This is a genomic window from Fodinibius sp. AD559, from assembly GCF_052712805.1.
The window spans coordinates 461,374-519,044 of sequence record NZ_JBQPVW010000002.1; the positions used below are offsets into that span (position 1 = coordinate 461,374).

General features: G+C 42.5%; 45 protein-coding genes and 1 tRNA gene (2 of these 46 only partly in view). 28 read left to right on the plus strand and 18 right to left on the minus strand.

Annotation, left to right across the window (positions count from 1 at the left end; translation table 11 throughout):
• The 5 genes from ACQ4LT_RS04970 to ACQ4LT_RS04990 all read right to left on the minus strand — a co-directional run.
• A protein-coding gene (locus ACQ4LT_RS04970) for an alpha-amylase family glycosyl hydrolase (protein WP_445664914.1) crosses the window boundary here: on the minus strand, positions 1-267 show its 5' end (the start). Its footprint begins 1,131 nt before the window's first position; only the first 267 of its 1,398 coding nucleotides appear in the window; it begins with the start codon at positions 265-267; the stop codon falls past the left edge of the window.
• Between the two features lie 27 nt (positions 268-294).
• Entirely contained in the window at positions 295-1,683 is a 1,389-nt protein-coding gene (locus ACQ4LT_RS04975) for an alpha-amylase family glycosyl hydrolase (RefSeq protein WP_445664915.1), read from the minus strand.
• Between the two features lie 109 nt (positions 1,684-1,792).
• Positions 1,793-2,863: a SusE domain-containing protein gene (locus tag ACQ4LT_RS04980; RefSeq protein WP_445664916.1), complete on the minus strand. Its 1,071-nt coding sequence runs from the start codon at positions 2,861-2,863 to the stop codon at positions 1,793-1,795.
• A gap of 37 nt (positions 2,864-2,900) precedes the next feature.
• Positions 2,901-4,466, minus strand: a complete 1,566-nt coding sequence (locus tag ACQ4LT_RS04985; RefSeq protein ID WP_445664917.1) for a RagB/SusD family nutrient uptake outer membrane protein — start codon at positions 4,464-4,466, stop codon at positions 2,901-2,903.
• Between the two features lie 26 nt (positions 4,467-4,492).
• Positions 4,493-7,459, minus strand: coding sequence for a SusC/RagA family TonB-linked outer membrane protein (locus ACQ4LT_RS04990; RefSeq protein WP_445664918.1), 2,967 nt, complete (start codon positions 7,457-7,459; stop codon positions 4,493-4,495).
• A 351-nt stretch (positions 7,460-7,810) separates the two neighbouring features.
• Between ACQ4LT_RS04990 and ACQ4LT_RS04995 the strand changes: the two genes are divergently transcribed.
• The 3 genes from ACQ4LT_RS04995 (at position 7,811) to ACQ4LT_RS05005 (ending at position 10,334) form a co-directional block, all read left to right on the plus strand.
• On the plus strand, positions 7,811-9,310 hold the full coding sequence (locus tag ACQ4LT_RS04995) for a sigma 54-interacting transcriptional regulator (protein WP_445664919.1): 1,500 nt from the start codon (positions 7,811-7,813) through the stop codon (positions 9,308-9,310).
• Between the two features lie 74 nt (positions 9,311-9,384).
• A complete protein-coding gene (gene rpmE / locus ACQ4LT_RS05000) occupies positions 9,385-9,603 on the plus strand; it encodes a 50S ribosomal protein L31 (protein WP_445664920.1) in 219 nt (72 codons plus the stop codon).
• Between the two features lie 95 nt (positions 9,604-9,698).
• A complete protein-coding gene (locus tag ACQ4LT_RS05005; RefSeq protein WP_445664921.1) occupies positions 9,699-10,334 on the plus strand; it encodes an MBL fold metallo-hydrolase in 636 nt (211 codons plus the stop codon).
• A gap of 16 nt (positions 10,335-10,350) precedes the next feature.
• On the opposite strand, the gene ACQ4LT_RS05010 is transcribed toward ACQ4LT_RS05005, so the two are convergent.
• The 7 genes from ACQ4LT_RS05010 to ACQ4LT_RS05040 all read right to left on the minus strand — a co-directional run bounded on the left by ACQ4LT_RS05010 (position 10,351) and on the right by ACQ4LT_RS05040 (position 16,427).
• Positions 10,351-10,986 carry a hypothetical protein gene (locus tag ACQ4LT_RS05010; RefSeq protein WP_445664922.1) on the minus strand — a complete coding sequence of 212 codons (636 nt, stop codon included), beginning with the start codon at positions 10,984-10,986 and terminating at the stop codon, positions 10,351-10,353.
• Positions 10,987-11,071: 85 nt separating this feature from the next.
• Positions 11,072-11,590, minus strand: a complete 519-nt coding sequence (lptE, locus tag ACQ4LT_RS05015) for an LPS assembly lipoprotein LptE (protein WP_445664923.1) — start codon at positions 11,588-11,590, stop codon at positions 11,072-11,074.
• Positions 11,577-12,881, minus strand: coding sequence for a sigma-54 interaction domain-containing protein (locus tag ACQ4LT_RS05020; RefSeq protein ID WP_445664924.1), 1,305 nt, complete (start codon positions 12,879-12,881; stop codon positions 11,577-11,579). Before ACQ4LT_RS05020 ends, lptE begins: the two co-directional genes overlap by 14 nt.
• A gap of 202 nt (positions 12,882-13,083) precedes the next feature.
• On the minus strand, positions 13,084-14,451 hold the full coding sequence (gene miaB, locus ACQ4LT_RS05025; protein ID WP_445664925.1) for a tRNA (N6-isopentenyl adenosine(37)-C2)-methylthiotransferase MiaB: 1,368 nt from the start codon (positions 14,449-14,451) through the stop codon (positions 13,084-13,086).
• A gap of 200 nt (positions 14,452-14,651) precedes the next feature.
• Positions 14,652-15,293, minus strand: a complete 642-nt coding sequence (pyrE, locus tag ACQ4LT_RS05030; RefSeq protein ID WP_445664926.1) for an orotate phosphoribosyltransferase — start codon at positions 15,291-15,293, stop codon at positions 14,652-14,654.
• 77 nt (positions 15,294-15,370) lie between these two features.
• Entirely contained in the window at positions 15,371-15,844 is a 474-nt protein-coding gene (locus ACQ4LT_RS05035; protein ID WP_445664927.1) for a phosphatidylglycerophosphatase A family protein, read from the minus strand.
• Entirely contained in the window at positions 15,816-16,427 is a 612-nt protein-coding gene (locus ACQ4LT_RS05040) for a CDP-alcohol phosphatidyltransferase family protein (RefSeq protein ID WP_445664928.1), read from the minus strand. Before ACQ4LT_RS05040 ends, ACQ4LT_RS05035 begins: the two co-directional genes overlap by 29 nt.
• 127 nt (positions 16,428-16,554) lie before the next feature.
• On the opposite strand from ACQ4LT_RS05040, the gene ACQ4LT_RS05045 reads away from it, so the two are divergent.
• The 3 genes from ACQ4LT_RS05045 to ACQ4LT_RS05055 are packed head-to-tail and all read left to right on the plus strand — an operon-like array spanning position 16,555 to position 20,821.
• Positions 16,555-17,841 (plus strand): competence/damage-inducible protein A, encoded by a 1,287-nt coding sequence (locus tag ACQ4LT_RS05045; protein WP_445664929.1) that lies wholly within the window; start codon positions 16,555-16,557, stop codon positions 17,839-17,841.
• Positions 17,838-19,922, plus strand: a complete 2,085-nt coding sequence (locus tag ACQ4LT_RS05050; protein WP_445664930.1) for a putative porin — start codon at positions 17,838-17,840, stop codon at positions 19,920-19,922. Before ACQ4LT_RS05045 ends, ACQ4LT_RS05050 begins: the two co-directional genes overlap by 4 nt.
• 14 nt (positions 19,923-19,936) lie before the next feature.
• On the plus strand, positions 19,937-20,821 hold the full coding sequence (locus ACQ4LT_RS05055; RefSeq protein WP_445664931.1) for a cell division protein FtsX: 885 nt from the start codon (positions 19,937-19,939) through the stop codon (positions 20,819-20,821).
• A 299-nt stretch (positions 20,822-21,120) separates the two neighbouring features.
• Here ACQ4LT_RS05055 and ACQ4LT_RS05060 read toward each other — a convergent pair whose 3' ends face one another.
• Positions 21,121-21,864: an NYN domain-containing protein gene (locus ACQ4LT_RS05060; protein ID WP_445664932.1), complete on the minus strand. Its 744-nt coding sequence runs from the start codon at positions 21,862-21,864 to the stop codon at positions 21,121-21,123.
• A gap of 315 nt (positions 21,865-22,179) precedes the next feature.
• Here ACQ4LT_RS05060 and ACQ4LT_RS05065 point away from each other — a divergent pair, with 315 nt between their 5' ends.
• From ACQ4LT_RS05065 to ACQ4LT_RS05135, 15 genes are all read left to right on the plus strand, one after another.
• Entirely contained in the window at positions 22,180-23,109 is a 930-nt protein-coding gene (locus tag ACQ4LT_RS05065; protein ID WP_445664933.1) for a PstS family phosphate ABC transporter substrate-binding protein, read from the plus strand.
• A 69-nt stretch (positions 23,110-23,178) separates the two neighbouring features.
• Entirely contained in the window at positions 23,179-24,054 is an 876-nt protein-coding gene (gene pstC / locus ACQ4LT_RS05070) for a phosphate ABC transporter permease subunit PstC (protein ID WP_445664934.1), read from the plus strand.
• Positions 24,047-24,904 carry a phosphate ABC transporter permease PstA gene (gene pstA, locus ACQ4LT_RS05075; RefSeq protein WP_445664935.1) on the plus strand — a complete coding sequence of 286 codons (858 nt, stop codon included), beginning with the start codon at positions 24,047-24,049 and terminating at the stop codon, positions 24,902-24,904. The genes pstC and pstA overlap by 8 nt, the downstream gene beginning before the upstream one ends.
• 34 nt (positions 24,905-24,938) lie before the next feature.
• On the plus strand, positions 24,939-25,769 hold the full coding sequence (gene pstB / locus ACQ4LT_RS05080) for a phosphate ABC transporter ATP-binding protein PstB (protein ID WP_445664936.1): 831 nt from the start codon (positions 24,939-24,941) through the stop codon (positions 25,767-25,769).
• Between the two features lie 39 nt (positions 25,770-25,808).
• Entirely contained in the window at positions 25,809-26,516 is a 708-nt protein-coding gene (gene phoU, locus ACQ4LT_RS05085; RefSeq protein WP_445664937.1) for a phosphate signaling complex protein PhoU, read from the plus strand.
• Positions 26,517-26,627: 111 nt separating this feature from the next.
• Positions 26,628-27,662 carry a porin gene (locus ACQ4LT_RS05090; RefSeq protein ID WP_445664938.1) on the plus strand — a complete coding sequence of 345 codons (1,035 nt, stop codon included), beginning with the start codon at positions 26,628-26,630 and terminating at the stop codon, positions 27,660-27,662.
• A gap of 243 nt (positions 27,663-27,905) precedes the next feature.
• Entirely contained in the window at positions 27,906-28,925 is a 1,020-nt protein-coding gene (locus tag ACQ4LT_RS05095) for a LacI family DNA-binding transcriptional regulator (RefSeq protein ID WP_445664939.1), read from the plus strand.
• A 158-nt stretch (positions 28,926-29,083) separates the two neighbouring features.
• Complete coding sequence (locus tag ACQ4LT_RS05100) at positions 29,084-30,301, plus strand: glycoside hydrolase family 53 protein (RefSeq protein WP_445664940.1); 1,218 nt, start codon at positions 29,084-29,086, stop codon at positions 30,299-30,301.
• Positions 30,302-30,337: 36 nt separating this feature from the next.
• Entirely contained in the window at positions 30,338-32,947 is a 2,610-nt protein-coding gene (locus tag ACQ4LT_RS05105; RefSeq protein ID WP_445664941.1) for a membrane or secreted protein, read from the plus strand.
• Positions 32,948-32,960: 13 nt separating this feature from the next.
• A complete protein-coding gene (locus ACQ4LT_RS05110) occupies positions 32,961-35,363 on the plus strand; it encodes a glycoside hydrolase family 2 protein (protein WP_445664942.1) in 2,403 nt (800 codons plus the stop codon).
• A 65-nt stretch (positions 35,364-35,428) separates the two neighbouring features.
• Positions 35,429-37,909: a sugar-binding domain-containing protein gene (locus ACQ4LT_RS05115; protein WP_445664943.1), complete on the plus strand. Its 2,481-nt coding sequence runs from the start codon at positions 35,429-35,431 to the stop codon at positions 37,907-37,909.
• Positions 37,910-37,962: 53 nt separating this feature from the next.
• Positions 37,963-38,946 (plus strand): DUF5107 domain-containing protein, encoded by a 984-nt coding sequence (locus ACQ4LT_RS05120; RefSeq protein ID WP_445664944.1) that lies wholly within the window; start codon positions 37,963-37,965, stop codon positions 38,944-38,946.
• Between the two features lie 27 nt (positions 38,947-38,973).
• Positions 38,974-40,611, plus strand: a complete 1,638-nt coding sequence (locus ACQ4LT_RS05125; RefSeq protein ID WP_445664945.1) for a sodium/sugar symporter — start codon at positions 38,974-38,976, stop codon at positions 40,609-40,611.
• Positions 40,612-40,642: 31 nt separating this feature from the next.
• Complete coding sequence (gene galK / locus ACQ4LT_RS05130; protein ID WP_445664946.1) at positions 40,643-41,824, plus strand: galactokinase; 1,182 nt, start codon at positions 40,643-40,645, stop codon at positions 41,822-41,824.
• A gap of 32 nt (positions 41,825-41,856) precedes the next feature.
• A complete protein-coding gene (locus ACQ4LT_RS05135) occupies positions 41,857-42,900 on the plus strand; it encodes a UDP-glucose--hexose-1-phosphate uridylyltransferase (protein WP_445664947.1) in 1,044 nt (347 codons plus the stop codon).
• Positions 42,901-42,920: 20 nt separating this feature from the next.
• Here ACQ4LT_RS05135 and ACQ4LT_RS05140 read toward each other — a convergent pair whose 3' ends face one another.
• The gene (locus tag ACQ4LT_RS05140) at positions 42,921-43,823 is read right to left on the minus strand and encodes a c-type cytochrome (RefSeq protein ID WP_445664948.1); all 903 of its coding nucleotides are present in this window, start codon (positions 43,821-43,823) and stop codon (positions 42,921-42,923) included.
• Positions 43,824-44,041: 218 nt separating this feature from the next.
• Here ACQ4LT_RS05140 and ACQ4LT_RS05145 point away from each other — a divergent pair.
• The 5 genes from ACQ4LT_RS05145 (at position 44,042) to ACQ4LT_RS05165 (ending at position 49,498) form a co-directional block, all read left to right on the plus strand.
• Positions 44,042-44,116 (plus strand) — tRNA-Val (locus tag ACQ4LT_RS05145).
• 76 nt (positions 44,117-44,192) lie between these two features.
• A complete protein-coding gene (gene nusB / locus ACQ4LT_RS05150; protein ID WP_445664949.1) occupies positions 44,193-44,657 on the plus strand; it encodes a transcription antitermination factor NusB in 465 nt (154 codons plus the stop codon).
• Positions 44,658-44,669: 12 nt separating this feature from the next.
• Entirely contained in the window at positions 44,670-45,335 is a 666-nt protein-coding gene (locus ACQ4LT_RS05155) for a metallophosphoesterase family protein (RefSeq protein WP_445664950.1), read from the plus strand.
• Positions 45,336-45,380: 45 nt separating this feature from the next.
• Positions 45,381-46,475 (plus strand): redox-regulated ATPase YchF, encoded by a 1,095-nt coding sequence (gene ychF / locus ACQ4LT_RS05160; protein WP_445664951.1) that lies wholly within the window; start codon positions 45,381-45,383, stop codon positions 46,473-46,475.
• 104 nt (positions 46,476-46,579) lie between these two features.
• Positions 46,580-49,498 (plus strand): tetratricopeptide repeat protein, encoded by a 2,919-nt coding sequence (locus tag ACQ4LT_RS05165; protein WP_445664952.1) that lies wholly within the window; start codon positions 46,580-46,582, stop codon positions 49,496-49,498.
• On the opposite strand, the gene ACQ4LT_RS05170 is transcribed toward ACQ4LT_RS05165, so the two are convergent.
• From ACQ4LT_RS05170 to deoC, 4 genes are all read right to left on the minus strand, one after another.
• The gene (locus tag ACQ4LT_RS05170) at positions 49,495-50,097 is read right to left on the minus strand and encodes an SPOR domain-containing protein (RefSeq protein ID WP_445664953.1); all 603 of its coding nucleotides are present in this window, start codon (positions 50,095-50,097) and stop codon (positions 49,495-49,497) included. The two genes, ACQ4LT_RS05165 and ACQ4LT_RS05170, sit on opposite strands and share 4 nt — an antisense overlap.
• 4 nt (positions 50,098-50,101) lie before the next feature.
• On the minus strand, positions 50,102-50,971 hold the full coding sequence (locus ACQ4LT_RS05175; protein ID WP_445664954.1) for an aldehyde dehydrogenase family protein: 870 nt from the start codon (positions 50,969-50,971) through the stop codon (positions 50,102-50,104).
• Positions 50,972-51,027: 56 nt separating this feature from the next.
• On the minus strand, positions 51,028-52,548 hold the full coding sequence (locus ACQ4LT_RS05180) for an aldehyde dehydrogenase family protein (RefSeq protein ID WP_445664955.1): 1,521 nt from the start codon (positions 52,546-52,548) through the stop codon (positions 51,028-51,030).
• Positions 52,549-52,626: 78 nt separating this feature from the next.
• Positions 52,627-53,526, minus strand: a complete 900-nt coding sequence (deoC, locus tag ACQ4LT_RS05185; RefSeq protein ID WP_445664956.1) for a deoxyribose-phosphate aldolase — start codon at positions 53,524-53,526, stop codon at positions 52,627-52,629.
• A gap of 346 nt (positions 53,527-53,872) precedes the next feature.
• On the opposite strand from deoC, the gene ACQ4LT_RS05190 reads away from it, so the two are divergent.
• Positions 53,873-55,633: a response regulator gene (locus tag ACQ4LT_RS05190; RefSeq protein WP_445664957.1), complete on the plus strand. Its 1,761-nt coding sequence runs from the start codon at positions 53,873-53,875 to the stop codon at positions 55,631-55,633.
• Positions 55,634-55,820: 187 nt separating this feature from the next.
• Positions 55,821-57,671, plus strand: the 5' portion of a protein-coding gene (locus tag ACQ4LT_RS05195; protein WP_445664958.1) for a two-component regulator propeller domain-containing protein. It continues 1,590 nt past the right edge of the window; the window shows 1,851 of its 3,441 coding nt (coding positions 1-1,851); it begins with the start codon at positions 55,821-55,823; its stop codon lies off the right edge, out of view.

A 57,671-nucleotide genomic window follows, 5' to 3' on the forward strand; every position in this document is an offset into this window, starting at 1 on the left:
AATCCCCATATCTTTTATACGGGGAATATCTTCAGTAAAAGCGTTGAAAGTTCCTTCCTGCGAGTATTGACGAATATTTACTTCATAAATAGTAGCGTTATTTGTCCATTCAGGGTGTTCTACCGGGGAATATGAGATCGGTTCTTCGATGTCGTCATCATCAGACCGTGTTGGTTCTGTTGCCGTATTACATCCACCCAGAATAACTAAAAATGATACTAGAAGAAGTATTGATTTATTTAATTTCATGGTATCACCTCGTAGCAAGATATAGGGAAACTTTAATTTTAGTGCTTACTTTTTTAAAACTCGATAGCCCCACGGATTCATATCAATGGGGTCATCTCCAATTTTTAGACTATTCTCGGAAAATATATCGGTGAAAGTGGTGCTAGGGAAATCCTTAAGTGTTACAGTTTGTTTTTGATCACTTAAATTAAGTAATACGAAAACTTCATTCTTATTTTTAATACGTTTATAGGCATAAATTTCGTTTTTATTGTTGGTCTTTACTCTTACAAAATCTCCACCGGCCTTTCCATTCCATAGGGCAGGGTTATTTTGATTTAATTGAAGAAGTTTTGTGTAAAACTCATATAACTCCGATCCTTTCCAACGAATAGTATCTCTTTGAAAGAATTCCAGTCTTTTATTGATACGGGTTTCTTGACCATTGTAAACAAGAGGCATACCATCAATAGTACTGGTTAATACTGCCATAGCTTCTAGTGCTGGCCCATAACGTTCTACTGCTGTACCATTCCACGAGTTTTCATCGTGGTTGGAAGTAAAGTACATTCTATATGCGTGGTTTGGAAAAGTAGAATCTTCCCAAGCCATATATTGGTCGATATCTTTTGGTCCTGCACTGTCATGTGCAATCTCATTGGTCAGTTCATGGAATTTCCAGGCATAGCTCATATCAAAAGCCTTATTATGATGATCAGGTTGTTCTGCTTCGGCCAACATAAAAACGGGTTTGATCTGATCTAACTCTTCACGTGCACGGTTCCAAAATTCCGTAGGTACATCCATCGCATAATCAGCACGATAACCATCAATATTGGCTTCTTTCACCCAGAATTCCATGGCATTTATCATGGCATCACGCATTTCGTGATTGTTAAAATCCAATTCAATAACGTCGGACCAATCTTCGATAGGAGGCTGAAAATTCCCATTTTCATCTTTAGTATACCATTCAGGATGTTTTTTAGTCCAAATATGATCCCATGCAGTATGATTAGCTACCCAGTCTAAGATAACTTTCATATCATTTTCGTGAGCCGTTTTGACCAACTCTTTTAAGTCTCGAAGAGTACCGAATTCGGAGTTAACCGCCTTGTAATCCTTTATAGAATAATAACTCCCTAGCTTACCCTTCCGGTTTTTTTCTCCAATAGGGTGGATGGGCATTAACCATAAAATTTCTACGCCCATCTTTTTAAGTCTGGGAATATGTTTTTTAAAAGAATCAAAGGTGCCTTCAGATGTATATTGGCGGACATTCACCTCGTAAATTGTTGCATTTTTTGCCCATTCCGGATGTTGAAATTTACTCGCCTCAGCATTGGATTGATTAGTCTGTTGTTTAGACTGTTGAGAGCAGGCGGAGCTTAATGCAAATAAGGCTAATAAGACGAAGAAGTTAACCGAATATTTGGTATTCATGAAGTTATTCATAGAAGAGATTATTAAATTGATTAACCTGAAATCATAAACTTCAAGAAATCAAAAGTTAAAAAAAGGGCTCATCTAACTTTCTAAAAGTTAGATGAGCCCAAATCGTATACTAGTTTTGAGTTACTGTATAAGTGTAATTAGTGCCATTTAGATCTATCTCGATGGTATAGTTACCAGCTTCTGGTATATTTATAGCACCGTCAGTTTGGATTAGATCTCCCTGAAGAGCGTCAGCATTGGCAGGGCCATAATTGATATCCCAAGTATCATTTGCTCTAAATTTAAGAGCACCTGAAGTTAGATCTGTTGTTATAGACCATGTTTTTGAACTTGAATCAAAAGTCATATCCTGATCTGAATTCCAGTCATCAGCAGTAGCTGTACCAATAATTCCCCATTCTGTTCTAACAAGTGAATACGAGAGATTAGGAATATCTGCATAGATTTTGTAATAGCCTGATTGAGCAACGCCTAGGTTGTTACCAACTCCACCTGATTCGAGTGTACCACTATTATCTGGTGTTCCCCAGTTGCTGTCCCAACCTGTATTTGTACCTGTTAGCTTGAAGCCGGCTCCGGAACTGAAATAGACATAGCCTTCGTAGATATCACCTCCACTCACACTACCCAAAGCAGGTGCATCTCCGGGTGTCCAATCGCTACCATAACCACTAGCTGCCTGATAACCACCTGGTACATAGATTGCAGGACAGAACTGGCATAATGAGTATGGGGTAAAGCCAAGAGATATAGGTTCAGAGACTTGCTCTTCAACGGAATCCGCAATGGATGCAACTACTCTAAAGTCTAGCGTGGTTTCTTGTCCAGTTGGTAAGCCTACTCCGGTTAAGGTGTTATTCATGTTTTGAACAGTTATAGACCAGCTTGTCTGATTAGTGGTGGCAAGCTGTATGGGGTCACTAAAGTCACCATCTTGGGTGGCCTGAATTGAATAGTTGGTAACTACAGGCACCCCAAAATCTGGTGCTGTCCACTCCATTGTAAGGAGAGTATCATTCGCATTTTCTTCAAGCAACGTATAGCTCTGTTCAGATTCAGGAGCAGTGATAGAAGGGGATCCTGGACTTGTAGTGTTAGCTACAGGTCCCATTTCACCTTTATCACAAGATACAAAGGCGAACAAACCGAGTATCGATAGTATTATAGTTAAATTCTTCATTGTCTTAGTCCTTTAAAAATTCGAATTATGTATTGGTTTAGTAACCCGGATTCTGTGTTAAATTGGGATTAGCATTTATATCAGAAGATGGGATAGGGTAGAGGTTATAAATCGCGTCTGTACCAGTACCATCTTGTTCTTCCCCTTTCCAAGACCAGACATAGTTAGACCCGGTAAACATTCCGAATCGAATAAGATCTGTTCGCCGGTGATTTTCCCAGTAAAGTTCACGGGCACGCTCGTTGATTAAAAACTCGAGATCGAGCTCTGAGGATGTAATGTTGCCTGAGGCGTCACCATAAGCTCGTTCGCGGATATCATTAACCAAACTTAATGCTTCGCTTTCATCACCACCTTGTCCACCTCGTTCAACTGCTTCTGCGTACATCAGGTAGACATCGGCTAACCTGAACATTGGAAAGTCAGTGTCTACGTATGCTGCTCGACTACCCGGTTGGCCATCAGAAGTGATATTTTGCCACTTCGTAACAGCATAACCATGCTGAAAGTTAATAGGATCTTCGATCTCTAATGTTTGTCCGTCTGTGAAGAACAAAGCTCTTGAATCATTATCTTGATCGAACTTATCTACAAATTCAGGGGTAACGCGATTACCAGCCCATGGGCCATCAATACCAAAATTGCTGGCACTCATATTACCACCAACTGCAGCATGTATGATATAGTTGGTACTGCCATAAGATTGCATACGTTCTCCATCATGAGGTATCGCAAAGATGATTCCGTTTGCTGTATGGTTATCGGCAAGGAACAGATCTTGATAATTACTCTCTAACTGGTATCCACCTTGGTCAATTACTTTTTTGGCGTAAGTAATAGCCTCAGTATAGTGGGGTTCGTCAATATACACTTCAGCATTCAAGTAAAGTTTAGTGAGAAGAGTCCATGCCGCTGCACGATTTGCACGTCCATACTCCCCTTCGCCAGGAGCTGAAAGCTGACCTTCTATAGCAAGTAATTCACTTTCGATATAATTGAATAAAGAATCACTGCTAATTGAAGGAGGGTTATAAGCTCCAACACCATCATCTTCAGTTACGAAAGGTACACCACCACCATACAAGTCAAGTGCATGCCAGTAGCTTAGGGCACGTAAAAATCGAGCCTCAGCATTGTAGGTTTGTATGGTCGGATCGTCGTTACCTTTCGCATTACGAATAAATTCATTGGCAAGTGTAATTTCATAATATACACGGCTGTACATCATGAAAACAAAGCTGTTTGAGGCACTCCAGCTATGAAAATTGTATGGCTGGAAATTGGGATTATTCCAAGCTACGATTGCCTCATCTGTTGAGATTACTTGGGCCGCAAACATTTGCCGGATGTAGTTTGAAAACCCCTCATCATCACTTGCAATATCAGGTTGTCCAAATGGGCCCTGTTGACCCGTGAGGGCAAAACCAGCATAAAGTTTTGCAAGTACTTGCTTATAGTCTTCTTGGGTTTCGTAAACGGATGCCGAAGTTTGTACATCTGTATCCAGCGGTGTAGTACTCAAATCGCCCGTACATGATGACATAAAAGCCATCAAGAGAGCAATCATTAAGATAGATAGTATTTGATATTTGGTATTAAACATAATCTTCACCATTTGAGAAATTCCGATTAAAAATTGAGACTTGCACTCAGAACAAATGTTCTTGGGCGTGGATAGATATTACCATCAATTCCACCAAATATTTCTGGATCAAGCCCATCGTAGTTTGAAATTACAAAAGCATTCTGGACAGTAGCTGCCAGTCGCATTGATTTTACAACATCAGGGAGTTGGCTAAATGTATAACCTACTGTAATATTATCCATACGGAGAAAGGATGCATTCTCAACAAAATGATCAGATAAGAATCGAGAACTCCAGAACTCTGTATCTTCAAGCTGAGTGGTTGTATTACTTAAATACCCAGTCGAGTTATATAATCCTATATATGAAGCCCCTGCTGCAACGTTATTGAAAACATAATTGCCAATTTCTGCACGAGCAGAGAAGGAAGCGTCCCAATTTTTGTATTCATACCGAGATGAGAAACCAAAGCTTACATCTGAATCTGGACTTTGATATCGATATAAGTCGCTACTATTAATTACTCCGTCATTATTTCGGTCTACATAAACACCTTCAATGGGGTCACCATTCTCATCATATACCTGTTCATATACGTAAAAGGAACTTCTAGGATAACCTACACTATGAACTTGAATAGTATTTCCTATTGAAATACCACCGTGCCTTACACCCTCATAGCCAGGGTTATCTCCCGCAGTTAGCTTTGTTATCTCATTTACGCTATGTGTAGCATTGAAACTAACTTCCCAATATGAATCTTCAGTTGACAGGGGGATACTTGTTACACTGAATTCAAGACCTTTTACTTCAAGTGATCCAATATTAGATAATATACTATTGGTAAGATTGGTACCTGCAGGTGGAGTTACCACGTTCAAGAGATCTGTGGTTTTGCGATAGTATCCTTCTAGTGAACCATTCAATCTACCATCGAAAAAACCATAATCCATCCCGATATTATAAGTAGTAGTTTCTTCCCACTTGAGATTCTGGTTATAACCTTCAGGTCTTAAAGTTTGCACGAACTCATTTCCAAACAGATAAGAAGCTGTAGGCTGGCTTTGGGTATAGGTACCTAAGTATGGGTAGTCTCCCTGATTAATACGTTGTTGTCCGGTGACACCATAACCAAGTCGTAACTTGAGTTGACTTAGTTTCTCAAACTCTGAAAGAAACGGTTCTTCATGGACTTTCCACGCCAAAGCAAGAGAAGGGAAAAGCCCCCACCGATTGTCTTCTGAAAAGCGTGAGGTTCCGTCATAGCGGATTGTACCGGTAAGAAGATACTTGTCTTTGTAGCTGTAATTTAACCTCCCAAAGGTAGAAAGAAGATAATTTTCAGTAGCGAAGTCAGTATCAGAATAAACGACGGTCGTATCTTGTCTTAAGCGATTCGTGGAAAAGTTTGAACTTTCCTCTAAGTGATGTTCCCATGAGTACCCAGCAGTGAAATCAACTGAACTCTCAATTGAAGGGAAATCATTTTGATACTTGATATAGAAATCTAAGAGTTCATTTTCTTTTCGCTGATTATAATCAGTCCAAAGTCCACCTATTCCACTACCATCATATTGGAAAGCTGCATTTTCCTGTACTCTTACTTGACCTTCTCCTGTATCAGAATAGTCATAACCAAGATTCAGTGTAGCAGTTATATTGGAGAAAAAGTCTGGAGTATAGTCCAGTTTCAACTTACCGATAGACCTGTAAATCGTAGAAATATCATTTTGTTGTTCAAGCATTGCTACAGGATTTGCTGGGGCAATAGGGATTGGATTTCCCTGTGAATTTGTCCAAGTATAGTAACCACCCCACGGATCATCTTCATTTCCTACCATAACCGGTTGTGTAGGATCGAAGTAAACAGCTGAACCGATAGCCCCCCTGTTGGCAAAAAAGTTGTCAACACGCATACCCTTAAGATTTAGGTTGACTTCTAGATTGTCATCAAAAAAGGAAGGGTTAAGTGTTACGGATCCAGTGAGTCGTTCCATATCAGAAGTCTTGAGAATGCCTGAATTGTCACTGAAACCTAATGAAACTCTGTAGGGGAGGAAACCAGTGGATCCCGCCAGGCTTAAATTGTGATCTTGACTGAAGGCCGGATTATAGATTTGGTCTTGCCACTTAGTATTTGTGTCTCCAAGCAAGTCAACAGCATTCTGTCCGTGTTGTTGCTCTATAATGTTTCTGAATTCATCAGCCGAGTAAACATCTAACATTTTAGGGATTGTTTGATAAGAAGCCTTGCCAGTATAGCTAACTTGTAAATCCTGTCCCTGTTCGGCAGTCTTTGTTTCGATAAGTACTACTCCGTTGGATGCTCGAGAACCATATATTGCGGTTGCAGAGGCATCTTTTAAGATAGTAATTGACTCAATGTCATTCGGGTTAATAGTATTGAGCGGGTTTCTCATTCCTGCGACGCCTCCACCATCGAGCGGTACACCATCTATTACGTATAATGGATCATTACTTGCTGTTAATGAAGATCCACCACGGATTCGTATCGTAGCTCCGCTACCGGGTGCACCGTCTCCAGAGGTGACGGAAACTCCCGAAGCCTTGCCCTGAAACAACTCTTGGGCAGAGGTGATGGCTCCTTCATTAAAATCTTCTGAGCTTACAGAAGTTATTGATCCAGTTTGATCTTCTCGCTGCTGCGTTCCGTAACCGATTACAACAACATCTTCAAGCTGTTGAACATCGGGAGAGAGTGAAACATCGATTGTAGTCCGTCCATTAATTGGAACTTCTTGCTTAACGAATCCTACAAAAGAATAAACCAGCGTATCTTGCAACGATGGTACATTTAAATTATAGGTTCCGTTTGCATTGGTAGCAGTTCCGCGCTCGGGCATGTTTTTAACAGTAATATTAACGCCCGGCAGGGTTTCCCCGCTTTGAGCGTCTGTTACCGTTCCCGATACGGAACTCTGTGCTAATCCCGGGAGTGTGAGTCCCAGTACCAGACACGACGTAATGAGTAGCTTTTTAATTGGTATCATAGAGGTTGGTTTAGATTATTGTGGATAAGTCTTGAACATATTCTTTAATAGAGGATAAAATGTGTTGATCGTTTGTAATTTCACTATGAATGAAAGCGCTTACATTGAGTATTAAAAAATTTAGCCCATAAGTAAATATGTAAGCGCTTTCATTTCATCTGATATCTAACAATTTATGAGGAGAGATTCAAGTGAATAATGACTGCACACGAAAATTATTTTTATACCAGAAACAAGCCATTTATTTTTGCAATTCTGGTATTCAAAATGATATTCATTGTAGCGATGAAATGATTCTGCTTGTGAATGGGTTATAAATTATTCTGAATTGTAAAACTATTTATAAGGTCAATGGAAAAGCTGAAAAATACTGTTAAAACATTAGGGGAATTAAAAAAATCAGGCTGGGAATCCATACCGGTTAAGGAAGAAATAAGACAAAACTTAATTGAGAAGATACAGTCGGGTGAAACGCTATTCCCCGACATTATGGGGTATGACAAATCAGTGATTCCCCAGCTGCAGCACGCCCTGTTGGCAAAGCATGATATTATTTTACTGGGGCTTCGGGGACAGGCAAAGACCAAGATATTGCGTCAGCTGACTTCTTTTTTGGATGAGTATATGCCCGTTATTGTGGGATCAGAAATTCATGACGATCCATTTAATCCGGTATCAAAGCATGCGAGAGAATTAGTGGAAGAAAAGGGGGATGAAACTCCCATCCGCTGGGTGCACCGCACCGAGCGGTATGGCGAAAAACTGGCGACCCCCGATACAGCGGTGGCCGATCTTATTGGGGATATTGATCCTATTAAGGCTGCAGCCGAGAAGCTGACTCTGGCCGACGAGAATGTGATAAACTTCGGGTTGGTCCCACGTACGAATCGTGGAATTTTTGCGATTAACGAACTGCCCGATCTACAGCCGCGCATTCAGGTAGCGCTCCTTAATATAATGCAGGAACGTGATATTCAGATTCGGGGCTTCAACATTCGTATTCCGCTGGATGTGCTGATGGTATTTTCTGCCAATCCCGAGGACTATACCAATCGGGGAAGTATTATTACACCGCTGAAAGACCGTATCGATTCGCAGATTTTAACACATTACCCCCAAAAGTTGGAAACGGGGATGAAAATCACCCAGCAAGAGGCCTGGATTTCGCGCGATGGGGTAGTGGATGTAACGATTCCACCGGTGATCAAAGAATTGCTGGAGCAGACTGCTTTTGAAGCCAGGGATTCAGAGTACATCGATCAGAAGAGTGGTGTTTCTACCCGGATGACCATTACAGCAATGGAGCAGCTTATTTCTGCAGCTGAACGTCGGGCGCTTGTGAATAATGAGTCTAAAACGGTAGCACGCATCACGGATCTGTTTCATATTGTTCCTGCATTGACCGGTAAGTTGGAGCTGGTATACGAAGGCGAACAGGAGGGGGCTTCAAATGTTGCGAAGCATATTATCGGGAAGGGAATCAAAGAGACGTTTGCTCGCTATTTTCCTGATCCCGGCGAACAGAAGAAAAGTGATGAAAATATCTATCAGCCGGTGCTGGATTGGTTTGCCGATGGTAATACCTTGGATATCAGTGATAACATGAGTCGAAAAGAGTATGAGAAATTCCTTGATGGCGTTGATGGACTCTCATCACTGGTGGAGGAAAACTCATTGCTCGATAAAGATAACGATCAGTATGTGCTGATGGATTTTGTTATCGAGGCCCTTCATCAGCATTCGATGGTAGGCAAAGAGGAGTTAGATGATGCTCGCAGCTATTCTGATATGCTGGGAAGCATGCTCGGTTCCATTGATGATCTGGATGATTTCGATGATTTGGAACAATGATTGAGATTGCAAGTAGGCTCTTAAGCCCTTATATTTACCGACCGAATTAAGCAATAAAGAAATTTAATGATCCCATGAAAGACGGAATTCACCCAGAGTACGAAGAGATTACGGTTGTAATGAGCGATGGTACTGAATTTAAGACTCGCAGTACGATAGATACCGAAGACGGTGTATATCGCAGCGAGGTTGATTCTAAAAACCATCCTTTTTATACCGGCAACATGAACTTTCAGAAGAAAGCTGGTCGTATCGATCGCTTTAAGAAGCGTTACGGCAAACAAGACGACTAAGAGTTTTTGGAAGACTAAAGAATTTAGGGATGCATTTCGCAAGGAGATGCATCCCTTTTTTATTTGATTTTTTTTCTAATGGATGAGTATCACATATGAATGTTATTAAATATACTGTAGGACCATTTGCCGAAAATACTTACCTGCTGACTCAAGGAGGACAGGCCTTGATTATCGATCCCGGATTTATAGAAGATGCGGAATATCAAAAAGTAAAAGAGGAGATTGATAATCAGAATGTAGATCTGATTGCTATTGTTTTAACGCATGCTCATGTAGATCATGTGTTGGGATTACAAACAGTGTTGGATAATTTTGATGTGCCCGTTTATTTAAGTGACAAGGATCGATACCTGTGGAATAATTTTGGATCACAGGCTGCCATGTTTGGATTCACCTCTGATGGGTTTTCTTTTGATCCCGATGTTCTGCCGGTAACTGAAAACTGGTCACTCGGCAATTTTTCTTTTGACGTCCGATATACACCCGGTCATGCCCCTGATCATGTTTCGCTTTATAGCCAAACTGATGGTTTGGTTATCGCGGGAGATGCGCTTTTTAGAGAAGGCATAGGCCGTACCGATCTCTATAAAGGAGATTTCAAGGTATTGGAACAATCTATTCGAGAACAGTTATACACACTACCGGATGATACGGTGGTGTATCCCGGTCACGGAGAAAAGACAACGATCAACCACGAAAAAAAAGCAAATCCTTTTGTAAAAGGATAAGTAGAGAGAAGAGTTACTATTCTTTGCTGCTGTCTTCTTCCTTTAAGGCTTTAAGCCGGATAATCTCGTCCTGATATTCTTCTTTTTTGTTGTGCCTCAATTCTTTGAGCCGTTCATAGGTATGAATGGCAGCATCCAGCTTTCCCTGGCGTTCATGGATTTGAGCCAGCGTTTCTGAGACAATATCATCTACATTATCAGCTGAAACTTTCTCTTTGTTTTTATCCTTGGATTCTTCTTTTTCGTCCGGACGTATCCGTTTTGATTTAACAGATGAAAGCTTTTGTATAAGTGAATCCAAATTTAAAACGGGCCCCGGCTCCTCAATTAACTGGGTACCTTTTTGAGAGATAACTGTTTCAGAATCGAGAGTCCATGCTTCAAACGTATTGGGGTGGCTCAGATAATAATGCAGCTTCTCGAAAAAGGGGCTTCCCGGGGCAAAAATGCGGGCTTTAAGAGCCTCATCAATGGCCTGCTCATCCATTCCTTCCAAGTGATAAAACCATGCCAGTAAAAAATGTCCTACGGCATCGGGCCCCCTTTTTTTGAGTTGTTTTTTGAGTCGTTTTGTAGCTTTAATGGGCTCCTTGTCAAAATGTTCGGCATATGAAGCCAGTGACTTTGGAATTTTAAATGGTAACTGAGGCATCTGTTATTTTTTACTGATTCCCAACCAATGTTATACGCTTATTATATAAATAGATTTGTGTTGCTCATCAAAATATTCTTCAATACTACCAGCCGCTTACGGCATCATTAAACATGTTGTCAGCTATTTGATTGAGTGCTTCACCAGCTGCAGTTGTTTCTCCTTCAATAGGATTTTCATTGGTATCATAGGTGTCTGATCCACGAAATGTACTGCTCCATTCGGCTTGCTCTTTATCTGTGTATTGAAATGTGGCCCGTACGGAAATGGAAACTTCATTTAAACTGCTTTGCCCTTCGCCGGTTACACTAAAGGGTTCGTTGGCATAACTGACAATAGCTCCCTCTAAAACGGCATCGGCCGCAGCCCGTGAATTCGAAAGCTGCAGTCTTGTTTGATTTATAAATCGATCAACGAGGGCAGTATTTAGTTGATCGCTTAAATTTCCTATACCGCCGGAAGACTGATCGGCAAAGAAGGGTATGTAAACTGAATTTACATCATCCGGGATAGAAGTACCCGTAAAGCTATATCTGAAGCAACCGCTCAGGGCAAAAGCGATGAGTAGTACAGCAAGAATTCCCCGTTTGTTATTGCAGATCATATTGGTCCAGCTTGCGATAAAGGGTTCGTTCGCTAACGCCCAGCGCTTCGGATGCTTTTCGTCGATTACCGTCGAATTTTCTGAGTGCCTGTTCAATTAGAAACTGTTCTGCTTTTTCTATTGAGGGAACTTCATCATCGTTAAAAAACTGATAGAACATATTGTCTTCATCAGATTCTTCTTCAGAAATATCCGCTTCAGCAAAAGATTCAACGCCGCCGATCTCCTCATCAGCAGCATCGCCGACATCGACATCCATATTGACGTCAGACATATTGCTCTGGCTAAACTCATCTTGGATATTTTGGGGAAGGGCTTTCATATTTTTTTGTGAAAATGTTGAATATAGAAAGGTTCCCAGCATCTTTTTTAAATCCCCAATATCGCTTTGTAGCTCAACAAGCGCCCGGTAAATAAGTCGCTGATCATCGTTTCCGAATGGGGCGTTCGATCCGCTTTGTGAATCCTTATCAGCAAGAACAGGCAGGTTGTCGGCCGATCCTTCGTGCTGTCGTCCCTTGAGATACTTTTGGAGTTTCTCGGTATCGATAAATTGAGATTTTTCGAGTACCACCAGCTGTTCGGCCACATTGCGGAGCTCGCGGACGTTGCCCGGCCAACGGTAAGAGATTAAAAGCTCTTTGGCATCATCCGAAAAACCCTTGAATACAGAATCGTATTTAGCAGAAAATTCAGTAACAAACTTTCTGAAAATGGGGATAATGTCATCAGGACGTTCGCGGAGGGGAGGTAGCTTAACTTTTACGGTATCGAGCCGGTAATATAGGTCCTCGCGGAAATCATCGTCCTGAACCAGTTGCCATAGATCCTTATTGGTAGCAGCTAATACTCGAACATCCGTTTGGCGGACGCTACTTGATCCAACCCGAAAGTATTCCCCTGTTTCGAGTACCCGAAGTAGTTTTACCTGGATGTTAGGAGGAGTATCACCAATTTCATCAAGAAAAATTGTACCGCCGTCGGCTTTCTCAAAATATCCTTCTCGTGCTTCATGAGCACCGGTAAAAGCACCTTTTTCGTGTCCGAATAGTTCACTTTCAATAATGCCTTCGGGGATGGCACCACAGTTGACGATGACCATGTTATTATTACTGCGGTGACTTATTTCGTGGATGGCTTTGGCCGTTACATCTTTACCCACGCCGCTTTCGCCTTCCAAAAGTATGGTGATATCGGTGTCAGCTACCTGTATAACTTTGTCAATAACCTGCTTGAGCGCGGCAGATTCTCCAATAAGTCCAAATCGTTCTTGAAATACTTCACGATCCATAGGGGAGAAGCTCGTTTAGAAAATATTTGTGTTAAAACTTTTTTGTACAAGTACAAGTATAAGTAAAGGTAATAATTACTGCTTTAGATACATAAAGATTCAGCAGTAATTATTATAACGGAAGCTGCTTTATAAGCATTTCTCAGGAATTATATGACGATTTGTTTGTCCTGAGCGATTGGAAATAATCGCGTCCCAAATTTTATGCAGCTACTGTTTCCTGGCTAAATTCCTGTATGCTACTCTTTTTGATGAGATCTCCCATCAAGGTGGCAGAGGTACAATCGGTAATTGTTACCTCAACGTAATCACCTTTTCCGATATGCTCTTCGCGATCGAAAACGACCATTTTATTGGTATCCGTACGTCCGCACAGCTGCTCGTCAGACCGCTTGCTGGTTCCTTCAACGAGTACCAGGTGTCGGCGCCCGATTTCTTTCTTGTTAAGTTCTTCTTGGATATTCATTTGTTGCTCGATGATCTCCGAAAGGCGACGTTTCTTAACGTCTTCGGGGACATCGTCTTCGTATTTTCGCTGCGCCAGCGTGCGTCCGCGTTCGGAGTAGGCAAACATATATGCCAGGTCGTACTCGACTTCAGCCATTAACGACATCGTATCCTGATGCTCTTCTTCCGTTTCACCACAGAAACCGGTAATAATATCAGTAGAAAGTGTAACACCCGGAATGATATCACGCATTTTTTCAACAAGATCTAAATACTGCTCCCGGGTATAAGGACGTCGCATGCGTTCCAGTACGTCATTATTACCCGACTGCGCCGGAATATGAATATAATTACAAAGATTTGGTTGCTCGGCAATAATTTCCAGCAGTTCTTCGGGGAAATCTTTGGGATGTGGGGAAGAGAAGCGAATGCGCATCTCCGGATCAACCTGACTGGCTTTGTACATCAGATCAGCAAAAGAATTATCTCCGTCATCATAGGAATTAACATTTTGTCCCAGCAGGGTAACTTCTTTATAGCCCTGATTACTAAGTTGTTGCAGTTCTTCAATAATGCTTTCTGCCGTTCTGCTGCGCTCACGCCCACGGGTGAACGGCACCACGCAGAAAGCGCACATATTGTCGCAGCCGCGCATAATCGTGACAAAAGCATTTACGCCGTTATCGTTACGGCGGACCGGTTTAATATCGGCGTAGGTTTCTTCCAGCGAAAGAATGGTATTAACAGCCTTTTGTCCGTTATCAACATCAGAAAGCAATTTAGGCAGGTCGCGGTAAGCATCGGGACCAACAACGAGATCGACAAGCTCTTCCTTTTCCATAATCTGCTCGCGGATACGTTCGGCCATACAACCCAGCACGCCCACAGTCATATTTTGGTCATCCCGTTCTCTTTTTAGCGCTTTAAATTCTTTAAGGCGATTCCAGACACGCTCTTCGGCATTTTCGCGAACCGAACAGGTGTTGATAAAAATGATTTCGGCCTCTTCCGGTTCGTTAACGGGCTGCATACCTTCCTCCATCAAAATGGAGTTGACGATTTCGGTATCAGAGACGTTCATTTGGCAGCCGTACGTCTCGATGTAAAAGTTGCGTTGATCCACTGTGGCAATGTTTTATTCCTGATTATTTAGACTGGTGAATATAAGGAGAGTTTAGCTCTTTATGAAAGTTTTGAAGTTGCAGGTTTTGAATGTTAAAAGTTGGATATAAATCTAAAAGACAATTATTCGATTTTATGATGTACCGCTAACCATGCTAAAAACCACAACCTGTAACTTTCAACTCACAACTTGTAACTAAACTAATTAGGCCAGGTTTCGGGTGATTTACGCCATTCGGCCAGCGTTTCGAGATCTGATTCATTGACATAATCGTTTTTGCTGGCTACATCGATAAGGGTAGCGTAATCAGTGAGTGTAAACATGGGGACCCCCGTTTTGCCGAAGCGTTTCGTTGCTTTATCAAAGTCGTAGGTAAAAATGCTGAGTACAGCTTCTATTTCTGCGCCAATAAATTGCAGGGCTTCAACCACCGAAATAGCTGAACCTCCGGTCGAAATAAGATCTTCTACAACGACCGTTGTTTCTCCTTTCTGGATGCCGCCTTCGATCTGGTTTCCAAGCCCATACGCTTTTGCTTTGGCGCGGACGTATGACATCGGCTTATCCATATTTTCGGCAATCCAGGCAGCGTGCGGAATGCCGGCCGTGGCTGTACCCGTGATGACCTCCACATTGGGATATTCTTCGGATATGAATTCAACAAATTTCTGGGCGATCTTCTTGCGTATTTTGGGATACCGCATAGTCAGACGGTTATCACAGTAGATAGGTGAATTCCATCCCGATGACCACGTAAATGGATCGTTGGGACGCAGGATAACCGCATTGATGTCCAGTAAGTCAAGTGCAATTTCTTTTGAGAATGTTTGATCAATAATCATATACAATTGTTAATAGTTCGCGTGCTGATCAACGTTAATGATAATAAAAATGTCATTACTGATTGATTAGCATATTGTTAAATAATTTCTAAAATATATAAAAGTCCCTGCATACATATCAGGGCGTATACCCCGGCCAGCAGATCATCAACGAGAATTCCCCAACCTCCGGGAATTTCTTGTAACTTGTTGACGCCAAGTGGTTTTTGAATGTCAAAAAACCGAAAGAAGATAAATCCAACAAACAGCAAGAGCAGATCTTGTGACAGAATTCCGCTAAAGGGAATGGCAATGAACGTCACAGCCTGTCCTGCAAATTCATCCATCACGAGGGGAGAGGGATCGCCGCCCCATTCTTTTTCGCATTCCTCAGATACCCATACGGTGATATAGGAAAATAGTATTGCTAATAAAACCATGCCGTACCATGGACTATATAATCCTACGAAATAGATAGGGAAAAGTGCAAAAAAGCTACCCCATGTTCCCGGGGCGTTTGGTAAAAAACCGGCGTTAAAGAAACTACCGAGTATCGGTTTCAGTTTTGGCATCTTTCTGTATTGAAAATATTTTTCTGTTGATAAAAACGTATTCTATTCCTGAATAAACGGTTATGGCTACGATAATCATCATGAGCCAGCCTAAAATCCCTGATTGGAGAAGTTGTACGCAGTAGCTGCTGAGCCAAACATCCGTTTCTATAAAAACCCCCACTAAAAGTACCAGATAAAGAAAGAACATCTGGCTTAAAGTTTTTGCCTTAGCTGTCAGGCGGGTATCCATCGTGATATTGCGGTAATCGGCCAAGACGCGCATCCCTGTAACTAAAATATCCCGAAAAACAATAACACCAATGGCCCACCAGGGAAATTGCGCGGCATCAATAAAGGGCAAACAGATGAATCCTGCAAAGGTTAAAAATTTGTCGGCCAGGGGATCTAAAAAAACTCCGTATTCCGTTTCAGCGCTGTACATACGGGCGATATACCCGTCAAAAAAATCAGTAACGACAGCCACGGCAAAAATGCCTACACTTAGGGCACGCCATACTACTTCATCCTGAACATACAGGATTAAGAAGATGGGAGCCAATATTATACGGATGGTACTTAATATGTTGGGTATTTGACGCACGGCCCAAAGATAGTAATTGTTATAGAGAATTAAATCTTTTTTGTAGCAGAATAATTAGCTTCGAAAAGCTGCCAGAGTTTGATATTTTGATCAACAATTTTTGCTCAATGTTAAATATTGATGTTACATGGAGTGCCGCATTATATCTATTGGAAATGAATTACTTATTGGTGATACGGTGAACACCAATGCCAGCTGGCTGAGTGATGTGCTTACCGAGATAGGAATTGATGTGACCCACATTTATACGATTGGTGATGATTTAAATACGATGAAAAATATTTTATCGGAGGCGTTGTCATCAACAGATCTTATAGTAACGACAGGTGGGCTTGGCCCTACCCACGACGATATTACCAAACGAGCAGTGGCCGAACTTTTTGATTGCGATCTGGTGCTCGAGGATTCGGTGCTGGAGTTCATTAAAAAGGTCTTTAAGAAGCGAAATATCCCTTTTAGCAAGTCGAATTACCATCAGGCCGAGATACCCGACTGCTGCGAAGTGCTCTTTAATACACAGGGTACAGCTCCGGGCATGTGGTTCGATCGCGGGTCGGTGAAGCTGGCGGTGTTGCCGGGCGTCCCGCATGAGATGAAGCACCTCGTGAATGAAAAGCTGATACCCAAAGTGAGAGCTATCAATGGGGATACGGAATTTCGACGTTCGCACTATATTACCACGGCCGGCATTGGGGAAAGCACGCTCAGCGATGAGATCGTTGGTCCGCTTGGTGATGTGTTGCCCAATCATGTTAGCGTAGCCTACCTGCCGAGTACGCAGGGGACAAAGATTAGGATTAGTGCTTACGGTAATTCGGATAAGGAAATTGATGAGCGGATAGATCCTGTTCGAAATCATATCAGGGAGAAAGCCGAAAAATATATTATCGGAGAAGGAAAAGACCTTAATTTGGAGAAAGCAGTCGGCGACTTATTGGTAGAGCGTGATTTGTCATTAAGTGTTGCTGAGAGTTGTACCGGCGGTTACCTGGCAAATGCCATCACGGATGTCCCGGGCAGCAGTCGCTATTTGATGGGCGGCCTTATTGCGTATGCAAACCAGGTAAAAGTGAATCAGCTTGGGGTTTTGTCGGATGATCTAAATTCTCACGGAGCAGTAAGCAAACCGGTGGCACTTCAGATGGCAAAAGGCGTTGCTTATCAGTTGAATGCTGATATAGGCGTATCAACAACGGGAATCGCCGGTCCGGGCGGTGGAACCGAAGAAAAACCGGTGGGTACGGTTTGGATTGGATTCTGGAGCCAGGAGGAGCATTTTGCGTTGAAAGCTCGCTTTACGAATGACCGCCTGATCAATAAAGAGCGTTCGTCAGCTATTGCTTTAGAAATCATTCGACGATCGATATTGGGAATTGAAGAAATGCCATACGGATTTAAAAAACATCAGGCTTGAAATTATTACGCACAACATACTTACTTTTAATATTGCTGGCAGTTTGCCAGTCGGTGACCGTGGCCCAGGTCGACTCAACCACGGTAGATTCGGTAGCGTTGGATTCTGCGGAAACGGACACGCTCTTTTTGTATCCTCCCGAATTGCCAGATGTAGTTGATGATACTACTTCTTTGAATACTACAGCAGCAGATACACTTTTTCGTTTTCCGTTGAGTTTATCTACACTCCGAGATACGACTACTCAATCTCACTCAGAAGAAGAGAAGGAGCTGTTTAAAGTGAATCCCTGGGAATTTCACGCACCGCTGGGAGCAGAGCGCACGGAAACCGACAGCACATTGCGATGGCAGTATTGGTCGGACTGGACCTATAAACTCAATCGAGCCCCGGGCGTTATCAGCTACCGACTGGGGACAAATATTCGTTCAAATGCCATACAGCGAAATGCTCATGAGCCGCGTCACCAACAATTGTACTGGGAGGATATTTCGTTAAATGATCCCGTATCCGGTATTGTCAACTGGGAGCTGATCCCGCAAAATAAGATTGCTGAATTTTATATTGATGACTTGGGGACTGTGCATGAGTCACGATTTTACCATCACCAGTATTATATAAATAAGCCGCTTTCCAGGCTTATTTACAGCGAAAGCAAGTTCAACTATCGCAACCTGGAGTTTGAAGTGAGCCATAATTTATCGCAGCGAACAAACATAGAGTTGAGCTACTGGGATCGGCGCTCCGGCGGAGAATACAACAACTCTGAAATTACCGGTCGCCAGATTTATTTGAAGGCCAGTCATCATTTAGAAAAAAATAAATACTTGAAGCTTAACTATATCACTAATAATTACGATATCGGTCAGCCTTTTGGGTATAATTTGGCGGATATGCGGACATTTAATTTTGATCGTTATTCTGCCTCAGCCGTTCACCCTTCGGCTACAACCGGGCAAAAGAACAATATACTAACCTTAAATTATTATCACCGTAATCCCGACAGCACGGAAACAGAAGACAATTTCAGGACGGGACTTTTTCATAGAAGTGATGAGCGATTATTGACATTTCCGGGAGATAGTACCGGATATAGCTTAAAATCGGTGGGAGCCAATGTCCGCAAGTGGTGGAATTGGGGAGGTTTGGAGCTGGAGACCGGGGCCAAAGCTGAGTATTTCTTCAATCAAACGCCGGAGAACAGAAGCTTCCCCGCTGATAACTGGGCCACCGCAAAAGCAGACGGGAGTGTACGATTAAATTATATCCCGATTATCGATTTAATGGGCGATGCTGAATTGCAGATGCGATCCGATGGTTTTCAGTCGTATCAGATAAATGCCGAGGGGGAAATTCCCATTGGTGGATTCATCTTGACGGCGGGAGCATCTTCAGGAACCGTTATGCCTACGCCACAGCAGTTGTATTGGAATTCGGGGCAGTTTCAGGGAAATCCCGATCTCAAAAACGAAAAAATACAGGACGTTCGGGGAACATTGAGCTATCATTTTAATCCTGATACGAAGATTGGTATTCGCGGTCAGCACAAAGAGATTACAGACGGCATTATGATGGCAGAAAGCCTTTTCACAAATGTTGATAATTATGCCTCGCAATCAGCTACGGGCTTTTTTGAATGGGATTTAACGAATTTTGAATTTGAGGGATCGGCCGTGTTTCATCGTTTTGCGGATAGTTATTTATCTGCATCCGGTACCATTCCGATGTCGCCCCAGGAACGGGTCTGGTTGAAGGGAAGCGCGTATTGGAAGGGGTATCTGTTTGATCGTGCGACCTACGTAAAGGCTGGTGTTTCGGGGATGGCTGCCCCGTTTCGATATCAGGCTGATCACTACAATCCCGAGTTAAATTATTGGCAGTCGATGAGCGCTGATCAGCAGTTACCGAGATTCAACAGGCTGGATGTGGATATTTCGGCGCGAGTGCGATCTATTATGTTTATTTTACGGTGGGAAAATGTGCTTGACGATGTTAGTCAACTCGGCTACTTTGAGACTGCTCGGTATCCCATGTCGCAGCGCCGGTTTATTTTCAGCGTTCGGGCACTTTTCAGAAATTAAAAAATAATAAAAGGATGAGTTTAGGTTACGTCGTTAAGGAAGGTATGGCCGGAATCGGTCGGGCAAAACTTGCAGCATTTACTTCAATATTCTCGCTGTTTATTGCGGTATTGCTATTGGGGTTATTGGCTCGTTTGGGTTACAACGGTTACGAGGTGGCTCAGTCGCTTAAAAAGTCAATTGATGTAGAAGTATTTTTGATGGATCTGGATGAACGGACAACGAATGAATTGTCCGAGCAACTAAAGGAAGAGGAGCTTGTTCAAGAGGTTTCTTATATATCCAAAGACAGTGCGGCGGCTGTTTTTGAAGAGGAGTTTGGCTCGGCAGGAAGGTCACTGGCGGATCTCAAGTTCCTACCCGCTTCTTTTAAGCTAAATATTAATCCCAATGCCCAGATTTCACAGGTTGATTCGCTGGTCAATCAAATCCAATCTTATCGGGGGGTAGATGAAGTACGGTTTAATCAGCAGTTACTGAAGCGTATAGAATCAAATTTCCAGACTGCTGCGATGGTGGGCGGGGGACTGGGAATTCTCATTTTACTGGCTTCTATGATTTTGGTGTTTAACACTATCCGTTTAACGATTTACGCAAAGCGTGATCTTATTAAAGCTATGAAACTTGTAGGGGCCACCAATGGATTTATTCGCCGTCCATTTGTTGTTGAAGGAATTGTACAGGGATTAATTGCCGGCTTGCTCTCGGTAGGAGTGATGTACGCCACGTTTCACTATTTGCTTCCTGAATACATTCCGCAATTGGGGGTTTTGGAATGGCCTTTTGGTCGCTGGTATTATCTCTGTGGAGCGATGATATTGTTGGCTATGTTCATGGGATTCTGGGGTAGCCAGTGGGCTGCACGCAAGTTTATTAAGAGGACATCCATTTCTGAATAATTTCCTCATCAGATAGTTGGAGTTGTTATCCATGGATGAAGTTTAATCACCTAACTTGTAGAGGGATATCTGGACAAAACCTATCATGATTGGGAAACCTGATAGGTCTCTAAAGTAGTTTTAAAGTGACGACGCAGAGCATCGCCACAAGATATTACTTTAGAACTTAGGGTGTCATTTCGAACAAGCGCAGCGCTGAGAGAAATCTTCGTTTCTCGTGTTGAAAAACCAAGGGCCTCTCACTTTGTTCGAGATGATATCATTACATTAAATGAGTGGTGATCAATAAAATCAGTATTCTACTTCCGCTTATCCTTCACATAAATGGCTTTCGATTGCCCTTCACCGGTAGAGCGTTCTTCAATCTCAAACAGTTTAATAGCTTTCACCAGGTTGCCCAGCTTTCGGTACCCGTAATTACGGGGATCAAATTCGGGAGATTGCTTGGCAATATAGCTACCTACCTGACCGAGATGTGCCCAGCCGCTTTCATCGGATGAGGCTTCGATGGCATTACGTGTTAGGTTGACAAGTTTGGTATCCTGCTTGAGTTCGTTTGTTGACATGCGTTGTATGGAAGAATCCTCGTCCGTTTCTTCTTCGCTACGAAGCACCTCCGTATAGATAAACTTGTCACATGCTGCTACAAAAGGGTCTGGAGTTTTTTGTTCTCCGAATCCATATACAATGAGACCAGCTTCGCGGATGCGGGCTGCCAACTTGGTGAAATCACTGTCGCTTGAAACGATACAAAAACCATCAAACTGGTTGGTATAGAGCAGGTCCATGGCGTCGATAATCATGGCGCTGTCGGTCGCATTTTTTCCGGTAGTATAGCCAAACTGTTGTATTGGCTGGATGGAGTGATCCAGCAGATGATCTTTCCAACCGCGCAGTTTTGTGGATGTCCAGTCACCGTAAATACGTTTTACATTAGCGGTGCCATATTTTGCGATCTCTGCTAAGAGTCCTTCCACAATAGCCGGTTGGGCGTTATCAGCATCGATCAAAACTGCTAATTTATCAGATCTTTCTTGGTCCATAACTTGAAATAATGCAAATTAAACTTCTTGTAACTTCTCTCGCTTAAAGAGATTAATAAGTTACGATTTTACTGCTTAACTCCAAGAAAGAGATGGAGATACAAATCAGTAGATCTCTGAGGATTGTTAACTTTAATTAGCACAGGAATTTATGGAGAGACGATAGCGAAAGGCTTTTTTACGGTAATGGGAAAGGATTGGTACTCAAGAATTAACATTGAGTTAACAAAAGACTCAGAATTTTGAAATACCTTTATACATCGAATTTCAGCATACTTATCACATAGAAACAACCAATACTAAATTACTGAGATAATGGTTAAAAAAATATTTGCACTCTTCCTTTTTAGTGGTGTTTTCTTGTATTCTTGCGGATCAGGCGGATCTCAAAATGAAATAAAAATTGACGGTTCCGGTACGGTGTATCCCATAACCGAAGCCGTAGCTGAGGAATTCCGTAAGGTAGAACCGAATATCAGAGTTTCGATAGGATCATCCGGATCAGGTGCCGGTTTCAAAAAATTTGTACGGGGAGAAACTGAAATATCAAACTCATCCCGGGAAATATCCGAAGAGGAAAAAGCGTTGGCAGAAGAGAATGGCATTGAGTATCAGCAATTCTCTATTGCATTAGATGGGATTTCGATCGTTGCTCACCCCGACAACGATTGGATTAAAACACTTACCCCTGAGGAACTTAATGAAATTTGGAAGGCCGACAGTGAAGTACAACAGTGGAGTGATATACGCGAAGGATGGCCGGATGAAGATATTCGTCTTTATGGTCCAAATACTGCTCATGGTACCTATGACTTTTTTACCGAAACAATAAATGGAGAATCGGGAGCTAGTCGGACTGATTATAATGCGGTGGCTGATTATAACGTAGCTGTACAAGGGATTTCGTCAGATAAATATTCGCTCGGATATTTTGGTCTGGCGTATTATGAAGAAAATGCTGATCAGTTGAAGCTTATCGGAATTGATTCCGGCGATGGGCCCGTTGAACCATCACTGGAAACCGTTAAAGACGGTACATATAAGCCGTTATCACGGTCGCTGTATATTTATGTGGCTAAGAGTGCTGCGAAACGTCCGGCCGTACAAAAATTTGTTGAATTCTATTTTGATAATGCCGGAGAACTGGCAAAGGATGTGGGATATGTGCCTATGCCCGAAGAGGATATTGAAGAACAGAAATCAGCATTTCGCAGCTTTGCCTCAGATACGGTAGCAGCAAATTAATTTAATCGGAGTCCTCTGCTCATTGCTAAGATTTTAGATGAGCAGAGAACTCACCTATTATCCTGGCTCATGAATATTAAAGAGAAAATCATTGAGAAGGTACTGGCTTTATGTGCCTTGATAACCATTCTCACAACGGCCGGTATTGTTGGGGTATTATTGTTTGAGGCTATTGGTTTTTTTAGAGAGGTTTCAATCATTGATTTCCTGACTGGTACCGAATGGACCCCTCTGTTCGCGGAAAAGAATTACGGAATTCTCCCGCTCGTGTCGGGTACGTTGCTGACAACATTTATTGCCATTGCAGTGGCCTTGCCCGTTGGGTTAACCATTGCCATCTATTTGAATGAATATGCCCCCAAGCGGTTTAAAAAAGTGCTAAAACCACTCTTGGAAGTCTTGGCAGTGGTACCTACCGTTGTGTATGGTTTCTTTGCGCTGATGATCGTAACCCCCTTTCTAAAGCTTTTTATTCCTGACTTATCTGGATTCAACGCGCTTTCCCCTGGTATTGTAATGGGGATTATGATTATTCCTTTTGTGTCTTCACTAAGTGAGGATGCGTTGGCTGCGGTTCCTGATTCGCTACGTCAGGCCTCTTATGGGATGGGATCAACACGATTTCAAACGGCTTTTCGAGTAATGGTTCCGGCAGCTTCGTCGGGTATTATGGTTTCCATTATTCTGGCACTGTCTCGTGCTATTGGTGAAACGATGATTGTTGCTATTGCTGCGGGACAGACACCGGTATTTACCTTCGATCCCACGGTACCTATTGAAACAATTACTGCTTATATCGTGAAGGTCAGCTCGGGTGACGTGCCACAGGGAACCGTGGCTTACCAAACGATATTTGCCGCGGGTATCACATTGTTTGTGGTCACATTTATCTTGAATAATATCAGTTTCTGGATTAAAAACAGGTATCAGGAAAAGTATGAATAACGCTAAGATCAACAGACTAAAAGACAAGGTGTTTAAATACGTAGGCATCTTTTCTAGCATAATTGGCATTGTGATTCTGGCCATTTTTATAGGGTTCGTTATTTATATGGGGATCCAACGCCTAAGCTGGGATTTTATGGTCCAGTTACCCTCGCGATTTGCCGAAGAGTCGGGTATTTATACTGCTTGGATGGGCACCATTTGGATCATGGTATTTACAACGCTAATCTCATTCCCACTGGGGGTTGGCGCAGGCATTTATCTGGAAGAGTATGGGAAGAACAACATGTGGAGTTCTTTCCTTGAAATTAATATTTCCAATCTGGCCAGCGTACCATCTATTATTTACGGCCTGCTTGGATTGGGGGTTTTTGTACGCATGATGGATATGGGGAATAGTATTTTAGCCGGGGCACTTACCTTATCGTTATTAATATTACCGATCATTATTGTATCAACCCGAGAAGCCATCAAAGCGGTTCCAAGCTCTATCAGGGATGCCTCAAATGCGTTGGGTGCTTCTAAATGGCAAACGATATGGCATCAGGTTTTACCGGCCTCTTTTGGAGGGATCTTAACGGGAGTGATCCTGGCATTATCACGTGCTATCGGAGAGACAGCTCCCCTTATTGTAGTTGGTGCTTTGGTATATGTGCCATTTGCACCTGAAAATCCGCTGGATGAATTTACAGTATTGCCGGTACAAATTTATAATTGGGTGTCGCGTCCACAAGAAGAGTTTATCATCAATGCGGCAGCCGCTATTATTGTACTTCTCGGAATCACCTTTATCATGAATGGCATAGCGGTATATTTACGAAACAAGTGGCAAAGCAAAATGGAGTGGTAATCTCTATCTTTTTTTAATTTCTTAAGTGATTAGTATGGATTCGGAAACAACAAGTCAACAACCTGAAACGTCAAAAGTGAAAACTAAGCCAAAGCTGAACCCCAATAACCGTTCTTTCAAGCTGCAGGCTAAAAATATAGATGTTTTTTACGATGACTTTCAGGCTATTGAAAATATCAGCCTAGATATCGTAGAACAATCCATAACGGCTTTTATTGGTCCTTCGGGATGTGGGAAATCAACATTTTTACGGCTGTTTAACCGCATGAATGACAATATTGATGGCTTCCACATGAATGGTAAGATCCTGATAGACAATAAGAATATTTATGACGAGTCGATTAAAGTAGAAGAGCTTCGCAAAAGGGTAGGAATGGTTTTTCAAAAACCGAATCCTTTTCCAAAGTCTGTTTATGAAAATGTCGCCTATGGGTTGCGCATACAAGGTGTTAAAGATGAGGAATTTATTGAAAATCGCGTTATTGAATCGCTGAAACAAGCTACGCTTTACAACGAGATTGAAGGGAAACTGGAAAAACAGGCGCTGGCTCTTTCGGGTGGACAGCAGCAGCGACTTTGTATTGCCCGGGCACTGGCGGTAAAGCCATCGGTGCTGTTGATGGACGAGCCTACCTCGGCGCTTGATCCAATATCATCCGGAAAAATTGAAGATTTGATTCACGAGCTTAAAAAGGAATTTACGATCGTTATTGTAACCCATAACATGCAGCAAGCGGCCCGCGTAAGTGATAACACCGCTTTCTTGTATATGGGTAGGTTAATAGAATACGGCGATACGCAAAAAATATTTACCAATCCGGAGAAAGATCGCACACAAAACTATATTACCGGACGATTTGGATAATAATTTATCAGTCAGTCAACTATTTAAAACTCTTTAATAATGGCACCACAACACTTGGACAGCGAACTTAAGTTATTAAAAGATAACGTTCTGGAGCTGATGTTTTTGGTTAAAAATCAGCTTGAAAAGGGACAAAAAGCGCTTGATAATTTTGATGAGGAGTTAGCTCACGAGATAATGGCCAACGAAAAAAGGGTAGATAGCCTGGAACTTACCATAGATCGGGATTGCGAAAATTTGTTGGCTCTGCATAATCCGGTAGCCGTAGACTTACGTTTTGTGATGGCGGCTTTTAAAATAAATTCTGATCTGGAAAGAATCGGTGACCATGCTAACAGTATAGCCAAATACATTGTGGATTTTGGGCGTAAAATAGATGAAGAGAACATGAAAACCATGCGTCTTGATGAAATGTATGATACGGCAAACAAAATGGTGAGTAATATATTTAATGCTTTTATCACCGAAGACACAGGACTTGCACGAAAAGTTTTTCGATTGGATGAGACTTTGAATCAAATAAACAGAGAGGTATCAGGGTCAACGGCTGAGCTTATTGAGCAGGATGTCAGTCAGACCAAAAACTACTTGTATCTGTTTTCGATCGTCAGAAAACTGGAACGAGTGGGAGATTTGTCGAAAAATATTGCCGAAGAGCTCATCTTCTATCTTGAAGCCAAGGTGCTCAAGCATAAAAAGATGAAAACAAAAAATAATAACGACCACGGGGAACCGGATAAGTCGTAGTTTTTAAATAGGGATTTAAACTGCAGTTTTACGAATCCTACCGCCAAGTACCTTACTAATTTCTGCAGTTATTTAAGTAAAAACTGATCAGCACAAAAAACAAAAATTATTATGAAACGCTTAGCATTACTATGCCTGCTATTTATTGGTTTTTCTGCCACGCAATCATTTGCACAAATCACCATAGGTGATGATGCCACCCTCAGTGGGCGGGTTTATAGTGACTATTACTGGATGGCCCAGCATCACAACGAAGATATAGACGGGAAAAATGGATTTTGGTTTCGTCGTATTTATATGACCTATAATCGGGATCTGAATGAATCCATTTCTACAAGAGTTCGTCTTGAAATGAATTCGGCCGGTGACTTTCAATCTGGTACAGAGATGATACCCAACGTCAAAGATGCTTATCTGAAATGGCAAAATGAGAACCATCAAATTTTAGCTGGTATCTCAAGTTCTCCTACGTTTGGATTAACCGAAGATGTTTGGGGCTATCGGTCTGTCGAAAAATCGCCGCAAGATTTATACGATTTCGGCAGTTCACGCGATTTTGGATTAGCTTTTAAAGGGCGACTTGGCCAGGCAGGAGATCTCAACTATCACTTATTTGTTGGGAATGGGAACGGCAACAAGCCTGATGTCAACCGAGGTAAAAAAGTAATGTTGTCACTGGGGTATAATCTTACCGACAAGATTGTTATTGAAGGATACGGGGATTATAACAGTCAGACTAACGATCCCGACAGCTATACCGCACAGCTTTTTGGAGGCTATGAATCTGAAAAGCTGAATGTAGGCGCACTTTATTCTAACCAGTACCATGAGGGGCAACTTGGTTTATCCGCACAGAGCCTGGATCTTGTATCCGTGTTTACCAATTTTAAAATAAATGATACAACAAAAGGATTCTTGCGTGCCGATCATCTTTTCGACGGATATATGGGCGGCAGTGGCAACTCGTACATTCCGTTTGCTGAGGATGTAGAGTCTACCTTTCTCGTTGGAGGAGCCGACTTTTTACTTGCTGATCAGGTACACCTGATGCCCAATATCGAAGCAATTATATATGGAAAAAATGGGCAGGGTATTTCACCGGATACTGATATTATACCACGGCTGACGCTTTCCTGGGAGTTTTAGTCATTAAGTTTATTCTGAATAAAGCTTCCTGGAGGAACTGGTCAAAATAATTCTCCCCTCGAGAGGAGTACCGCGAAGTGGCGAGGGGGTATTAATACTTCCATTGTACATTATTCGTAGCATAGTTCGATAACCTGTCCCATTTGCATTAATTAATCAAGGTGAGTATTTAACGGGTATTAACATTAATCCATAAAGCTGGTTACATTAGGCCGTTGTGTAATTTTAACGAATACTGATTTTGTGGGCTCCGAAGTTACTCTAAAGCATATTGCCGATGCGTTGGGCGTTTCAGCAATGACTGTTTCCCGTGCTTTAAATGATCGGGATAACGTAGATAAAAAAACGAAGCAGCGCGTCCGCGAAAAAGCTCAGAGTATGGGCTATACTCCCAATCGAGTGGCCAAAAGTTTAGTTTCCCGAAAAACCCATACGCTTGGTGTTGTTATCCCTGAAATCACCCATGCTTTTTTTCCCGAAGTAGTTCGGGGTATTGAGGAAGTCGCGTATAAGTCAGATTATCAGCTTTTTCTAACCAATGCCAACGAGTTGTTTAGTCGTGAAAAGGAAGCGATTGAGACATTACGGAGTCAGCGCGTGGATGGACTACTCATTTCATCATCCCTGACCCGTGAGGATTATTCCTTTTATGAAAGCATCATTGAAGGGGGTGCAAAAGTAGTATTTTTTGATCGCTGTATTGAAAATATCGGAGCGAGTTGCGTAAGCGTAAATGACCGGGAGAGTAGCCAGAAAATAACGGAGCACTTAATTACAGAACATGGCTATACCAAAATTGCCCACCTGAGTGGACCACAGAAAGTTTCTATCGGTAAAGAGCGACTACAGGGCTATAAAGAAGCGCTCAATGCCCATAATTTAGCATTAAATGAAGAGTGGATTATTCAGGCTGGATTTAAAGAGGATACCGGATATGAGGCAATGATTGAGCTATTGGAAAAGGGGAGAGAAGAGCTTCCCGAGGCTATCGTTTCGGTTAATGACCCCACCGCCATTGGTGCTATTGAAGCCATCAAAGAGTACGGACTAACAATTCCTGATGATATTGCCATTGTAGGATTTACGGATGACATCCGGTCCTCCTTACTGGATGTTCCGCTGACGACCGTACATCAGCCTGCCTACCAAATGGGAGAACGGGCCGCAAGAAAACTGATCAGTGTTATTGAAGAGGATGATACAACTGTGGAAAAAATTGAAGTGCCCACTACGCTTAAAATACGATCTTCCTGCGGTTGTTAAGTTTTTTTAGTCATTAAACTTTCTAAAAATAGATTTCAGCTTTAATCCTGTTTGATAAATTCTGTTATTGTATTATATTTTTAATCAGTGATGTTATCGTTAACATTTGGTATAAGTATTTTCTGTGAAACCGGTTTCAACTTTTAGGGCATATTCCCATGGCTCGGAAATATATTTCACTTGTTATTTTAAGCTTGTCAATATTGGGCTGCCAGGGGGATTCGCCTACCATTGGTGATAACAATAGAAATGACGGAAATGAATCAAATCCTCCAGCTGAAGAAAAGACTGAATTTTTGATGGGGGCCGACCTGTCGTATGTGAATCAGATCTTAGATCACGGGGGTACGTATCGGGATTCTGGCGCGGTCGAAAATCCCTATAAAATATTCAGCGACTATGGGACTGATGTGGTACGTCTTCGGCTGTGGCATGATCCCGAGTGGACGGCCAATGTGTACGAGGGAGAGGATAACCCAATGTATAATGATCTTGCCGATGTGACGCGTGCCATTGGTGAAGCCAAGAAACATGATATGGCCGTTAACCTGGATTTTCACTATTCGGATACTTGGGCTGATCCCGAACAACAAAATATTCCCGAGGCCTGGAGAGATATTACTAATTTGGAGCAGCTGAAGGATGCTGTTTACAGCTATACCACAGAAACTCTGCAGCATTTAGAAGATGAAGGCTTGATGCCGGAGTATGTGCAAATCGGCAATGAGATCAATTGCGGACTCCTGTATTCCAATGCACCGCAGGGTTTTCCTCCGCTTAATGTCTGTAATGAAAATTGGTCGAATACCGGCGAAGTAATCAATAGCGGTATCCAAGCTGTCCGAGATGTGTCGTCCAATTCGGATGTGGACACTAAAATTATTCTGCATATCGCTCAGCCTGAAAATGTGAAGTGGTGGTTTGACAATATTACCACTTCAGGTAGTGTAACTGATTTTGAGATCATCGGCTTTTCCTATTATACGCCTTGGTCTGAGGTGTCACTGAATCAAATTAGTGATTACATTTCTGATTTTCGCAGTAGTTTTGACAAAGAAGTCATGATTGTGGAGGCGGCTTATCCGTGGACGATGGATTATGCTGATGACTATAACAATCAATTCGGGCAAAGTGCGCTTGTGGATGGATATCCTGCCACCAAAGAAGGTCAGCGCAATTTTATGATTGATCTTACAAAAGAAATTATGGACGGTGGCGGAACGGGACTCATGTACTGGGAGCCGGCTTGGATTACATCCGACATGAAAGACCGATGGGGGACCGGCTCATCATGGGAAAATAATACGCTTTTCGACTTTGAAGGCAATGTCCATCAGGGTATCGAATATATCGATTATGATTACGATAGCAATTAGCGGATAAAATTTAAATGGAATAAGCGATTAGGATTTATGAATGCAGATAGCAAGTCTTTTCTGAAAACTCTTTGCGTTGGTTGGGTTTTTCTGATGACTGCCGGAGTTATGCAGCTTGCGGAAGCCCAACAACAATCGTTGGTAGAAGTGGATGAAGAAGGCGTAATGCGCTTTGTTGATTCAGGTGAGGAAGCCGCTTTTTTTGGCGTTAATTATTCACCACCGTTTGCCCATAGTTACCGCGCTATCAATCAGTTAGGAAGGAGTCATAAAAAAATTATAGATCAGGATGTTTACCATTTTGCTCGCCTCGGTTTTGACGGATTCCGCCTGCATGTATGGGATACGGAGATCAGTGACAGTCTCGGACATCTGGTAGAAAATGAGCATTTGGATTTGCTTGACTACAAGTTGGCAAAATTAAAACAGCGGGGCATCAAAGCAGTACTTACGCCCATCACCTATTATGACAATGGGTACCCCGAGCCACCGACCGAAACAAATGGTTTTGCTAATTATATTTCCAAAGAAGAAGCGCCCAAGAATCCTGAGTTTTGGCCGGTGATCAAGCGGTATCTCACGGAGTTTATAAATCACAAAAATCCATATACCGGACTTACCTATAAGGAAGATCCCAATATTATTGCTATTGAGATTGATAATGAGCCTACTCATAGCGGCAGTCAGGATTCGGTGACCAGCTATATAAATATGCTGGCTGATCACCTGCGTGATAATGGACTTAAAAAACCGATATTTTATAACATCGCTCAGAATCCGTCGATGGCTGAAGGGGTTATGAATGCCGATATTGACGGCACGACCTTTCAGTGGTATCCCGGAGGATTGGTAGGCGGGGAGGAGATCACTAAAAATTATCTGCCCTATATTGATGAGTATCCCATTCCTTTTGCGGACAAAGAAAATTTCCGAACCAAGGCGCAAATGGTTTATGAGTTTGATTCTGCCGATTTTCTGAAACCGTACACTTATCCGGCTATGGCACGTAGCTTTCGGGAGGCGGGTTTTCAATGGGCTTCGCAGTTTGCCTACGATCCTATGGCTATGGGTCACGTCAATACCGATTACCGGACGCATTATTTAAACATGGCATATACGCCGTCGAAAGCAGTAAGTATGAAAATTGCCTCCGCGGCATTCCATCAGCTTGAACGAGATAAAAGCTATGGTCGGTATCCGCAGAATAATACATTTGGAGATTTTGAGGTGAGCCACAAAAAGGGATTAAGTCAATTTAACGCCGATACTTCTTTTTTCTATTCAAATGATACGGAAACCGCCCCGAAAGACGCTCAGGCGTTAAAACACGTTGCCGGTGTTGGCAGTTCGCCGTTGGTTTCATACGAGGGGGCAGGCGCCTACTTTTTGGATAAGATTAGCGACGGCATTTGGCGCCTCGAAGTAATGCCTGATGCCATTCAAATTCGCGATCCGTTTGACGTTGTCGCCCTCGATAAACGACTGACGTGGATTGAATGGAAAAGTCATAATATGATTATTGACTTACCTGATCTTGGGAATTCGTTTCAGGTGAAAGGGATCAATGAGGGCAATGATCAACAGATACAGGCTAAGGATGGATCTTTTACGATATCGCCGGGGGCTTATTTAGTGTATCGGGATAAACAGGCTACTAATCTTCCTGCTAATGATTATCAAATGGGCAATATTCGCATTAATGAGTTTGTAACTCCGCCCGAAACAAACAGTGAGCCGGTTGTCGGACATGAATCTCCATCCGGTGTTCGAGCTGACAAACCCCTCACCATTAAAGCAAAAGCAGCTTCACTAAAAGATACTGACAAAGTGAGTTTGGTGATGCAGAGTGGTTGGGAGACCAAAGATGTTTCTATGAAAAAAACATCTACTTATACCTTTGAAGCAAGCATTTCGGCCGACGAATTATATCCCGGCACCATTAACTATTGGATTACCGTAGATCGGGAAGATAAAACGCTCACCTTTCCCGGCGGATATGAGGGGCATCCCGGCGATTGGGACTATCATCACGATGAGCAATACCATATGGAGGCTTATGAAACTGATGCTGCAATTGATCTATTTACGGCCGCCGAGGATGGATACGATAATATAAATACTGCTTTCACAACCTGGAACAGCGACAACGGTTTTGAGCTTATATCCACAAATACTGCCGGCAGCCGTGCGATACAAGCATTTGCCGGTGAAGATCTAACGAAAGAAAATGAAACGCTGGGCTGGAATCTTATTCTGGGAGATAAATTAGAGCATGTAGGACAGTCAGTTGACCAATCTGATTTATTTGCGGTGAACGTAAAAGGAGGTAAAGTGCGAGGAAATATAAAAGCCATAGTGGTGTTGGAGGATGGCACTTCGTACAGTTCAATAATTGAGCTGTCGAATCAGTTTGAGACGCATAAGTTGCCATTCTCTGCTTTTAAGTCTGATTCGATGATGCTGCTCCCTCGACCATATCCCACTTTTTTACCGCTTTGGTTTAAGGCAGATTTAGATGGGACTCTTGATCCATCAAAGATAGAAGAAATACAATTCGTCTTTGTTCCGGCTGATGGGAGCTCAGTGGTGGAAGAGAACAGCAATTTTGCCGTGGAGTCAGTATGGATTGAACAATCAAAAAATTAAATAGCAGATAATTATGCGAAAGCTTTTACCTTTACTACTCGTTCTCACCGTTTTGGGATTGGGATGTGATTCCTCTGTAAGTTCAAAAAAAGAGTTTGAGGATGGGACCACCCTGAATTTTAATAGTGATTGGCAGTTTGCCCGGGGTATCGACACAACGGTAGAGGCTGATTATTTTGAGAAGAAGAGTGAGGTTGATTGGGAGCATATTTCTCTCCCGCATACAGCCCATATTGAACCACTTGTAATTGAGGATCAGCAGTGGCAGGGCACGGCCTTTTATTGCAAGTTTTTTGAGGTTGCATCCGAAAACAGCGACAAGCGTGTTGCCGTTAAATTTGGCGCAGCTATGCATGAGGCCGACGTTTATCTAAATGGCGAAAAATTGACCAAACACAAAGGCGGCTACTTGCCGTTTGTAGTGGATATCACTGACGAGGTGCAGTTTGATCAGGAAAACGTGCTGTTGGTGAAACTCAATAACGAGGATAATCCTACGATTCCGCCGGGAAAACCCATAGAAAATCTTGACTTCAATTATTTTAGTGGGCTCTATCGCAACGCATATCTGCTTATTGATGACAAACTACATATCTCCGATCCCATCGCAGCCGGACGTGTAGCAGGTGGTGGACTGTTGATTCGGACTTTTGATGTAACCAATGAGTCGGCGACCGTTAGCGTACAGGCCGATATTTTGAATTCGTACGACAGACCACAGCAGGGCTCAGTTAAAACGACACTTCATGATAAACAGGGAAATATTATTGCAGAAGGAGAAATATCCACCGAAGAAATTGCTGAAGAAACGTTTAAAAAGGTTGAACAGCAATTTACTGTTGAGAATCCGAATCTATGGTCGCCCGATAATCCTTACCTCTATACCGTTACGGTAGCACTTGAAAAGGATGGAGAAGTAGTCGATTCCAAGCGGGAGAAAATCGGCATTCGCACCTTCCATTTTAATGAGAATAACCAGTTTGTACTCAATGGTGAAGTTATACATTTACGCGGAACTAACCGCCACCAGTCGTACCCTTATATTGGCTACGCGCTTTCGGATAATGCTCAGTATCGAGATGCATATAAAATAAAAAAAGCTGGATTTAACTTTATTCGCTCTGCTCACTATCCTCCGTCGCCAGCCTTTCTGGATGCAGCCGATGAACTTGGTCTATTGTTTATGAACGCCATTCCCGGCTGGCAGTTTTTTGGAAATCAAGAGTTTCAGCAGCTGGCCTATCGCGATATTCGTCACATGATTCGCCGCGATCGTAACCACCCAAGCATTGTATTTTGGGAAGCCTCGCTCAACGAGTCAGATATGACGGAGTCGTTCATGGATAGTGCACATGCAATCGTCCAAGATGAGCTGCCGTTTGATAATACCTATTCTTCCGGGTGGATGGATTACGCTTACGATGTGTTTATTCCGGCCCGTCAGCATGCCGATCCGCCAGACTATTGGAATGACTATTCTAAGGATAAGCCGTACTTCATCGCCGAATATGGTGATTGGGAATATTATGCACATAACGCCGGGTTTAATCAGGATGAATTTGAAGATCTGACAGAGGATGCCCGAAATTCTCGTCAGTTGCGCGGCGATGGACAAAAGCGGTTGGCACAACAGGCGCTTAATTTTCAGGAGGCCCACAACAGCAACTTGCAGGGTAGTGCTTTCGGCGATGCCAACTGGGTAATGTTTGACTATAATCGCGGCTATGCCAATAACTTAGAAGCTTCCGGTATTCGTGATATTTTCCGCATCCCCAAGTTTAGCTATTACTTCTATCGGAGTCAGGCCGGGCCCAACTTGGATGCCGATGCCAAGTTTGGCAAACCCATGATTCATATCGCAAATTTCTGGTCCGATTCCACTTTTAAAACGATCAAAGTGTATAGCAATACCGAAGAAATAGAGCTGTTTTTAAACGGTGAGTCGTTGGGAGGTAAATTGCCTGACAGTAACCGTGTTTCCTCTCATTTGAGACATCCACCATTCACTTTCGAAATAGATGAATTTAAGCCGGGAACCCTGCGGGCGGTTGGATATATCGATGGAGAAGTTGTTGAGCATAGCCAGACTACACCCGGTGAACCTTCTGCTATTGATTTGAATGTAGACTTAAGCAACAAGTCGCTGCAGGCCGGACAGAAGGATGTGGTTTTTGTGTATGCTTCGGTAGTGGATGAAAACGGGACCGTTGTGCCTGATGCTGAAAATGATATCAGCTTTACTGTAGAAGGAGATGCAGAGTTAATTGGTGATAATCCCATTAGTGCCGAAGCTGGCATAGCGACGATATTGCTTCGAGCAGGGGATACACCCGGAACAGTGACCGTTACCGCAACGAATGAGGATTTAAAAGAAGCAACTAAGCCAATAGAGATAAATTCTCAGAATAATAAATAACAGGAAAGGTATATCGATTGCCTTATTGGATATCTGTTTAAAAATAACAAGGCATTAAAATTATTATGAGTTTAAACACACTGAGTAGAGCAGTTCAGATCTGTTTATTTGTGCTTATTGGAATTCTGATGATACCGGACTTTTCGGAAGCTCAGAGCCGTCAGCGCTATTCCATGGATTTGGATTGGCGTTTTACGCGCGGGAATGTTGAAAATGCAGAAGATCCTGATTTTGATGACAGTGAATGGCGTCAGCTCGATGTACCGCACGACTGGAGTATTGAAGGCAGTTTCAAAGAGGATTATCCCACCGGAGGAAGCGGGGGATATCTCCCGACGGGCATTGGCTGGTATCGCAAGACCTTTACGGTCCCCAAAGATATGCTTGATAAGAAAGCGTGGCTGCAGTTCGATGGGATCTATATGAATAGTGACGTTTGGATTAACGGTCATCATCTGGGACATCGGCCATATGGATATGTAAGTTTTAAATATGATGTCGATAAGTACCTACAGGAGGGTAAAAATGTTATTGCCGTTCGGGTGGATGACTCCAAACAGCCCAGCTCGAGATGGTATTCGGGGACAGGTATTTATCGTCATGTATGGATGACTGTTACCAATCCGTTTCATATTGACCACTGGGGCGTTTATGCGACGACTCCTGTAGCAAACGAAGATCATGCAGTTGTTGATGTACAGACAGATGTGAGTAATGAGATGAGGTCGGATCAAGAGGGCATATTGTCGGCGGTATTAGTTGATGAAAACGGGACTGAAGTAGCCCGAGCGGATAGCAATTTTGTGATTGATTCTGATAGTGAGCAGACTCTGGAGCAAAAGCTCAACGTCCAGAATCCGAAGCTGTGGTCTATTGATTCCCCATCGCTTTACACCTTGCAAACCATTATTAAAAAGGGGGACAAGGAAATAGATCGTACCGAGACTACTATTGGAATTCGCGATATCGAGTATAAAACGGACGAAGGCTTTTTCCTGAATGGGGAGCATGTAAAAATGCACGGCGTAAACCTGCATCACGATGGAGGTCCGGTAGGTGCAGCAGTACCTATTGGTGTTTGGGAGCGTCGCCTTGAAAAACTTAAGGCCATGGGTGTTAACGCTATCAGGACAGCGCATAACCCGATGTCGCCCGAATTTATGGATCTATGCGATCGCATGGGTTTTCTGGTGATGGACGAAGTATTTGATGAATGGAATTATGGTAAGCGAGAGTATACTTATCACAAGTATTTTGAAGAGTGGGGGCAGCGTGACCTGAAAGATTTCATAAAGCGTGATCGCAATCACCCGTCTGTGGTGATGTGGAGTGCGGGTAATGAAATCGGCGAACAGATGCCTGAAGAAGGCGTAGGAACGTTAGAGCAGCTGATGGGCACCATCCATTATATGGATCCTACTCGTCCCGTAACCACCGGTAACGACCATATTGGGGATACTACTGCTCCTACTACAGAGCAATTTTTAGATGCCCTGGATATTGTAGGCTATAACTATGCCGACCGCTGGACCAACCGTCGAGAGTTGGTATATACTGTTGATAAGCTTGATCATCCCGATTGGAAATACATTGGCACTGAAAGCCCCAATATTGTGGCTCAACGAGGGGATTATTCACTCGGTGATTCTACCGTTGTGCAACCGAATTATAACTCGAATATGATTCGCGTTGCCGAGCTTTGGAAGTTTGTCCACAACCACGACTATGTAATTGGAGACTTTATGTGGACGGGCATCGATTACCTGGGTGAAGCAGGATGGCCGAACAAGCATGCCTCATTTGGCTCGCTGGATTTAGTAGGTTTTCCCAAAGATTCCTATTACTTCTATAAAAGTCAGTGGACGGAGGAGCCCATGTTGCATCTGTTTCCACACTGGAACTGGGAAGGGTATGAAGGCGATGTGATACCTGTGCTGGCTTATACAAATGTAGATGCCGTAGAGCTATATGTAAACGACAAATACTATGGCGAAAAGAGGATTTCATTTCCCCGAAAAGGAACCACCTGTGGATGGAGTTGCTATGATGAAGATCCGGTCGATGCAACTACCGCCGATCTGCACGCTGCGTGGGATGTGGTGTATAAGCCCGGTACCATAAAAGCGGTAGGTAAAAAAGATGGTGAAGTGGTCGTGACGAAAGAAATTGAAACGACCGGGAAAGCTGCGGCCATTCGTCTCAGCACTGATAAGGATGAGCTGTCGGCCGATGGACGTGATGTGGCTCATATCAAAGTAGAAGTGGTTGATGAAGATGGAAATGTTGTTCCCCGCGCAAATAACAGGATTGATTTTGAGATCGAAGGGGAGGGAAACATTATTGGAATTGGTAATGGCGATCCCCAGGATCATACATCTCACCAAGCCGATTACAGAAAAGCTTTTAATGGGATGGCTTTGGCAATCATTCAATCAACCCGAACAGCAGGAATAATTACAGTGACAGCGAAAGTGGAGGGAATGGAGAATCAATCGGTGGAGATTAATACCCACGAAGTAGAAGATACGTTCAATTACTGGCAGTGATAAGAAACCCCGTGTATTTAAATATTTTCAATTAATCGAAGGGTCGAATTCTTATGGATTCAGATACTATAGGTATCAAACAGCACAAAAAGAAAACCTTACCGGTTATAGAGCTCGAAAATGAAGAGCTGAGGATTGCTATTATACCGGATTTAGGCGGAAAGATGATCAAACTTGAGAGTAAAAAGACAGGCACTCAGTTTTTAAAAGAACCCTCTATAGATTACCATCTCTTTTCCCAGCCTGATTATGGAGAGGAATTTTTACCTCCTTATGCTGCCGGATTTGATGAATGCTTTCCGAATGTTTCTCCTTCAAAATATGAGTTTAACGGAGAGGTACTTGAACTTCCTGATCATGGGGAGCTCTGGACAAAACCATGGAAGTGTCAAGAGCACAAGAATGCTATTTCACTGTGGACACACGGGGAACAGTTAAATTATCGGTTTGCAAAACATATCGAACTGGATGGCCGAACTATCCAGATTACGTATGAATTAGAAAGTTTTGAAGAAGTGCCATTCGAGTATATTTGGTCTGCCCACCCTTTGTTAGATATAGCAAAAGATGACCAGTTATTGCTGCCGGATGAGGTATCCGAAGTAGTATTGAATTGGGCTTCAGCCCCCAATATCGGGGATTTAGGAGATCGGTTAACATGGCCAAAAATACTTGGGAATATTTCAAATATTGATTTTAATTACGTACAGAATAAATCATTAGAATTTGCGGTCAAGTTGTTTTCTGATCGTTTAACCAATGGCAAAGCCGGGCTATATAAACAGCAGACTGATGAAACCCTGCTGTTTTCATTTAATACAGATCAGGTTCCTTTTTTAGGACTCTGGCTGTGTTATGGAGGATGGCCGGCAGATGCTAAGCAAACAGAATATACTTTGGCATTAGAACCCTGTAATGCTCGTCCCGATTCCCTTGCTAAAGCGTGCAAGTGGGGTGATCAGCAGCAAATATCTCCGATGAGCATCAAATGCTGGGAAGTGGATATATCTGTTTTGAATGGGCAAAAACATCTTTAGACATTTTAACCTCATAAAATAGCTTTTATGGAATTCACGATAGTTGATACAATTGTTTTCTGCGCCTACGCCTTAATGATTGTTGCACTTGGTTTGTGGGTGTCGAAGGATGAAAAAGGACATCAAAAAACAGCTGAGGATTACTTTTTGGCGGGCAAGTCGCTGCCGTGGTGGGCCATCGGGACATCACTTATTGCCGCCAATATTTCGGCCGAGCAAATTATCGGTATGTCCGGTTCGGGCTTTGCGGTGGGCCTGGCAATTGCCTCTTACGAATGGATGGCCGCGGTTACACTTATTATCGTTGGCAAATATCTATTGCCGATTTTTATCGAAAAGGAAATTTTTACGATTCCGGAATTCGTTGAACAACGGTTTAACACCACGCTGAAGACGATTTTAGCGGTTTTTTGGATTGCCTTGTTTGTCTTTGTGAATCTCACTACGGTGCTTTATCTGGGTGCCTTGGCCCTTGATACCATTATGGGTACGGGCGACGGTAGCTTAATGATGTATGCTCTTATTGGGCTCTCCGCCATTGCTGCGGCTTATTCGCTGTATGGCGGGCTTTCGGCTGTTGCATGGACCGATGTCATTCAGGTTGGGTTGCTGGTTTTGGGGGGCTTTGTCGTTACCTTTGCAGGGCTTTATAACCTGACTCCGGAAGGAGGTCTTTTTAACGGGATAACACATCTTTATGAAGTAGCAGGAAACAAGTTTGATATGATCCTGGATCAATCGAATCCTGAATTTAGTAACCTGCCGGGTATTGCTGTATTAATCGGAGGAATGTGGGTAGCTAACTTATATTACTGGGGATTCAACCAGTATATCATTCAGCGGACGTTGGCTGCCAAGTCATTGAAGGAATCACAAAAGGGAATTATTTTTGCTGGCTTTTTGAAACTGATTATTCCCCTGATCGTGGTTATTCCGGGAATCATTGTGTACGTTTTGTTTACTCAGCCTGAAGGGACGACGCACATTTCCGGGGTCGTGGATGTCTTTACGAAGGCGGATGGGAGTATTCAGTATGATAATGCTTATCCTTGGCTGATGAAGGTATTTCTATCGCCTGGATTTCTTGGATTGGTAGTAGCAGCCCTTGCCGCAGCTATTGTTTCGTCCATGGCGTCGATGCTAAACTCGGTGGCCACGATATTTACGATGGATATCTACATCCCGTATTTCAATAAGGATGCAACGGATAAACAAACCGTGAATATGGGACGAATCTCGGCTTCGGTAGCGCTTATAACTGCTATTATTGTAGCGCCACAGCTGGATAATGTGCCCCAGGTTTTTCAGTACATCCAGGAATATACCGGGATGGTGAGTCCGGGAATACTGGCCGTTTTTTTAATGGGACTATTCTGGAAGAAAACGACGTCCAAAGGCGCGATATACGGCGTGCTTTCTTCCATTGTGATTGCCGTATTTTTGAAAACGCCTGCTGTTCAGCTTCCCTTTTTAGATCAGATGCTGTATACCCTCATTCTTACTATTGTTATTATCATGGGCGTAAGCTTGACGACGAATCCGCACGATGAAGACCCCAAAGCGATTCACACGACGGCCGAAATGTTTAAAACCAGTCCGGCGTTTAATATTGGGGCTTATATAATACTGGTGATTGTTGCCGTGCTATACGCTGTTTTCTGGTAGAATAAATATTAAAATTCTTAATTTTTGATTGATGGAGCAATTAATTCAACAGGTCGAAGAGGAGTTTCAACATCGCTTTGGCGACGGTTATAAGCTGATAAGATCACCGGGACGAGTAAACCTGATTGGCGAACATACCGATTATAACGATGGATTCGTCTTGCCTGCCGCGGTCGATAAAAGTATTGTGTTGGCGATGAATGCCAACAATTCTGACAGTTGTCATTTTTATGCGATGGATAAAGAGGAATCTTTTGAGGCTGAAATTTCCAAAAATATCCAGAAAAGTGATCAGAGGTGGCCGAACTATCTGTTGGGCATAGTTGATCAGCTCCAAAAGCACGGATATGAGGTTGGCGGATTTGATTGTGTATTTGGCGGTAATGTGCCCATTGGGGCAGGCATGTCGTCGTCGGCAGCGCTGGAAGGCGGGGTTCTTTTTGGACTGGCCGAGCTTAACGACTGGGATATCCCCCCAGTAAAAATGGCGCATATTGCCCAGAAAGCAGAAAACGAGTTTGTGGGTGTACAGTGCGGCATCATGGATCAGTTTGCGAGTTTAAATGGCAAGGAAGGATATGCTCTGAAACTTGATTGCCGTAGTCTCGACTATGAGTATTTTCCTTTTAATCGCAATGACATACAAATTGTGCTGTGTGATACGCAGGTGCGTCGTGAGTTGGCTTCATCAGAATACAATGTGCGTCGCGAGCAGTGTGAGCAGGGCGTAGAAATTTTGCAGCAGTGGAATTCCAAAATTGAAAGCCTTCGTGATGTGGAACTATCAATGCTGTTTCAGCATGAGAATGATATGGATCCGACTATTTTTAAGCGGTGTAAATATGTGGTTGAAGAGAATAAACGAGTGATTCAGGCTTGTAGTGATTTACACCAGGGTGCAATGGATTCATTTGGTCAGCGTATGTATCAGTCACATGCCGGACTTCGTCATGAATATGAAGTCAGCTGCGAAGAGCTTGATGTATTGGTTAATATTGCCCGTAATCTGAAGGGCATATTTGGCGCCCGCATGATGGGTGGTGGATTTGGCGGCTGCACCATTAATTTAGTTCAGGAGGATTATGTTGATTCTTTTACGAATCAGATCAAAGAAAAATATCAGCAGCAGATGGATAAAGAGATAAAAGTGTATCGAACGAACGTATCTTCCGGCACGCATTTAATATCCGGGCAGGAGGTAGCTTCGTCTTAATTTTTAATAGCGTTAATATCTAAAATAAGTCTATGTCAATTGATCTTGATAACCATTCGCATCGTCGTTGGAATCCATTAACCGGAGAATGGGTGCAAGTATCGCCGCACCGAGCCAAACGTCCGTGGCAGGGACAAGAGGAGGAGACTCCGGGTGATGAGAAACCTAAATATGATCCCGAATGTTATTTGTGTCCCGGAAACGATCGTGCGGGTGATGCCAGTAATCCTGAGTATGAATCGACGTTTGTATTTACGAATGATTTTAGTGCTTTGAAGCCTGATGTACCATCTGAAGTGACCAATACTGACGACCTGTTGGTTGCAAAGGGGGAGAAGGGTATTTGTCGTGTTATTTGCTTTTCGCCACGTCACGATTTGACGCTGCCCGAGATGGGGTTATCTCAAATTAGAGATGTGGTTGATCTTTGGGTTGACGAATATACGGAGTTGGGCAGTCGCGACTACATTAATTATGTGCAGATTTTTGAGAATAAGGGTGAAATTATGGGATGCAGTAATCCGCATCCGCACGGACAAATCTGGGCACAAGATACTATTCCCGATGAACCGGCTAAAGAACTAAGTCAACAAGCAGAATACTACAACAAACATGGGAATACGTTGCTTTCGGATTACTTAGAACTGGAATTGGAGCGCGATGAGCGGGTGGTCATTTCTAACGAGCATTTTGTTGTTGTGGTCCCATATTGGGCTTTTTGGCCGTTTGAGACGTTATTGATAAGCCGTACGCCGCTTGGCCGTTTTACTGATATGACCGAAGCCGAGAAAGACGGTTTGGCTGATATCGTGAAACAGATTACTGTAAAATACGATAATATTTTTGAAGTCTCCTTTCCATATTCGGCCGGGTTCCATCCCGCGCCAACGGATGGAGAAGAACACCCGGAATGGCATTTCCATATGCATTTCTATCCGCCGCTACTGCGTTCTGCTACGGTTAAAAAGTTTCGGGTGGGGTATGAGATGCTTGGAACGCCTCAGCGTGATATCACGCCCGAAGCCAGCGCAGGTCTGATTAAGGAGCTATCTGATGTACACTACAAAAAGCGGTAAATAACTGGTCAATAATTTTATTATTTACTTAGCAGCTCCTCCGGTTGCCAGGGCATACTTCTATTACTATAGGTATTAGCGATTTCAATGACATCGTCCTGTGTAATATCAGCATGATCGCCTTCACTTTTTTCTCTGAGGTAATTTACAATAGCTGCTATTTCAGCTACACTCAATCGCGCTTTAAAAGCGGGCATATTTCCCTCGTATGTTTTGCCATTAACTTCTATGGAACCCTGCAACCCGTCTCTGATAATTCGTACAGGAATAGATTTATCACCGGTTACCCATTTTGAATTAACAAGGGGTGGGAAAACATTGCCAACACCTTGTGCGTTTTGGCCATGACAAGAGGCACAGTTTGTGGCATATAAATTGGCTCCATTTAATAAGCTGGGATCGCCTTCTTCGTTTTTTGGCTGGTTATTTTCGTCATCTGATTCAGGAACCATCCCGGATATTTCTTTAAAACGTTCTGCCAACTGTTTGTGCTTTTCGGCCAAGTTGTTGTGTCCCATATCTTGATGCATGCGACCCATCTGTTGATGCATGTCCCGCATCTGATTGTACCATTCACCGGTCATTTTATTTTGTGCCTGTATGCGCATGTTACTTCGCATCATTCCTCTTTCATCACCTTGATGCATGGACTGCTGCTTGTGATTGGTCATCATGTGACGATGGTTTTTATCCATCTGATCGTGCATTTGCTGCATTTGTGAATATAGAGTTTTCATCTCATTTGGCATGGAAGTAGAATCCTGTTCATATGTTTCAAGCACCATTTTATAGGATTTCTGCAGTGAGTCAAACGTAGATTGTATCTGTCGTTGGTGCGATTGACTCATGTGGGATGAATCGCCCATATGGCAACTAACAAAAGTGAATGATGCTAATAAGGAAAGTAGGAGAATATTTTTCATAGCAACTTTGTTAAAAGAAACGAAGTTTTAATGGATTAGATGTTATATGATCATCGGGTAGCTAAAAAAATCATATTTCATTGACCTTATTAAATTCAAAGAAAATAGGAGAGTGCCAAATATTGAGGATAAAATTATTGAATAAACGAAGTTGTCATCAAAGGTAAAAGATGTGTATATTTAGCGCTCTTGAATTAATGTAATGCCCATTAATTTTTGGGTGCTTAGCTCAGTTGGTTTAGAGCGCTACCCCGACACGGTAGAGGTCACTGGTTCGAATCCAGTAGCACCCACATACAGCTAAAGCCTGTTGCCCAATAGGGTATGACAGGCTTTTTCATTTTGACGGATAAACGGTAATAGAAGGAAATGGCTCAACGCAGAGAAGCACGAGAAGCAGTTTTACAGGCCCTTTATGCCAATGAGATTGGCAAAGGAAAATGGGAGGATATTATTAAGTCGATAATAAAGCCGAGGCTATCGAATGATACTGATATTTTTAAATTTGCCGAGCGACTGTTTCTTAAAATTGTAAATAATCAAGATGAGATAGACGAAATTATACAGGAGCACCTAAATAACTGGCGATTGGGTCGGCTCAATGCAATCGATCGATTGCTGTTGCGTATAGCAATTGCTGAATTTTTGCATTACGAGCAAATTCCCACCAAGGTATCGATCAACGAGGCTATTGAGATAGCCAAGAAATATTCGACCAAGAAGTCAGGTAACTTTATCAATGGTATTTTAGATTCTGCGCTTGAACAGCTCAATAAGGATGGCCGTATTAATAAAAAGGGACGTGGCCTTATTGAATCCTCCTTTAAATCATAAGGATATATTATATTGAGCAAGCAGAAATATATAGCGATTGGTGATATTCACGGTTGTTTCCATTCTATGAAAGCACTTCTGGAAAAGCTGGAGCCTTACTACGATCGTCAGTTCGTTTTTGTTGGAGATTATATTGATCGCGGGCCCGGGTCAAAACAAGTCGTAGATTATCTCTTGGATTTTAAGAAAAGGGTCGACTGTGTTTTTTTGCGGGGCAATCATGAGCAGATGCTGTTGGATGCTTTTCAACAAAATAAAAAAGATATGTGGTTTATGAATGGAGGCAGGGCAACCATTGAATCTTATGAGCCGGAGGGGGACGATATGAAACTGCCTGACAGTCATAGAGAATTTTATGAGAATACACGTCTGTATTACGAGACAGAAAACTACTTTTTTGTTCATGCCGGACTTTCGCCCGCAAAGACGATTGCCGATAGTATAGAAGATGAAAATGTAGTGCGAGAGTTTTTGTGGGAACGATCTCATCTGAATGCTTTTGAAACCCCATGGGAGAAAACGGTGGTTTTTGGACACACGCCGCGTCCTAAACCTATCCAAAAAGAGAATATGATCGGGATAGATACCGGCTGTGTTTTTGATAGGATGGGATACGGCAAATTAACGGCTGTGAAGTTACCCGAAGAAGAATTTATACAACAGACTGCTATTGATTAAGCAGCTACGAACTAATTTATTAATACTTTTAATTTACTGTAATACATGAGTTTACGATGTGGAATTGTAGGACTTCCTAATGTAGGCAAGTCCACTTTGTTTAATGCGTTAAGTGATGCCGGTGCCGATGCGGCAAATTTTCCTTTTTGTACGATTGATCCCAATATTGGTGTGGTGCCCGTACCTGATGAACGACTTGATACGCTGTATGATATCGTGGGATCCGAAGAAAAGATACCCACCAGCGTAGAATTTGTTGATATTGCCGGATTGGTGAAGGGGGCATCAGAAGGCAAGGGCAAGGGAAATGCTTTTCTATCTCATATAAGAGAAGTTGATCTCATTGTGCATGTTGTCCGTTGTTTTGATGATGAAAACGTGGTACATGTCGAAGGGGATGTAAATCCTAAGCGCGATATTCATATTATCGAGGATGAGCTCATCTTGAAAGATTTGGAAACCGTAGAGAAGCGTTATGAAAAGCTAAAAAAAGAAGCCAAGAGCGGAGAAAAAGAAACCCTGCAAAAGCTGGGAGTTGTGGAACGGCTGAAGGAGCATCTTGAACTGGGGAATGCCGCTCGTGCATTTGATGCCGATGAAGAAGAGCGTAAGGCTTACCAAGAGTTGTTTCTGCTTTCTGACAAACCGGTACTTTACGCTTGTAACGTCTCTGAAGAGGACCTTGATGATGGTAACGAATGGGTGGATGAGGTTAAAGAAATTGCTTCTCGTTTTGATGATGAAGTCGTGACCTTCTGTGCTAAAATTGAGGAAGAAATTGCTGAACTCGATGAAGAGGAGCGCCAAATGTTTTTGGAAGAACTCGGTGTAGAAAGCGCAGGATTGGAGCGCTTGATTCGTGCAGCTTATAAAGAGCTCGGACTGATTACCTATTTTACTACCGGTCCAAAAGAAACGCGAGCCTGGACCGTACGGAAAGGAGCCAAAGCGCCTGAAGCTGCAGGGGTTATCCATAGTGATTTTGAGCGTGGATTTATTCGTGCCGAAACTGTAAGCTACGAAAAGTACAAGGAGCTGGGATCGGAAAAGGCCGTTAAAAATGCCGGGGAAATGCGTCAGGAGGGAAAAGATTATATCGTTCAGGATGGAGATGTAATGCTATTTCGCTTTAATGTGTAAATAATGTCGCAATCATTTACGCTCTTTTACAGGGCAGCATTTGCTTTCTGATAGTGTCTTTGGTTTAATACTGTTCTATCAACATTTGAACGAAAGACATAAAAATGGTTTTGCGATTTTTTCAGAAGCTGCTACTCTATGTGACAATAATCATCTTTGTCGTTGGATGTGCTGACAAGCCTAAGCCTTATGTCAATAATATAGATGATGCGCGTGAGCTGTTGGCCCAGCAGCGAAATCAAGCGTTGGATCAAGTAGAACAGGAGATTACTGCCGACAACATCCAAAAACTAATTACACTTGGTCTTTGGGATGAAGCCGACTCATATTTATCGAAAATAGAGCAACCGGAAATTCCGTTGCAACTTGCGGAAGCACGTCTGCTGATCAAAAAGCACCAATATGTTGAAGCCGAGCAGATTGTATCACCCGTTCTTCAAGATCAACCGGATAACCGGGAGGCAATATTGTTGCAGGCAGAACTTGATATTCAGGGCTGGCGGTTGGATCAGGCAAAACAAAAAGCTGCAAACTTGTTGAATTCGGATGCTGACGATCCCAAAGCCGGATTAATTCGTGGAAAGATAGCGTTGCTAAATCGCAATTATGATCAAGGGTTAGAGTGGGCGCGAAAAATGCAACAGTGGGATCCCAATTTTGCAGGGGGATACTGGCTTGAGTCGGAGGCGCATTTCTGGTTGCAAAATCCCGAAAAGGCGGAAGATCCGCTGCAGAAAGCGTTGTCTATAGCCCCTTTTGATGCCGATGCCCGCTTCAGCTATGGATATGCAATATGGCGCAGGGTGGATGCTACGCAGCTCGATGATATGGCTGCACAATGGAATTTGGCTTTAGAGGTGAATCCGCTCCATTATCTCACGAACTGGCACTTTGGCAATGGACATACCAACCTGACATATGCGGATTATGCCCATCCTACCGACAGTACCGTCCAGAATTTATTAGATAGAGGTGAGGAGTTCATCGAGCAAGGCCAGATAAAAGAAGCTATTGAAGTAACCCGTTCAGTGGGAAAAGAATATCCTGAATCGGTACTGCCGGCGATGACCCGCGGATCTATTTATTATATGGCTTATGAAATGGATCGTGATACACGTCTGGATTCCGCCCAAGTAATTTTTGAAAGAGTTTTAGAAGAAAAACAAAATTACGGTCCTGCTCACAACGGTCTGGCGGCTGTAATCAAACAGCGTCAATTCCAGCAGCTGGACGAGTATGAAGCATTGGAGGATTCCATAGCTCAAACCCCCATACCTGCTAAAGGATCTGTTTTTTATGAGGTCTTTCCGGATGCACAATATTATCCCGGTGACCGAGTGATAAAAATGATTGCCCGGCAAATAGGCCCCAGTAAAGCATACCTTTCAATGATCGACAAGTTTGGATCTGATTTTGCCATTCCCCCATTACATATCGATTTGGCCGAAGCAATGGATAATAACTACTTTCGCTATGGAACAACTTTTGATAATCGTCAGTGGATGGATATTCGTGGTGTTGGGAGCGGGGCTACCGGTATTGAGTATCTTGAACGAGGGGCTCATCTGGAACGAAATGTGCTGGCGCATGAGTATGCACATTTGTATCACGGACGCATTCTTACAGATCACGAAGATCGACGCATACGTGCTTTATATCATGATGCAATGAAAAATGATCATACACTTGATTATTATGCGGCAAATAATGAGAGCGAATATTTTGCGCAGGGATATGCGGGATTTTTGTCAGAGAAGAAGGTACATCCGCTGAATCATAAGTCAATGAATACCCGTAAATATATCCGAGAAAAAGATCCCAACTTGTATGCATTTTTAGATTCGCTGGTGACCAAGCAGCAAGAGTATTTGGCGGGTAACGAGGAGGTCTTCGATGATAACTGGGCGCAAACTCACTTGGCACTGTCAACCCGGACGTCAGATGTTGCCATGGTAAAGGCTCATCTTGACACGGCCCTTTCTTATAGTTCGGATTATATCCCGGCTATTTTGGAATACGCTGAGGTTGAGGCCCGCGAAGGGGATTTTGAACGAGCTGATCAACGAGTGGCTAAAGCCATGGAACTGGATTCGAATTATGCACCGATATATGTGACGCAGGCTGATATTTTGCATTATAAAAGTTTAAATGAAGAATTAGCCTTTGATGAGTCAGTTGATCAGCAGGTTTCATTATTTAATAGGGCCGAAAAGTTGGAAAATGATTTAGCAGAACGAGCCCAACTAAATCGTATCCAGCGGGATCGTTATCGTCAGTATGGACTGATTGGTAAGTCACTGGAGGCTGCAAATGAATACGCAGAGAATGGTCCCATGATTTCTACCTATTTACGAGATCGGGTAGAAGAAGCCGAAGCTGATTATTATGCAATGCGAAGCAGTATTGGATATTCTGCTGAGGCTGTTGATTTTTTTGAGTCAATGGTGGCTCAAAACCCCCAAAATTTTGAGTATCGCTTGATGTATAGTGACGCATTAATTGCTTCCAAAGAGCTGGATAAAGCGGAATCAGTGTTAATAGAGGGGCAACGCATTCTGGAATCTGCCGATAACGATCGGGCTGATTATGCGTTAAGAAGAGGACAAGTTTACCTACAAAAGGGTGAAAAAGAGCAGGCGAGAGAGTTATTGGACAACATTGAAACGAATAGGCTTTACGTTGGAGATAAATTGCTGCAAGCAAGACTTTTAATAGAATTGGATAGGATAGAAGCTGCCGAGGAAATTATAAATTCTATCGAGGTAACTTTGCCTGTAGAACAAGCTTCGCTTCACTTTACCAAAGGGATAATGGCAGTCCAAAATGGCAACAAGCAAAATGCCGAAGAGGAATTGAGAAAAACATTGACAAAAAATCCATATCACCTGCAAGCAAGAGTTAGATTGATATCTATGTTAAATAGGCAGGATAGAGAGGCAGAGAAATCAGAATTAGTTGATGATGCTGAGCAGCTTACCGTTCCATTAGGCCCTGATTTTACAGAAGCAATCCGAAGTACTTAGTTGTTTTCAGTATTAAGAGTATCTGCCGACAATGGTTCAGGTTTCTTGATTTCAAAAGTAGCGGTATCGGCAGGCACATCCGAAGGTTCTATTCTATCGTGAACAACCCAAGCATCGGGATAACGGTTTTTAATCAGCCGGGAAAACTTATTGGCTTGTTCTCTGATTTGAAAATCTCCTACATGTACTTTGAATTGTGGTTGTCGGAACGATACATATGCATCTGCTTTATAACCGGCAATGGTGGAGTCGGACCACATTCGGAAGGAATTGGCAACAGAGTCTGCCTGTTCAACGTTGCGAGTATTGAGAATCTGTACTCGGTATCCAGCATATGGATTTCGATTGATCTGCTCTTCGATGGAATCAGCTTTTAGATAAATATCGGGAATATCCTGTTTTTGGGTAAGATATACATCGCTTAAGCTACTTCGGGTTTCATCAAGCACTGCTATAAATTCAGATAATGGCTCGTCACGGTCAGTAGAGGTAGGATCTTCCTTATCGGGAGTGGTTTGTTCCGTTGTTTTACAACCGATAATTCCTATCACCAATAGACCAACAACTGTAAAAGAAATGTAACGAAAAGAATTATTCATAGGATTAAAGTCCAACCGGATGCCAGGTTGTTTTCGTTTCTTGGAAATCAGTGATGTAATAGGGGGATTGACCTTCTTCTGACAGCCAATCCTCAACAGGTTTACGTCGTACCCGTTTAAGGTTTAAAGTGGCATTCTCATCAATTTGTTTCCGTTGCTCCTGATCAATATCCGGATTGGTATAAAAGAATGCATTCACATCTTTATGCGTGGTCATGTGCTCTAAAAGTTCATCTCTGAACCCGGTCAAAATATTGACGACCCCGCCGGGGACATCCGAAGAATTAAGAACTTCCGCAAAACTGATAGCGCTCAACGGATACTTTTCAGATGCCAGAATAATACAGGTATTACCGCCAACAATAACCGGAGCCATCACCGAAACGAGTCCCAGCAAGGGTCGTTCTTCGGGCGCCCAGGCATTAACTACTCCCATCGGTTCGGGCATAGAAAAGTTGAAATGAGAGCTGGCAACAGGGTTTATCGTACCAAAAACCTGCTGGTATTTATCCGACCAGCCGGCATAGTAGATAAGACGATCGATAGAGGCTTCAACTTCAGCCTTTGCTTTTTTTGTTTTGTAACCGATCGTTTCGAGTTCTTCTATGAATTGAGCTTTGCGGGTTTCAAGCATTTCAGCGATGCGATATAAAATCTGCCCGCGGTTATATGCACTACGGCTATTCCAGCCTTTCTGGGCATTTCGTGCTGCAACAACGGCATCTCTTAGATCTTTGCGAGAACATTGACAGGCATTGGCTAAAATATTGTCATCGCCGTCGTATACCTTGTAATAACGTCCGGATTCTGTCCGTGGAAAATTGCCACCGACATATGTTTTATAGGTTTTCAAAACTTCAATTCTGTCTGACATAGTATTCTATTTTAAAATCATTGTCATTTCGAGCGTAATCGAAAGATCTATTTTGGCTACTGTAATTTTACGTATGGGTACAATCCGTGCAGCCCACCTTCACGACCTTCGCCACTTTCTTTGTAGCCTCCGAACGGTGAAGTTGGATCGAACTTATTATAGGTATTCGACCAAACCACTCCGTTACGAATTTTACTCCCGGTTTCAAATATTTTAGATCCTTTATCCGTCCAAACGCCACCGGCCAGGCCATAAGGCGTGTTGTTAGCCTTTTCGATTCCTTCTTCAGCCGTGCGGAATGTTTGGATGGTTAATACCGGAGCAAAAATCTCTTCCTGCACAATGCGATTGGATTGTCCCACATTGGTAAACAGGGTAGGGCGGCAGAAATAACCCGTTTCGGGGATTTGGCAGGAGCTTTGATACATATCAGCACCCTCGTTAACGCCAATTTCCAGGTATTCATTAATTTTATTGTATTGTTGCTCGGAGTTAATCGCTCCAATGTCCGTATTTTTATCCAGCGGATCACCAACGATTAGCGTTTCCATACGGTCGCGCAGTTTTTGAATTACCGTATCAGCAACACCTTCTTGTACAAAAAGGCGGGAACCAGCACAGCACACATGACCCTGATTAAAGAAAATGGCATTTATCACGCCTTCGACGGCTTGATCCAGAGGAGCATCTTCAAAAATGATGTTCGGTCCCTTACCGCCAAGCTCAAGCGTATAGCGTTTGTCGGTTCCTGCCAGCGACTTTTTAATGATCTTTCCAACTTCGGTAGACCCGGTAAACGCAATTTTGTCGATATCGTCGTGATTGACAATTGCAGAACCCGTTTGTCCTGCACCGGTAACGATATTAACTACTCCATCAGGTAGTCCGGCATCCTGACAAAGTTCTGCAAATTTCAAGGCTGTAAGCGAAGTTGTTTCGGCCGGCTTAAGAACAACCGTATTTCCTGTTGCCAGGGCGGGAGCAATTTTCCAGGCCATCATCAGCAAAGGAAAGTTCCAAGGGATAATCTGTCCCGCCACACCGAGCGGTTCGGCTGTTTTACCGGGAAAAGCGTAATCGAGTTTGTCAGCCCATCCTGCATAATAAAAGAAATGTGCAGCGGCCAGAGGCACGTCAACATCGCGCGATTCCCGGATCGGCTTGCCGCCGTCCATACTTTCAAGTATAGCGAACTCACGAGCTCGCTCCTGAATAAGTCGTGCTAATCGAAAAATATATTTGCCGCGTTCTTTTGCTTCAAGCGTTGACCAGCTTTTATCAAAAGCTTTGCGTGCTGCTTTAACCGCTTTATCAATATCTTGTTGTGTTGCTTCCGCAAAAGAAGCCAACTTTTCTTCCGTAGCAGGATTAAGGGAATCAAAATAGCGACCCTTTTCGGGGGCAACGAACTCCCCGCCGATAAATAAATCGTATTGATCCTTATACTCTACATGATCGGTACTTTGAGGTGCATCATCGTATTCCCAAAAACCATCAAATTCCAGCTTTGAACTTGGAGATGAAGGTTTATACGGTTTTTCTTCAACGGCTTCAGCTTTTTTGGAATCTTCAGACATAACATTAAAATCTATAGAAAGTTAATTCGTCATTTCGAATATCAAGAACATATTTAAGTATCGAGATGACAATCTTATTTAATCATTTGAAAAATATTCGACACCTTGGTACACACCGGTTTGCTGTTTTACAATCTGCATTAACAGATCATTGGTTAGCGAGCTGGCGCCAAAACGAAAATATTCGGGAGTCAACCAGTCGGTGCCCAGCGTTTCTTTGACAAGCACTAAATACTGAATAGCTTGTTTTGCTTTGCGGATACCGCCCGCCGGCTTCATACCCACCATGCGTCCGGTTTCATAAAAGTAATCGCGAATCGCTTCGAGCATCACTAATGTCACCGGTTGTGTAGCGGCAGGCTTTACCTTTCCGGTGGATGTTTTAATAAAATCAGCTCCCGCGTGCATAGCTAAATCACTTGCCTTACGGACGTTTTCATATGTTTGCAGTTCTCCGGTCTCTAATATCACTTTGAGATGAGCCTCACCGCAGGCTTCTTTGACAGCGACAATCTCATCATATACATAGCTGTAATTGCCTTTCAGAAATTCACCCCGCGAGATCACCATATCCACTTCATCAGCGCCGTCTTCGACCACTTGTTGCGTTTCTTCGAGTTTGGCGTCAAGGGTACTCATCCCGCTGGGGAATGCCGTGGCTACACTGGCAACGTTGATATCAGTGCCGCGCAGCGCTTTTTTTGCTACAGGTACCATATTGGGATAGACGCAAACGGCAGCCACAGAAGGCAGGTCCGGAAGGGCCACATGAGGTTCTTTGGCTTTTTGACAGAGCTGGATAACCTTTCCGGGTGTATCCATACCCTCGAGCGTAGTAAGGTCGATCATGCTTAGAGCCAGCTTAAGAGCCTGTACCTTTGATTCCTTTTTGATACTTCTTGAGTTGAGTCGTGCTACCCGTTCTTCAACACCAACTTCGTCGATGGGTACCGTTTTTGTGATTTCAGAAATCTTCAAAATAAAATTGTTCTTTGTTAATGCTGTAGAGCTTTGAGCGTAGTGTAGAAAAGTACTTTTGTATCCTTTTGAAGGTAAGAATAGATTGTAATTCCCCCAAAATATAACGACTAATTAATCGAGGTAATTAATTTCTGACGGCGTACAGGTTGTAGGATTTTCCCTTATACCCAAGGAGAGAAAATTTAAGAATAAGACAACCTTCTAAGATCAATAGTGGTCTAAACATATTTATTAAAAATTTTTAATGAATATTTATAAGTATATATTATATAGGTAACCGAATAACCTAAAGAGGAGTGGCTAAATTCGGGTTAAAATGACAGTAATAGGAGGATGAGGTTTTATGGGGTACAATCACATTTTACTTGTGGATGATAATGAATCCATCCATGAGGATATAGAATCAATTTTATCCAACTCTGTTAGTAAAGAAGATGAAGAACTAAAAGGGATAGAAGACGAGCTTTTTGGTAGTTCTCCAAATGAGCAGGAAAAAGCAGCTAATTTGGTCAATTATGAAATTGACCATGCATATCAGGGGAAAGAAGCGGTTGAAATGGTGTCGAAAGCTCATGAAACGGGGAATCCCTACGCACTTATATTTATGGATGTTAGGATGCCGCCGGGTATGGACGGCATTGAAACGATAAAACAGATTTGGGAGGATTATCCTTATACGGAGATTGTTATATGTACCGCTTATTCCGATTACTCATGGGACAAAATCGTTTCTAATTTGGGTAATACGGATAAGCTGTTGTTTATGAAAAAGCCCTTCGATGCCACGGCATTAAAGCAGTCAGCTTTAACACTTACTACAAAATGGAAGCTACAGCAGGAAGCTATTTCTTACACCGAAAAGCTTGAAGAGGAGGTTGATGAGCGAACAAGCGAGCTAAATAAGTTGGTAGAAGAGCATAAGGAAATGAAAGAAAAGGCTGAGAAAGCTTCAGCGGCTAAAAGTGTTTTTCTTGCCAATATGAGTCATGAAATACGAACCCCAATGAACGGCGTAATAGGGATGACTGATCTTTTGCTGGAAACGGATTTGAGTGAAGAGCAGAAAGACCTTGCCCGAATGGCAAAACGAAGTGGAGAGTCGTTATTAAGAGTCATTAACGATATTCTGGACTTTTCAAAGGTGGAAGCCGGAAAGATGGAAATTGAATACATTCCTTTTAAAATTCAGGAGCTTATCGAAGAAGTTGTTGAAATGATAACCTTTTCCTCTGATGAAAAAGGATTGTCAATAAAATATTCCATCGATGATGATATTCCCAATAGATTGTTAGGAGATCCAACACGGTTGCGACAAGTGCTCCTCAATTACGGGAGTAATGCCGTGAAATTTACTGATGAGGGATATGTTTCATTTGAAGCGGATCTTATAGAGGCAAGTGGAAAGGAAAGAATTATAAGATTTACTGTAAGTGATACAGGGATCGGAATTCCTGAAGAAAAACAATCTGAAATATTCAGCTCTTTTTCTCAAGCGGATTCATCGACAACTCGAAAATTTGGGGGGACTGGATTAGGATTAGCTATTTGTCGACAACTGGCAGAGTTAATGGATGGTGAAGTTGGTTTAGAGAGTGAAGAAGGTGAAGGCTCAAATTTTTACTTCACGGTACCTTTAAAGAAAATTGAAACTGATAAAAAAACTGATTCCGATAGTCAAAATAAGGAGAAGAAGTTGGAAGCCATTGACAAATCGCTAAGGATTCTTGTAGCTGAGGATAATAAGGTGAATCAAATGGTTACTACCAAGATGCTGGAGAAAGAGGGATTTGTCGTAGATATCGTTGAGACAGGAGCTGAAGCAATAGAAAGCATGAAGAAGAATAAGTACGATCTTATCCTCATGGATATTCAGATGCCGGAAATGGATGGATATGAGGCAACTGAAGAAATCCGAAAAATAGAAAAAGGGACGGATAAACATATGCCAGTTATAGCACTTACGGCCTCTGCGATGGAAAAAGATCGAAAACTATGCTTACAGGCCGGGATGGATGACTATATAGCAAAGCCGGTAGATAAACAGGATTTGATAAAAACAATAAAGGAAGTAATGGAAATGGACTTTAGTTTATCAAATAAATAAAAAGTTAATAATACTGATTCATTTGTCCCTTGTAGGTGAAGAACTATCTATAAAAAAATAATTATTACCGATACTCTTCACAGACTTGGGCGATCTCATTGCATATATAATCAACTACAGTACCAATTAAGTAGTAGTATTTTTTAGAAATGAAACTGTATTCTACTACTAAATTTATAGTGAAAATATGAAGCGATTGAATAAATATATTTTGGCCCTATTCTTAAAGGGCGTTCTTTTTTTTGTATTAGTGCTACCTGCTTTCTCTCAAATTGGTTCCTATCAGTTTACCCATTTGGGACTCGAAGATGGTTTATCCCAAGCAACTGTTAACTCGATTGTTCAGGATGGCAAGGGATTTTTATGGTTTGGTACTGTTGGGGGATTAAATCGCTATGACGGTCGGAAGATGATTGCTTACCGAAGTGATTTGATTGACAACAATAGTCTTAGTGATAAACAAGTGACCGACATTTGTATCGATGCGGATGGTGATCTTTGGATTAGCACCGCAAATGGAGTTTCTTTTTTCAATATTAGAACCGAGCAGTTCAGAGTTTTTTATGAAAAAGATGGCTCGGAAAGTATTAGTGATAATTCTGCAAATGGGGTCCTTTGTGATCCGGACGGTACGGTATGGATTGCAACGGACCAGGGGCTGAATAAGCTGACAAGCAAACAGAAAGGAACCTTTAAAAGGTTGGAAGTTAAAGGTGGGAAACCAAACTTCCGGGAAGTTTACCGAGATAAGGAAGGCATTTTGTGGGCCGGAACTTTTGGAGCTGGTCTGTATTATTTAGATCCGGAAGAAGAACAATTGGTGAGTAGCCAATTGCCAATTTTGGATGATAAAATCATTACTTCAATTCATGAGGGACACGGTTACCTTTGGATAGGTACCGAGGCCGGTTTGATTCGTATAAATGAAGACCGTACTAAAGCTGTAATCTATCAAAATAAAGCTGATGATCGTTCTTCTCTTAGTCATGATCAGGTAAATGTTATTTATCAGGATAGTCGGTCCCATTTATGGGTGGGTACCGAAAATGGTTTGAATCTATATCAACCCGACCGGAATGATTTTATCCGATTAAAGGCTGATCCCAAAGACAATCAAAGCTTAAAATCTGATCGCATTAATACCATTTATGAAGACAGGCATAATACCTTATGGATAGGTACCTGGTCTAATGGAATTAGCAAGTTTAGCTATCATCAAAAAGGTATTAAACACTATTTTACATATCCTGATGATAAAAATAGTATCAGTGATAACAATATTTGGGACTTTGTGGAGGATGAGAATAATGATATCTGGATAGGTACGGATAAGGGCTTAAATAAATTTGATCCGCATACTGAACAATTTGATCATTTTTATCATGATCCCGATAACTCCAATTCACTTAGCAGTAACCGTATTTACAATATTGAAATTAATCGTCACGGAAATTTGTGGATAAGCACCGCTGACGGACTAAACAAGTTTGATCCTGCAAATGGGACGGTCAAACGGTATATGCACGATCCTGATGATCCGAATTCGATCAGTTATAATACATTATGGGGTCTTGATATTGACTCCACAGGTAATATCTGGATAGGTACAAGAGGCCGAGGCCTAAATATGCTTAATCCGGAAACCGAAAACTTTGTCCATTATAACCACAATCCTGATGATCCTGAAAGCTTGGGAGCATCATATGTTTCTGATGTTTACATCGATAGCAGAGGACAAATATGGGTAGGTACGAGGAACGGATTGAATTTATATCAACCCGAAACAAAAACCTTCAAAAAATTTCCACATACTTCCGAAAATCCTCACAGTCTTGACGCCGGTATTGTTATTGATATTCAGGAGGATGCAAATGGAAGGCTTTGGGTTGGTACTATAATGGGAGCGAACGTATTGGATATAGAAACGCATGAAGTACTAAAATATATATCTCGGAAAGATGGTCTGCCCGATGATATAGTCTGGGGTATTACGGAAGATGAAAAGGGAAATACCTATATGGGTACGACTTTGGGTCTT

Coding starts and splice junctions, on each gene's coding strand:
- ACQ4LT_RS04975 (WP_445664915.1), bottom strand. CDS start 1,683: ATGAATAACTTCATGAATACCAAATATTCGGTTAACTTCTTCGTCTTA.
- ACQ4LT_RS04980 (WP_445664916.1), bottom strand. CDS start 2,863: ATGAAGAATTTAACTATAATACTATCGATACTCGGTTTGTTCGCCTTT.
- ACQ4LT_RS04985 (WP_445664917.1), bottom strand. CDS start 4,466: ATGTTTAATACCAAATATCAAATACTATCTATCTTAATGATTGCTCTC.
- ACQ4LT_RS04990 (WP_445664918.1), bottom strand. CDS start 7,459: ATGATACCAATTAAAAAGCTACTCATTACGTCGTGTCTGGTACTGGGA.
- ACQ4LT_RS04995 (WP_445664919.1), top strand. CDS start 7,811: ATGGAAAAGCTGAAAAATACTGTTAAAACATTAGGGGAATTAAAAAAA.
- rpmE (WP_445664920.1), top strand. CDS start 9,385: ATGAAAGACGGAATTCACCCAGAGTACGAAGAGATTACGGTTGTAATG.
- ACQ4LT_RS05005 (WP_445664921.1), top strand. CDS start 9,699: ATGAATGTTATTAAATATACTGTAGGACCATTTGCCGAAAATACTTAC.
- ACQ4LT_RS05010 (WP_445664922.1), bottom strand. CDS start 10,986: ATGCCTCAGTTACCATTTAAAATTCCAAAGTCACTGGCTTCATATGCC.
- lptE (WP_445664923.1), bottom strand. CDS start 11,590: ATGATCTGCAATAACAAACGGGGAATTCTTGCTGTACTACTCATCGCT.
- ACQ4LT_RS05020 (WP_445664924.1), bottom strand. CDS start 12,881: ATGGATCGTGAAGTATTTCAAGAACGATTTGGACTTATTGGAGAATCT.
- pyrE (WP_445664926.1), bottom strand. CDS start 15,293: ATGATTATTGATCAAACATTCTCAAAAGAAATTGCACTTGACTTACTG.
- ACQ4LT_RS05035 (WP_445664927.1), bottom strand. CDS start 15,844: ATGCCAAAACTGAAACCGATACTCGGTAGTTTCTTTAACGCCGGTTTT.
- ACQ4LT_RS05045 (WP_445664929.1), top strand. CDS start 16,555: ATGGAGTGCCGCATTATATCTATTGGAAATGAATTACTTATTGGTGAT.
- ACQ4LT_RS05055 (WP_445664931.1), top strand. CDS start 19,937: ATGAGTTTAGGTTACGTCGTTAAGGAAGGTATGGCCGGAATCGGTCGG.
- ACQ4LT_RS05060 (WP_445664932.1), bottom strand. CDS start 21,864: ATGGACCAAGAAAGATCTGATAAATTAGCAGTTTTGATCGATGCTGAT.
- ACQ4LT_RS05065 (WP_445664933.1), top strand. CDS start 22,180: ATGGTTAAAAAAATATTTGCACTCTTCCTTTTTAGTGGTGTTTTCTTG.
- pstC (WP_445664934.1), top strand. CDS start 23,179: ATGAATATTAAAGAGAAAATCATTGAGAAGGTACTGGCTTTATGTGCC.
- pstA (WP_445664935.1), top strand. CDS start 24,047: ATGAATAACGCTAAGATCAACAGACTAAAAGACAAGGTGTTTAAATAC.
- pstB (WP_445664936.1), top strand. CDS start 24,939: ATGGATTCGGAAACAACAAGTCAACAACCTGAAACGTCAAAAGTGAAA.
- phoU (WP_445664937.1), top strand. CDS start 25,809: ATGGCACCACAACACTTGGACAGCGAACTTAAGTTATTAAAAGATAAC.
- ACQ4LT_RS05090 (WP_445664938.1), top strand. CDS start 26,628: ATGAAACGCTTAGCATTACTATGCCTGCTATTTATTGGTTTTTCTGCC.
- ACQ4LT_RS05100 (WP_445664940.1), top strand. CDS start 29,084: ATGGCTCGGAAATATATTTCACTTGTTATTTTAAGCTTGTCAATATTG.
- ACQ4LT_RS05105 (WP_445664941.1), top strand. CDS start 30,338: ATGAATGCAGATAGCAAGTCTTTTCTGAAAACTCTTTGCGTTGGTTGG.
- ACQ4LT_RS05110 (WP_445664942.1), top strand. CDS start 32,961: ATGCGAAAGCTTTTACCTTTACTACTCGTTCTCACCGTTTTGGGATTG.
- ACQ4LT_RS05115 (WP_445664943.1), top strand. CDS start 35,429: ATGAGTTTAAACACACTGAGTAGAGCAGTTCAGATCTGTTTATTTGTG.
- ACQ4LT_RS05120 (WP_445664944.1), top strand. CDS start 37,963: ATGGATTCAGATACTATAGGTATCAAACAGCACAAAAAGAAAACCTTA.
- ACQ4LT_RS05125 (WP_445664945.1), top strand. CDS start 38,974: ATGGAATTCACGATAGTTGATACAATTGTTTTCTGCGCCTACGCCTTA.
- galK (WP_445664946.1), top strand. CDS start 40,643: ATGGAGCAATTAATTCAACAGGTCGAAGAGGAGTTTCAACATCGCTTT.
- ACQ4LT_RS05135 (WP_445664947.1), top strand. CDS start 41,857: ATGTCAATTGATCTTGATAACCATTCGCATCGTCGTTGGAATCCATTA.
- ACQ4LT_RS05140 (WP_445664948.1), bottom strand. CDS start 43,823: ATGAAAAATATTCTCCTACTTTCCTTATTAGCATCATTCACTTTTGTT.
- nusB (WP_445664949.1), top strand. CDS start 44,193: ATGGCTCAACGCAGAGAAGCACGAGAAGCAGTTTTACAGGCCCTTTAT.
- ychF (WP_445664951.1), top strand. CDS start 45,381: ATGAGTTTACGATGTGGAATTGTAGGACTTCCTAATGTAGGCAAGTCC.
- ACQ4LT_RS05165 (WP_445664952.1), top strand. CDS start 46,580: ATGGTTTTGCGATTTTTTCAGAAGCTGCTACTCTATGTGACAATAATC.
- ACQ4LT_RS05170 (WP_445664953.1), bottom strand. CDS start 50,097: ATGAATAATTCTTTTCGTTACATTTCTTTTACAGTTGTTGGTCTATTG.
- ACQ4LT_RS05175 (WP_445664954.1), bottom strand. CDS start 50,971: ATGTCAGACAGAATTGAAGTTTTGAAAACCTATAAAACATATGTCGGT.
- ACQ4LT_RS05180 (WP_445664955.1), bottom strand. CDS start 52,548: ATGTCTGAAGATTCCAAAAAAGCTGAAGCCGTTGAAGAAAAACCGTAT.
- ACQ4LT_RS05190 (WP_445664957.1), top strand. CDS start 53,873: ATGGGGTACAATCACATTTTACTTGTGGATGATAATGAATCCATCCAT.